Origin of the sequence: Novosphingobium sp. KCTC 2891 (assembly GCF_025938155.1) — a bacterium.
Taxonomy (GTDB): domain Bacteria; phylum Pseudomonadota; class Alphaproteobacteria; order Sphingomonadales; family Sphingomonadaceae; genus Novosphingobium.
Map to the genome: position 1 here is coordinate 390,140 of NZ_JAPCZG010000003.1, position 53,579 is coordinate 443,718.

Below are 53,579 nucleotides of genomic sequence, written 5' to 3' on the forward strand. Positions count from 1 at the left end.
CAGCGCCCGCGCGCCGCGCGCCAACGGCTTCACCCTGATCGAGATGCTCGTCGCGCTCGCCGTGTTCGCGCTGATCGCGGGGGGCGCGCTGATGCTGCTGCGCTTCAGCGTCGATGCCGAACTCGCGAGCCGCGCGAAGACCGAGCGCATCGCTGCGGCGCGGCGCTTCCTGTCCGTATGGACGGCGGACCTCGCGCAAGCCGCCCCGCGCCCCGCGCGCGACGAAAACGGCGCGGCCCATCCCGCGCTGGAGGCAGGGCAGGATGGGCAGGGCGCGCTGGTGCTGCGGCTGGTGCGCAGCGGCTGGACCAATGTGGACGGCGCGGCGCGGCCCAGCCTGCAGAAGGTGGAATGGCGCTGGGACGGCAAGGCGCTGCTGCGCGCCGGCTATCCCTTTCCTGATGGCGCCGCCCCCGATCCCGCTTCGGCCATGTTGCCGCTCTCTGCCCCGCCGCGCCTGCGCTTCCGCACCGGAGACGGGGTATGGCACGATCGCTGGGCAGCCCAGCGCGCGGCAGAACTGCCGGCGGCGATCGAACTGTTGCTGCCCCAGCCGGGCGGCGAGCCGATGCGCCTCGTGGCGCTGGTCGGGGTCAATTATCGGTGATGCCGCGCCTGCCTCTCGAACGCGGCCCCGGCGAACGCGGCGCGGCGCTGCTCTCCGTCCTCCTGCTTGTCGCGATGATGGCGGTGATCGCGGCGGTGATGCTGGAGCGGCTCAACCTCGCCACCCGGCTCGCCGTGAACGCGCAGGCCATGACCCGCGCGCGGCTGGTGGCCACCAGCGCCGAGACGCTGGCGATGGCGCGGCTGAAGGCACTGGTCGATAGCAGCCCCGATCGCACGGTGGATCCTGCCGGCCTGCTGGGCCGCAGCTTCCCGCTGCCGTTGGCGGGCGCGGTCGTGGAGGCGCGGATCGACGATGCCGGCAACTGCTTCAACGTCAATTCGCTGGTCCAGCAGGACGTGGTGGACGGCGCGCTCACCCTGCGCCCCGCCGCGCTGGCACAGCTGCGCGCGCTGATGGCCATGCTGGGCGTGGAGGAGAACGAGGGCGCGCGGCTGAGCGATGCCATGGCCGACTGGATCGACAGCGATTCGCTGCCGCTCACCAACGGTGCCGAGGACGAGACCTACCGCGCGCTGCCCGTGCCCTACCGCACCGCCGGGCAACTGGTGGTGGACCTGTCGGAACTGCGCGCGGTGCGGGGCATGACCCCGGTGCTCTACCAGCGGCTTCGCCCGTGGCTTTGCGCGCTGCCCGCGCCGGACCTCTCGCCGATCCAGGTCAACACGCTGCGGTTGGAGCAGGCGCCGCTGCTGTCGATGCTCTCGCCCGGCGCGATCACGCTCGCCCGTGCCCGCGCCGCGATTGCCGCGCGGCCGGCGGGGGGCTGGGCAAGCGCGGCCGGGGCGGTGCGTGCGCTGGGCGGCGATACCGGCGGCATCGGCACCATTCCTCCGGAACAGCTCAAGGTGCGCAGCCGCTGGTTCCTGCTGACCCAGACGGTGCGTGTGGATCCGGTGGAACTGGAGGAGCAGGCGCTGATCGACGTGGGCGTGTCGCCGCCGCGAATCGCCTTCCGCAGCTGGGGCGATGTGGACAGCCGGTGAGGCGCGCGTTTCGCTGTCGGGTAATTTTGTTGCGTAGGTGCCGGTGCATGAAAGTTTTCGCTTTTCATTTCGCCACCTTTCTGCAACAGGGCTCGCCCGCGCCGATCGTTGCTTGACGATCTTGTGCGGGACATGGTCTGCGCCGCTCCAGCAGCGCGCGAACAGGCCTGTGGCGATCGTAGCTCAGTTGGTTAGAGCGCCGGTTTGTGGTACCGGAGGTCGTGGGTTCGAACCCCATCGGTCGCCCCATTTTTTCTTTTCGCGCCAGGATTCAACCCATTTACGGGGGCGCATTGCCATGCCGGCATTCTGGACCGAGGCGGACTTCGACGATCATGAACGCGTGGAGCTGGTGCGTGACCGCGCATCGGGGCTGACCGCGATCATCGCGCTTCATTCGACTCACCTTGGCCCGGCGGCCGGGGGAACCCGCTTCTGGCACTATCCCGATCCTGCGGTGGCGATGCGCGACGCGCTGCGCCTGTCGCGCGGGATGAGCTACAAGAACGCGATGGCCGGCCTGCCGATGGGCGGGGGCAAGGCGGTGATTCTCGCCGATGCCGCGCGCACCAAGACGCCGGAGATGATCGCCGCGTTCGGCGATGCGGTCGAAGCGCTCGGTGGGCGCTATGTCACGGCCGAGGACGTCGGCATTTCCGAAGCCGACATGGTGGCGGTCTCGCGCCGCACCGCGCACGTATCGGGCCTGCCCAGCGCCGATGGCGCGGCGGGCGGCGATCCCGGCCCGTTCACCGCGAAGGGCATCTACCTGGGCATCAAGGCGGCGGTGGCGCACAAGCTGGGGCGCGATGACATGGCCGGCGTCCATGTCGCGGTGCAGGGCACCGGCAGCGTCGGCGGCGGCGTGGCGCGGCTGCTGGCGAAGGACGGTGCGCGGCTGACGCTGGCAGACGTCCATCACGACCGGGCGGCGGCGCTGGCGGCGGAGCTGGGCGCGGCGCAGGTGCCGGCGGAAGAGATCATGGGCGTGGCCTGCGACGTGTTCAGCCCCAATGCGCTGGGCGCCATCCTCGATGACGAAGGCATCGCGCGGATCGACGCGCCGATCGTGGCGGGCGGGGCGAACAACCAGCTGGCGCGGCCCGAACATGGCGCGATGCTGGCGGCGCGCGGGATCCTTTACGCGCCCGACTATGTCATCAACGCCGGCGGGATCATCAGCGTGGCGGTCGAACACCTCGCACGCGGGCAGGGCAGGCACGGGGACCTCGACGATGTGCGCCGGCGGATCGCCCAGATTCCCGAGCGGCTGGACACGATCTGGCGCGAAAGCGATGCCAGCGGCACGCCGCCCGACGTGGTGGCCGACCGCATGGCGCAATCTTTGATCGGACGCTGACCGGGCGCAGATCGGGCGATAGGCCCGCGCCGGGAACGCCGCGCTAAGCCCTTGCTCCGCATGGACTGCGGTGGCAGAGCGGGCGCGAACCGGCGTCGGGGGTCGCCGGGCACGGATTCGACGCGTCCCCCAAGGCCAGAACTGCCCGTCCATGCACGGTTTCGCCAATCCCGCCCGCTTCCTGCGCCTTGCGCGCTGGCTCATGCCGCTGATGCTGATCCCCGGCCTCGTGCTGGCGATGGGTGCGCTTGCCTGGGGCCTGCTGATGGTCCCGCCCGATCGCCTGATGGGCGATACGGTGCGCATCCTGTTCATCCATGTGCCCGCCGCATGGCTGGGCATGGCCGGGTGGTCGACCATCGCGATTTCCAGCGTGATCGAACTGGTGTGGCGCCATCCGCTGGCCGGCATCGCCGCGCGCGCCGCCGCGGTGCCGGGCGCTGCCTTCACCGCGATCTGCCTTGCCACCGGCTCGATCTGGGCACGGCCCACCTGGGGCACCTGGTGGGTGTGGGATGGCCGGTTGACCAGCTTCCTCGTCTTGCTGTTTCTCTATCTGGGCTACATCGCGCTCGCCAGCCCGGCGCAGCGTGATGCCGCATCGGGCGGCGGGGCCAGCCGCGTGACCGCGATCTTCGGCCTTGTCGGCGCGGTCAACATCCCGATCATCAACCGTTCGGTGGTGTGGTGGAACAGCCTGCACCAGCCGCCCTCGATCACGATGGGCAAGTCGGCGATCGATACGGCGTTTCTCTATCCGCTGCTGATCGGCGCGCTGGGCTTCACGCTGATTTTCGGCGGGGTGGTGCTGGCGCGGATGCGCACGCTGCTCGCCCATATCCAGGCCGAGGCGCGCCTGCGCCGCAAGGCGATGGCCTGAGGATCGCCGCACGATGCACGAAGGATTGAATCAGTGGGATTACGTCGTCGCCGCGCTGGCGATCGGCGTCGCCGGCACGCTGCTGCTGGTCGGCTGGACGCTCGCCGCCATGGTGCGCGCGGAACGCCGCCGGGACAAGGTGCGCGGCGGCAAGTGAGGATGGACGGGGAATGAGCGCAATCAAGGCCAAGCACCAGCGGCTCGTGCTGCTGGTCATCGCGCTGCTGGCGCTGATCGGCGCGGGGCTGCTCGCGGCCTATGCGCTGAAGAACCAGGCCGCCTATTTCTATGTGCCGAACGATCTCGTCGCCAACCCGCCCGAGCAGGGCCGCGCCATCCGCCTTGGCGGCATGGTCGAAAAGGGTTCGATCAAGAAGGCGGCGGACGGCGTTACCGTCCATTTCATCGTCGGCGATGGCAAGGCGCGCATTCCTGTGCGCTTCACCGGGATCACGCCGGACCTCTTCGTCGAAGGCTCTGGCGTGGTCGCCGAAGGCCGCATGGAAGGGCAGACTTTCGTGGCCGACAACCTGCTCGCCAAGCATGACGAAAAATACGTCCCGCGCGAGATGAAGGACATGACCGCCGCGCAGGCCAAGCAGGTGGTGGCTGAAACCAAATGATCGCTGAACTGGGTCTTGCCGTCCTGTGGATGGCCGCCGCGCTCGCCGTGCTGCAACTCGTCGCGGGCGTTCTCGCCCTGCGGCCAGAGGGTCGGCAACTTGCCGGGCTGGTCCGTCCGGTGGCGGTCGTGCAGGGCGCGCTGGTCGCCGTCGCCTTTGCCGCGCTGGTCTCGCTGTTCCTGACCACCGACCTGTCGGTCAAGCTGGTGGCTGAAAACAGCCACTCGATGAAGCCGTTCATCTTCAAGCTGGCGGGCACCTGGGGCAACCACGAAGGCTCGATGCTGCTGTGGGTGACGATCATGGGCGTGGCCGGCGGCTTCGTTGCGCTCATCGAAAAGCGGCTGCCGGAAAACACGCTGATCGCTACGCTGGCCGGGCAGGCGTTTGTTTCGCTGGGATTCTATGCTTTTCTGCTGCTGTCCTCGAACCCGTTCGAGCGTCTGGCCGAGCCCGCGCCCGAAGGCGCTGGCCTGAACCCGCTGCTGCAGGACATCGGCCTCGCCTTCCATCCGCCCACGCTTTACGTCGGCTATGTCGGCCTTTCGATCGCGTTCAGCTTCGCCATCGGCGCGCTTGTCACGCGCGATGTCGGTCCGGCCTTTGCCCGTGCGATGCGTCCGTGGGTGCTGGGCGCGTGGATCTTCCTCACGCTGGGCATCACCGCCGGTTCCTACTGGGCCTATTACACGTTGGGCTGGGGCGGCTGGTGGTTCTGGGACCCGGTCGAGAACGCTTCGCTGATGCCGTGGCTCGCCGCCACCGCGCTGCTCCATTCGTGCTCGGTGCTGGCCAGCCGCAACGCGCTGAAGGCGTGGACGGTCATGCTGGGCGTGATCGCGTTCTCGATGTCGATGGTCGGCACGTTCCTCGTGCGCTCGGGCATCCTCACTTCGGTCCACGCTTTCGCGGTCGATCCCGAGCGCGGCTCGTTCATCCTCGCGCTGCTGGCGGTCTACATCGGCGGCGCGCTCACGCTGTTCGGCCTGCGCGCCTCGACCGTGACCGAAGGCGCGCGCTTCAGCTTCGTCAGCCGCGAAGCCGCGCTGGTGCTCAACAACGTGATGCTTTGCGGCATTCTTGGCATCGTGCTGATCGGCACGCTCTATCCGCTTCTGACCGAGGCGATGGGCGTGAAGGTCTCGGTCGGCCCGCCCTATTTCAACCCGGTGTCGGCGGTCTTCGCCATTCCGATGATGCTGGTCATGGGCGTCGGCCCGCTGCTGCGCTGGCGGCAGGACAGCCTTGAGGGCAAGGGCGCCGCGCGGATCACGCTGCCGGTCGGCATCTGCGCGCTGCTTTCGGCGGCGGTGCTGCTGGGTGTCGTGTTGTTCGCGCACCACATCAAGCTGCTGCCCGCGCTGGGCCTCGCCGTGGCGGCGGGCCTTGCTCCGGCCAGCTTCCTGCCCTTGCGCGGACGCAACCTGCGCCGCACGCCGCTGCCCACCTGGGGCATGGTCATCGGCCACTTCGGCATTGCCGTCGCGCTGTTCGGCATGGCCAGTGAAAGCGCTTTCTCCACCGAGAAGCTGGCAGCGATGCGCCCCGGCGACGTGCAGCAGGTCGGCCCGTGGACGGTGAAGCTCGACGGCATTGGCCCCGTCGCCGGCCCCAACTGGACCGCGCTGGAGGCGACCGTTGCCGCCGGTTATGAGAGTGCCGCGCCGGTCATGCTCCATCCGCAGGCGCGCACGTTCTCCAACCCGCCGGGCAACCGCACCGAATCCGCGCTGAAAACGCGCTGGAACGGCCAGCTCTACGCCGTGCTGGGCGAAGAGGGCGACGACGGGCGCTGGCAGATGCGTTTCTGGTGGAAGCCGTTCGTGCCGATGATCTGGTACGGCGGCGCGTTGATCGCGCTGGGCGGGCTGCTCGCGCTGCTGGGGCGCGTCGCGGCCGACATCCGCCGGCTCGTCGCCACCGACAAGATCGCCTACCGCAGGATGAAGCAGGGCCGATGAGCGCCGAAGCGAAAAAGAAGCCGGGCCTCGCCATCTGGCTGCCGCTGATCCTGTTCGCAGGGTTCTTCGCGCTGGTGATCTGGGGCCTTGTCCGCCCCGCCGACCGCGAAGTGGCGAGCGCTTTCATCGGCAAGCCGCTGCCCGCGTTCGATCTGCCGCCCGCCAGCGACGACCGGCCCGGCCTGTCCACCATGGTGTTCAAGGCGGGCAAGCCGCGCCTGCTCAATGTGTTCGCCAGCTGGTGCGTGCCCTGCGCAGTCGAATCGCCGCAACTCGCCTTCCTCGCATCGAAAGGCGTGGAGATCGACGGCGTCGCCATCCGCGACCGCAAGCCCGATGTGGCGCGCTTCCTGGCGCAGAACGGCAATCCCTTCGCGCGCATCGGCAAGGACGATCTTTCGCAGGTGCAACTGGCGATCGGTTCATCCGGCGTGCCCGAGACCTTCGTGGTCGATGGCAAGGGTGTGATCCGCTATCAGCACATCGGCGACATCCGCGCCGAGGACGTGCCGATGATCCTGCGCAAGCTTGAGGAGGCGGGCCAGTGAATCGCCTTCTGCCCATGAAGCGCCTTCTGATCGCCCTGTTTGCGCTGCTCCTCGCCCCGGTCCTGGCCTCGCAGCTTTCCGCGCAGGACATGTTGCCGCCCGCGCCCTATGCCTACAAGCAGCTGTCCGATCCGGAACAGGAAGCCAAGGCGCAGGCGCTGATGGAAACGCTGCGCTGTCTCAAGTGCCAGAGCCAGTCGATCGCGGATTCGGACGCGCCGATGGCCGGCGATATGCGCCACCAGGTCCGCACCCGCATTGCCGCGGGCGAAGATCCCGAGGCGATCCGCCAGTGGCTGATCGAACGTTATGGCGACTATGTCAGCTACACGCCGCAAGTGAAGCCGATCACCTGGCCGCTGTTCGCGGCACCGGCGGTGATCCTGCTGCTCGCGGCGCTGCTGCTGCGCAATCGCTTCCGCAAGGGGGGCAAGCAATGACCTGGGTTCTGATCCTGCTGATCGCGCTCGCCGCGTTCGGCGTGCTTGCCTTCGTGCTCAAGATGCCGCGCGCGGGCTGGGAAATCACCGGGGCGGCGCTGCTGTTCGGGATTGCGGGCTACGCGCTGCAAGGGCATCCCGGCTATGCTGGCGCCCCCAAGCAGGCCGTGGAAAACGAGAAGGCTGCCGATGCCGCGCTGCTCAAGCAGCGGCAGGAAATGGGCGAAAGCTTCGGCAAGGGCGCTTCGTGGCTGACGCTGGCGGACGGCCTTTCCCGGCAGGGCCAGTTCGGGGCTGCGGCCGACGTGCTCAAGACGGCGGTGGAAAAGAATCCCGACGATGCCGACCTGTGGGTCGCTTTCGGCAATGCGCTGGTCGGGCATAGCGACGGGCTGATCACCCCGGCCGCGCAGTTCGCCTTCCAGAAGGCGGCGACGATCGCGCCCGAGCATCCCGGCCCGCCGTTTTTCATGGGCCTCGCACTCGCGCAGTCCGGGCGGCTGGCCGATGCGCGCGCGATCTGGGCGGAACTGCTGAAGCGTTCGCCCGCCGATGCGCCTTATCGCGCCGATCTTGAAAGCCGCCTCGCGCGGATCGATTCGATGCTCGCTGCCGCCGGACAGGCCGCGCCCGATGCGGCACCCGCGCCCGCCGCCGATGCGGCGCCGGCCGCCCCCGCGGGCAAGGCGCCGTAACGTCGCGGAACCGGGCCTTGCCGCGGCGCGTTGGGCTGCCGTGCGCTGCCCTTCACTCCCATTGCGGGGGCCATGGGGCGGTGCTAAGCGCCGCGCCGGTTCGGACCCATCGTGGGCCGACAGCATTTGGCGTAGGCCGGGGGCTCGCTTGCCATGAATGATGCCGTCGTTGAGGCCGGAGGGGCATCCTCTCACACGACTGACGGTCATTCCGGTCACGGAAGCGCCGCCCATGCCGCTCACGCCGGGCATAGCCAGAGCGGGCTGCTCAAGATGGCGGTCGGCGCTATCGGCGTGGTCTTCGGCGATATCGGTACCAGTCCGCTTTACGCGCTGCGCGATACCTTCGCCGGCCATCACAAGCTCCCGCTCGACCAGCTCCATGTCTACGGCATCATCAGCCTGATGTTCTGGTCGATGATGATCATCGTGACGCTGAAATACGTGTCGGTCATCATGCGCGCCGACAACAAGGGCGAAGGCGGCAGCCTCGCGCTGCTGGCGCTGATCAACCAGCACACATCGGGCAACCGCTGGGGCAAGGGCATCATCCTGCTCGGCGTGTTCGCCACGGCGCTGTTCTACGGCGATTCGATGATCACCCCGGCCGTCTCGGTGATGGGTGCGATCGAGGGCGTCGCGGTCTACCGGCCGGAAATGCACCCGCTGATCGTGCCGATGGTGGTGGTGATCCTGGTCGGGCTGTTCATGATCCAGAGCCGGGGGACAGAGAAGGTCGCCACGTTCTTCGGCCCGATCATGCTGTTCTACTTCGCCACGATCTCGGTGCTCGGCCTGATCAGCATCCTGCAATTGCCGCACGTCATCACCGCGCTCAGCCCGCACCACGCGGTCGAAATGTTCCTTGCCGATCCGTTCCGCGGCTTCCTCGCGATGGGCGCGGCGGTGCTCGCGGTGACCGGCGCCGAAGCGCTCTATGCCGACATGGGCCACTTCGGGCGCAGCCCGATCCGGATGTCGTGGCTGGTGTTCGTGCTGCCCGCGCTGGTCCTCAACTATCTCGGCCAGGCCTCGCTGCTGATGCGCAACCCGGCGGCGCTGGAAAGCCCGTTTTATTTCCTCGCCCCTGAATGGTTCCAGTGGCCGTTGCTGATCCTCGCCAGCCTGGCGGCGGTGATCGCGTCGCAGGCGGTGATTTCGGGCGCGTTCTCGGTCACCCAGCAGGCGATCCAGCTCGGCTTCATCCCGCGCATGACGATCAAGCACACCAGCACGGCGGCGGGGCAGATCTACATCCCGGTGATCAACTTCGCGCTGATGATCGCGGTCATCCTGCTGGTGCTGGTGTTCCAGCGTTCGTCCAACCTGACCGCAGCCTATGGCATCGCCGTCACCGGCGCGATGCTGATCGACAACTTCCTGCTGGCGGTGGTGCTGTTCAAGCTGTGGCACTGGAAGCCGGTCTACTCGATCGGGCTGCTCGTGCTGTTCTTCGTGATCGACGCAGGCTACCTCGGCGCCAACCTGACCAAGATCCCGGATGGCGGCTGGGTGCCGCTGCTGATGGGCGTAGCGATCTTCACGCTGCTCACCACATGGTCGCGCGGGCGTGCGCTGATGCGGCAGGGCATGGCCGAAGGCTCGATCCCGCTGGAGGTGTTCACCAAGTCTGCGCACAACAGCGCGGCGCGGGTGCCCGGCACGGCTGTGTTCATGGCCTCGACCTCGGCCGGCGTGCCGTCGGCGCTGCTGCACAACATCAAGCACAACAAGGTGCTGCACGAACGCGTCGTCATCCTCACCGTGCAGATCGCGGACGTGCCCTATGTCGATGCGGGTGAACAGTCGGCGGCGAAGGACTATGGCAACGGCTTCTACCGCCTGACCCTGCGCTTCGGCTTCCTGGAGGAAACCGACGTGCCCGCCGCGCTCAAGCGCGTGTCGATGTGCGGCACCCCGTTCGACATGATGAAGACCAGTTTCTTCCTGTCGCGCCAGACGCTGATCCCGTCGGACAAGCCGGGCATGGCCCTGTGGCGTGAAAAGCTGTTCGCGTGGATGCTGCGCAATGCTGCGAGCGCGATGGAGTTCTTCCGTCTGCCGACCAACCGCGTGGTCGAACTGGGTAGCCAGCTCAAGATCTGATTGCCCGCGGGGGCAATGATTTGAACGGTGCGCCGCGAATGCGTTGGAATGACGGCAAAGCGTGGTAGGGTCGGCCGACAAGGTTTGCGGGGACCGACCAGACGTGATGCAGAGCGCCGCGGTTCTCCGCGAAATCCTTGATGCGCAGCTTGAAATGGTGTGTCGCTTCCGTGCGGACGGGACGATTCTCTACGCCAACCGCGCCTATGCGGCTTCGCTGGGCGAGTTGCCTGAGGCGCTGGCCGGCCGCAACCTGTGGCAGTTCATCGTCGGCGAGGACCGGGCCTCCGTGCAGGAGCAGCTGGACCAGCTGTCTCCCGAGAATGTCGAGCTGACGATCGAAAACCGGTTCGAGACGAACGATGGGCCGCGCTGGACGCTGTGGCGCAACCATGCGCTGGAATTCGACGGAGAAGGGCGGCTGGCCGTCGCGCAGTCCACCGGCATCGACATCACCGAGCGGCGTTTGCTGGAGGAGCGCACCGCGCTGCTGATCGACGAACTGAACCACCGTGTGAAGAACACGCTGATGGTCGTGCAGGCGATGGCGCAGCAGACTTTCCGCGGCGCGGCGCTGCCCGCCGAGCCGGTGGTCAAGTTCAACGAGCGCCTTTCGGCACTGGCCGGTGCGCACACCACGCTCAGCCGTGCGAGCTGGGCGGGGGCCTCGCTGGAGGAGATCATCCGCCAGGGCACCGCGATCTGCGGCGGCGCTGTGCTTCACCTGTCCGGCCCCGAGGTGATGGTGACGGCCGAGCCGACCGTCCCGCTGATCATGGTCATGCACGAGCTTTCCACCAATGCGATGAAGTATGGCGCGCTTTCGGGCAGCGAGGGCCGGGTCGATGTGAGCTGGACCGTCGATCCGGCAAGCGGCTGGATTGCGATCGAATGGCGCGAGCGCGGCGGCCCGCGGGTGGCGGCGCCGCAGCGCAAGGGCTTCGGGTCGCGCATGATCGAAGGCGCGGTGTCGCGCCAGCTGAGCGGGCGGGCGGAGGTGGTCTATGATCCTGCGGGACTGGTCTGCCGGATCGCCTTTCCGGGCGCGGTGGCGGCATGACGATCGCAGGCAAGCGCATCCTGATCGTGGAGGACGAATTCATCGTCGCCGCGATGCTGGGCGATATCCTGGAGGATGAGGGCGCGGTGCTGCTCGGGCCGGCAGGAACCCTGGCCGAAGGGCTGGCACTGGCCGGCGGTGAGGCGCTCGACGCGGCGGTTCTCGATTGGAACCTGGGCGGTGAACCCGGTGCCCCGATCGCACGCGCCTTGCGCGAGCGCGGCGTGCCGTTCGTAATCGCCACGGGTTATGGCGTGGTGCAGGACGAATTTTCGGGCGTGACCGTCCTGTCGAAGCCCTATCAACCGGGCGCGCTCGTTGCCGAACTCGCCCGGCTGACCGGAGGCTGATCTTAGTCGCGCTTCGCCTTGGCGACCGATTCGTTCTGAACGGTGGCTTCGGCTTCGGCGGCACCCTGCTTCACGTGGCTGCCCATCTTGTCGGCAGCGGCGGCGGCGCGGTCGGCTGCTTCGCCGGCGTTGTCCACTGCCTTGCTCGCAGCGTCGCTGACCGCGTCGGCCCCGGTGCTGGCGGCATCGCCCACATCGGTTGCGGCAGCGGCCACGTCGTTGGCGGCGGAGGAGGCGGTCTCAGACGCGTTGTCCTGGGTCTTTTCCGAGCAGGCAGAAAGCGCGAGAGCGCCGGCGGCGGCGAACGACATGGCGGCGATGGAAAGCTTGCGCATAAAGGTCTTGCTCCAATCCCTGGATAGTGACGGCGTAACAGAAAGCCCTGCGTTCGAACGCCGGGCATGGCCGGCCAACGCATGGGGCTGGTTGCGGTTCCCCGCAAACGGAAGCGGCGCGCCGCCCGGGTGGGGCGACGCGCCGCTTTGGTGGCCTTCAGGCGCGTGTCGCGCGCCTTCGGGCTTTGTCAGGTGTCGTTAGGTGCCGTTCAGGTCAACCCAGGTTGGCGCTGACCATGCAGTACAGCATCGGCAGCGACAGCAGCAGGTTGGTGCGGCTGGCGGCCAGCGCGCGCGGCGCGGCAGCGGCCTTCTCTTCGGCCGAGGCTTCGACGATGCCGAGGATCTTCTTCTGCGCGGGCCAGATGATGAACCACACGTTGAAGGCCATGATGATCGCCAGCCACATGCCGATGCCGATCAGGTTCTCGGCCTTGCTGTAGCCGCTCAGCGTCAGTGCGCGGTGACCGTAGCCGCTGACGATCGCGATAACGAGACCGGTGATCACGGTCAGCAGTGCGGCGTAGCGGAAGAAGAAGAACACCTTCGGCGCGATGTGGCCCGTGATGGCGCCCTTCTGCTCGGCGGGGATCTTGGGCATCGTCGGCACCTGCACGAAGTTCAGGTAGTAGAGCAGCCCGATCCACAGGATACCGAAGAACACGTGCAGCCAACGGAAAACGGAATTGACGGTGACCGCCACGTCCGGGCTGTAAGCGAACATCAGTGCGATCGCCGCGACCAGGCCGACGGCTAGCACGAGGTGCAGGTTTCCGAAGAATTTCGCCATTATTTCCCCCTTATATCAATGTTATGCGATGCCGTGCGTGAGCCTGGCCAGGCCCCGGCCACCGGCATTCGACACGCATATTAGGGGGCGTGTAAGGATTGTCACACCATTTTCAAATGCGGCAGGCCGTTTCAGTCGTGCGGCGGGTTCTGCTCGACCTCGGTCGTGGCCTCCTCGCCAAGGCCGTGCTTCATCAGCATCGGGATTTGCGCGAAGGTGAAAAGGAACGACAGCGCGGTCACGCCCCACAGCTTGGCCTGGAGCCAGCCATCGAAGCTGAGCGTGTGGCGCAGCACTTCGTTGAGGCCGGCAAGGAACAGGAAGAAGAAGGCCCAGTTGCGCGAAAGCTTGAGCCAGCCTTCGTCCGACAGGCCGTCGAACGCGCTTTGGAGCAGCGTGCGCAGCACCGGCTTGCCGCGCCACAACCCGCCGAACAGGACGGCGGCGAACAGCAGGTAGATCGCGGTCGGCTTGACCTGGATCCAGAACGGATCGCCCAGCAGCACGGTCAGCGTGCCGAAGCCGACGATCAACGCGGTCGACAGCCAGAGCATCGGCGAAATCTTGCCCAGCCGCCACTTCGACACGATCAGCGCCAGTACCGTCGCGCCCATGAACACCATGGTCGACTTGGTCACGGCGACCGCAGCGCCGACTTCGAGGCCGGAACCGGACCCGTCCTTGGGGCTGAACGCCTTGTAGGCGAGGAAGAACACCAGCAGGGGGCCGTAGTCGACCGCAAGGTTCACCCACGAGGACTTGGGCTTTTGCGTAGGCTCAGCGTTCACTGGAACACTCCCGCGATGACCTTGGCGAGCAGGTCGGGATCGAACGGGCGCAGGTCGTCGATCTTCTCGCCGACGCCGATGGCATGGATCGGCAGGCCATATTGCTCCGCCGCCGCGACCAGCACGCCGCCGCGCGCGGTGCCGTCGAGCTTGGTCATGATGAGGCCGGTCACGCCCGCCACTTCCTTGAACGTCTCGATCTGCTGGAGCGCGTTCTGGCCGTTGGTGGCGTCGAGCACGAGGACCACGTCGTGCGGCGCTTCCGGATTGAGGCGGCCGAGCACGCGGCGGATCTTGGCCAGTTCTTCCATCAGCTCGCGCTTGTTCTGGAGGCGGCCGGCCGTGTCGACGATCAGCGCGTCGATGCCGGTTTCGGTCGCCGACTTGACCGCGTCGAATACGATCGAGGCGGGATCGCCGCCCTCAGGGCCGGTGACGATGGGCACGTCCAGCCTATCTGCCCAGACCTTGAGCTGGCCGATGGCGGCGGCGCGGAACGTGTCGCCTGCGGCGAGCATCACGCCGTAGTCCTGTTCCTGGAACAGGTGGGCGAGCTTGGCGATGGTGGTGGTCTTGCCCGATCCGTTGACGCCGATGACGAGGATCACCTGCGGGCGGGGGAAGGCGACGACATCGAGCGGCTTGGCCACAGGGCGCAGGATCGCGGCGATTTCCTCGGCCACCGCCTCACGCAGGGTATGGTCGTCCAGCCCCTTGTCGAAGCGCGCGGCGGCGAGCCGTTCGCGGATACGCCCGGCGGCGCGCGGGCCGAGATCGGACAGGATCAGCGCGTCTTCGATGTCGTCCAGTTGCTCCGGGTTCAGCCGGGTCGTCCCGGAATAGCCGGTGAGATTGCCGGCGAGGCGTTCGGAAGTCTTGCGGAAACCGCCAAGAAGGCGGTCCGACCAGCTCGACGTGTCCGGCTCGGGGCTCATGCCAGCATTCCTTCGATGATCCTTGTGGGCGTGAGAGTAACGATGCTGCCGGGAAGCGTTCCCTGCGGCAGGCGGTAGGGGGCGAATTCGGGGGAATGGCCGGTGCCGTCGCGTTCGGCAAGCACTTCGCGCGGGCGCCCGACCAGACCGGCCAGCCAGCGCGCGCGCTCGGCGGCAACGGCGGCGCGCACTTCGGCGGCGCGTTCCCGCACCAGCGGCGGCGGCACTTGCGGCATCCGCGCGGCGGGCGTGCCGGGGCGGGGGGAATAGGGAAAGACGTGGCCGTGGACGATGCCGCAGGCCGCCACGATCGACACGTTCTCGGCGTGCATCGCGGCGGTTTCGGTGGGGAAGCCAGCGATGAGATCGGCGCCGAGCGCGATGTCGGGCCGCGCGGCGTGCAGGCGTTCGGCCAGCGCGATGGCCTGTGCGCGGCTGTGGCGGCGCTTCATCCGCTTGAGGATCATGTCGTCGCCCGACTGGAGCGACAGGTGGACGTGCGGCATGATCCGGGCCTCGCCGGTGACAAGCTCGAACAGCAGGCCGTCGATTTCCACCCCGTCGAGCGAAGACAGGCGCAGGCGCGGGAGCCGGGGGAAGGCGGCAAGGATCGCGGCGACGAGATCGCCAAGGCGCGGGGTCCCGGGCAGATCCGCGCCCCAGCCGGTGACGTCGACGCCGGTCAGGACCACTTCGTTCACGCCGAGCGCAAGGTGGCCTTCGATGGCGCGCAGGACATCGGTGACGGGAGCCGAGACGCTGGCGCCGCGCCCCTGCGGGATGATGCAGAACGTGCAGGCGTGATCGCAGCCGGTCTGCACCGGCACGAAGGCGCGGGTGTGGTGCGCGCTGGCGGCGGGCTGGACAGTGGCTTGGGCGGCGGCGTCCGGTCGCCATGCCGCCGGGTCAGCCTTGGCGGGATTGGCAACCACGCCGTCCACTTCGGGCATGGCGGCGAAGCTGTCCGGCTCGATGGTGGCGGCGCAGCCGGTGACGAGCAGGCGGGCGCCCGGGTGGGCGCGGCGCAGACGGCGGACCGCGCGGCGCGACTGGCGTACCGCCTCTGCGGTGACGGCGCAGGAATTGACCACGACCGTGGGCGGCCCGCCTGCCAGCATGGCGCGGATCGTCTCGCTTTCGGCGAGGTTCAGCCGGCAGCCCAGCGTGACGACGTCTCCGCTCACGCGGGGTAGTCCGCGTCCTCGAACGTGCCTTCGAAGCTGGTGGCAGCAGGGCCGGTCATCAGGATCGTGCCTTCGGCCGTCCATTCGATCACCAGCGGCCCGCCGGGAAGATCGACAGTGACCTTGCGACCGGTCAGCTTGCGCCGCATCGCGCCGATGGCGGTGGCGCAGGCGCCGGTGCCGCAGGCGCGGGTGAGGCCGGCGCCGCGTTCCCACACGCGCAGCGCGAGGTGGTCGGGCCCGATCAGGCTGGCGACGTTGACGTTGATCCGTTCGGGAAACAGCGGGTCGTTCTCGATCAGCGGGCCAAGCCGGGCGAGATCGACCGCGTGCGTATCGGGCACGAAGAAGATCACGTGCGGGTTGCCGACATTGACCGCGGTGGGCGCGTCCAGGTTTTCCCAGCCGACGGGCATGGTCAGCGTGTCCATCGCATAAGCGAGCGGGATCGCGTCCCAGTCGAAGCGGGGCTGGCCCATGTCCACGGTCACGCCGTCCGGCCCGGCATCGGAGCGGATCAGCCCGCCCAGCGTCTCGATCGTCTGCGTGCCGCCCAGCAGCAGGCCCACCGCGCGGCTGGCATTGCCGCAGGCCTCGACTTCGCCGCCGTCGTTGTTGAAGATTCGCATCCGGACGTCGGCCACGGCCGATGGCTCCAGCACGATCAGCTGGTCGCAGCCGATGCCGGTGCGCCGGTCGGCGAGGGCGGCGGCGCGGGCGTGGGACATGGGCACCGCGGTTTCGCGGGCGTCGATCACCACGAAATCGTTGCCGAGGCCGTGCATCTTGCGAAAGGGAACGCGCATGGGGCGCGATCTAGGCTCCCGGCGCTCCCGGCGCAATGCGCGGGTGCGGGCTTTTTGCGCGGCGTTCAGCCGTTGACGGCGTGGGGGAGGTCGGGCTTGGCAGGGTCGGCAGGCAGCGGCGGGGTGACGAGCAGGTTCTGCTCGGCCAGTGCCCGGCGCACGTCCTCTGCGCTTTCCGGCTCGCCATAGAGGTAGCCCTGACCCTTGAAGTTGCCGTACTTGCGCAGTTCGTCATGGATGCGGCCGTTCTCGATGCCTTCGGCGGTGATCGGCAGGTCCATGCCCTTGCCGAGCGAAGAGATCGCCTCGACGATGGTGGAGCTGTCCTTGTTCTTGCCCAGCGAGGAGACGAAGCTGCGGTCGATCTTGATCCGGTCGAACGGCAGCGTGCGCAGTTGCGACAGGCTGGAATAGCCGGTCCCGAAATCGTCGAGGCTGATCGTGATGCCCTGGTTGCGCAGCGAGGTGATCAGCGAGCGGACGACGGCGAGGTTTTCGTGCAGGCAGGTCTCGGTGATCTCGATGTCGAGCCGGCTGGGCGGGAAGTTGGCTTCGACCAGCAGCTTGAGAAGCTTCTGCGCGAACCACGGATCGCGAAGCTGGATGGGCGAGATGTTGACCGACAGCGAAAGCGCCGGGTTCCACTCGCGTGCATCGACCAGCGCCTGGCGGATCAGTGATTCCGAAAGATCGGCGATCACGCCAATTTCCTCGGCGATGGGAATGAACACTTCGGGGCTGACGAGGCCATGGCGCGGCGAGCGCCAGCGCGCGAGCATTTCGAAGCCGGTCAGCTCGCCGCTTTCGAGATCGATCTGCTTTTCATAAAAGGGCACGAATTCGCCGCGCAGGACGCCTTCGCGGATGCCGCGCTCGAACTCGCTGCGGAACTGGAGTTCCTGCTCCATGCCCGGATCGAACCAGCAGTAGCGGTTCCGCCCGCCCTTCTTGGCCTGATACATGGCCAGGTCCGCGCGGTGCTGGAGCCGGTGAGACTGCTCCTGCGCGGTCACGTCGGGCGCCGCCTCGCCGCGGGCAAGCCCGATCGAGCCGGTAATCTCGATGGTGATGCCGTTCCACGCGATGGGCAGGGCGATCGCCTCGTTCAGCCGGGCGGCCAGGTTCTCGATCGCGGCAAGGTGGCCGGGCGCGAAAGCTGCGGCGCAGGTGAACTCGTCACCGCCCAGCCGCGCGAGGACCGAGCGTTCGGGCAGCAGGCCGCGGATGCGGCGCGCGGTCTCCACCAGAACGGCATCGCCGGCCTGGTGGCCGTGGAGGTCGTTCGACCGCTTGAACTTGTCGAGGTCGATCATCGCCAGCACCACATCTTCGCCGGCGGCGGCCGAACGGCGGATCAGGTCTTCGATGGCGCCATCGAGGCTGCGGCGGTTGAGGCAACCGGTAAGCGGATCGGTGTGGGCGAGGAGCTGTGCGGTTTCCTCGGCCTTGCGCCGCTCGCCGACTTCGCGCGTCAGCTCGGCATAGCGCCGCCAGCCGAAGATGATCAGCGCGATGTTGAGAATCAGCGCGTTGCCGAGCATGGCGTCGCTGTTGGCCTCGCCGAACACATAGCTGCGCACGATGTGGCTCATCACCGAAGAACCGGTGCCGACGAACATCAGGATTGCGGCGACGAGGATGCCGAGCGCCACGACATCGCGCTCGGCACGCTTCAGCGGGGCGGGCGCCGTGGGATCCTGCCCGATCTCGCTGTGCCTGCTCCTGTGGTCCCTGGCCCTCGCCATGCGCCTTGTCCGTGCCCCTTCGGAAATCCGGTCGCAAAGGTATGCGAGGTGTCCTCAATTTTTGGTTAAGGTCCCCATGAAGGCGCCGGGGCGCGGGGGAGCAGCGGCGTGGCTCTTGCTTTCGCGCGGCGATGGGCGTAAGCGCGCCCGGTTCGCGGAGGCCATGCGTGGTGTTCGTGACGGATTCGATGATGGCCCGATGGATGCCACACGCTGGTCTGCGAGGTTTCGCACACCGGCGTTTTTGGCGTTTTTCAGGTTATCGCCCGAAACAGGAGCAGGCGCGTGTTCGATAGTCTTTCAGACCGGCTTGGAGGCGTGTTCGACCGCCTGCGCGGCCGCGGCGCGCTGCAGGAGGACGACGTTCGCGGCGCCATGCGCGAAGTGCGGATCGCGCTGCTCGAGGCCGACGTCGCGCTGCCGGTGGTCCGCCGCTTTGTCGACAGCGTGACCGAGCAGGCCATTGGCCAGAACGTGCTGAAGTCGGTCACGCCCGGCCAGCAGGTCGTCAAGATCGTCAACGACGCGCTGGTCGAGATGCTGGGGTCGGATACCGCCGATCTCGATCTCAACGCCGCGCCGCCGGTGGTGATCATGATGGTCGGCCTCCAGGGGTCGGGCAAGACCACCAGCACGGCCAAGATCGCCAAGCTGCTGCGTGAAAAGCAGGGCAAGAAGGTCCTGATGGCGTCGCTCGACGTCAACCGCCCCGCGGCGCAGGAACAGCTCAAGGTGCTGGGCGAGCAGGCGGGCGTGGCCACGCTGCCGATCATCGTCGGCCAGCAACCGGTCGAGATCGCGACGCGCGCCATGAACGCGGCGAAGCTGCAGGCGGTGGACGTGCTGCTGCTGGATACCGCGGGCCGCCTCCACGTCGATCAGGCGCTGATGGACGAGATGAAGGCGGCCGCTGCCGTCTCCACCCCGCGCGAAACGCTGCTGGTGGTGGATTCGCTCACCGGCCAGGACGCGGTCAACGTCGCGCAGAGCTTTGCGGGCCAGGTCGACCTGACCGGCGTGGTGCTGACCCGCATGGACGGCGATGCACGCGGCGGCGCGGCGCTGTCGATGCGCGCGGTGACCGGCAAGCCGATCAAGTTCGCCGCGACCGGCGAAAAGCTGGACGCGATCGAGCAGTTCCACCCCGGCCGTGTTGCCGGGCGCATCCTTGGCATGGGCGACATCGTCTCCATCGTCGAGAAGGCGGCGGCGACGGTCCAGCAGGACGAGGCCGAAAAGCTCGCCGCGCGGATGGCCAAGGGCCAGTTCGACATGAACGACCTGCGCACGCAGTTGCAGCAGATGCAGCGCATGGGCGGGCTGGGCGCGCTGGCCGGAATGCTGCCGGGCATGAAGAAGGCCAAGGCGGCGATGGCGCAGTCGGGCATGGACGACAAGGTGCTGCTCCACATGGACGCGATCATCGGTTCGATGACCGTGGCCGAGCGGGCGCGGCCCGAACTGCTCAACGCCAAGCGCAAGATCCGCGTGGCCAAGGGCTCCGGCACCCAGGTGCAGGACGTCAACAAGCTGATCAAGATGCACATGGAAATGGCCAAGGCCATGAAGCAGATCAAGAAGATGGGCGGGCTGAAGGGCCTCGGCGCCCTCTTCGGCAAGGGCGGGCTTGGCGGCGCGATGCCGGGGCTCGACCAGCAGATGGGACCGGGCGGTCTTGCCGGTCTTGGCGGTGGTGGGGGCGGCCTGCCGGGCCTCGGCAGCGGCGGTCTTCCGTCTAACCTCGGTGATCTGCTCCGCAAGAAATGAATTCCGGTTTCCACAAATTGCAAATTCCAGAATTGTTTGAAAGGTAGTCCAGATGTCTGTTTCTCTTCGTCTTTCGCGCGGTGGTTCCAAGAAGCGCCCGTACTACAAGGTCGTCGTTTCCAACAGCCGCGCCCCGCGTGACGGCAAGTACCTGGAGCAGGTTGGCACCTACAACCCGCTGCTCGCCAAGGACGACGAAAACCGCGTTCGCCTCGTCGAGGACCGCGTGCGTTACTGGCTGGGCGTTGGTGCGCAGCCGACCGACCGTGTTGCCCGTATGCTCGACAAGGCCGGCATCAAGGAGCGCACCGCGACCGTGAATCCTGCCAAGGGCGAGCCGGGCAAGAAGGCCAAGGAGCGCGCCGACGACAAGGCCAAGAAGATCGCCGAAGCTGAAGAAGCCGCGCGCGAGGCCGCCGAGGCTGCTGCCGCCGCTGCTGCTGCGCCCGCCGAAGAGCCGGCTGCCGAAGCTCCGGCCGAGGAAACCCCGGCTGAGCAGGCCGAAGGTTAAGCACCGGTGCGGGATCGTCCGGTCACGCTGGCAGCCATCACCGGCGCGCACGGCGTGACGGGCGAGGTCCGCCTGAAGCTGTTCGGGGAAGGCGTGGGGGCGTTGAAGCGCTACCGCGCCTTCAACGATTCCGCGCTGACGCTGGAAAAGCTGCGCGACGACGGCAAGGGCGGTGCGATCGCCCGCTTTGCCGAAGTGCCTGACCGCACGGCCGCGGAAAAGTTGCGCGGCACGGCATTGACCGTGCCGCGTTCGACTTTGCCGCCGCTGGCCGAGGGCGAATACTATCACGCCGACTTGCTCGGCCTGCCGGCGGTGTCCACCACCGGCGAGGCGCTGGGCGAATGTATCGGCGTCGACAATTACGGCGCCGGCGACGTCCTGGAAATCCGGCGGCCGGCCGCCGAGGACGGCACACCGGGCAAGCGCTTCATGGTGCCGATGCGGGTCGAGGCGGTGCCGGAATGGAACGCCGAACGGCTGGTGATCGAAGCCGTTTACGCGGAGGATTGAGCCGGTGTCGCTGCTGATCATCGTGCTGGCATTGATCGTGTTGCCGGCGGTGCTGGCAGCGGTCTTTGCCCATGGCCTGGGCGCACGGTTTCCCGCCATGGCCCGCCGCAAGCGCGTGGCTCTGGCGGCTTTGGGCGCGGGCCTTGTGCCGGTCACGCCGGGGCTGATCGCGGTCTGGCGGGCCTATCACCTGACCACGCTCGTGCCGCTGGGCGCGGTGTTCATGCTGGGCCTGATTGTCGCGGCCGTGGTGGGCGTGCCGGTCGCCCTGCGCGCGACGCGCCGGTCCGCGTCGCAGCCTTTGGACGTGGTGACATTCGAATGACCTTCGCCGCCACCGTCCTCACGCTCTATCCCGAGATGTTTCCCGGCCCGCTGGGCGTCAGCCTGGCTGGGCGCGCGATGCGTGAGGGCAAGTGGGCGATGGACGCCGTCCAGATCCGCGACTTCGCCATCGACAAGCACAAGACGGTGGACGACACGCCCGCTGGCGGCGGTGCGGGCATGGTGCTGCGGGTGGATGTGCTGGCCAAGGCGGTGGACCACGCCCTGGAGGCGCACCCCGGCTGCCCGGTGATCGCCATGACCCCCCGGGGCAAGCCGCTGACGCAGGCGCGCGTGCGCGAACTGGCCGAGGGGCCGGGCGTGATTGTGCTGTGCGGCCGGTTCGAAGGGTTCGACGAGCGGATCTTCGAGGGCCGCGCGGTTGAGGAAGTCTCGGTGGGCGACATCGTGCTGTCGGGCGGGGAGTGCGCCGCGCTGATGCTGCTCGACGCTTGCATTCGCTTGCTTCCCGGCGTAATGGGCGCCCCTTCCAGCGGGCATGAGGAGTCGTTCGAGAACGGTCTCCTGGAATACCCGCACTATACCCGACCTGCTGAGTGGGAAGGGCGCGCGATCCCTGAAGTGCTGCGATCGGGGGATCATGCGAAAATCGCGGAGTGGCGGAAACGCCGCTCGGAAGACGATACACGGTTACGCAGGCCGGATCTTTGGGAGCGCCATAACGGTGCTCGGGTCCAGTCTGCCTCTGGCGCGCAGCGAGAAGTGCAGGACGATTGAAAAATGAACCTGATTCAGCAGCTGGAAGCTGAAGCTATCGCCGAATACAAGGCGAAGAAGGAAATCCCGACTTTCCGCGCGGGCGACACTGTGCGCATTGGCGTGCGCGTCGTCGAAGGCGAGCGTACCCGTGTCCAGGCTTACGAAGGCGTGTGCATCGCGCGTTCGAACCGCGGCCTCGGCTCGAACTTCACCGTTCGCAAGATCTCGTTCGGCGAAGGCGTGGAGCGCGTGTTCCCGCTCTACTCGCCCAACATTGATTCGATTACCGTCGTTCGCCGGGGCGTCGTGCGCCGTGCGAAGCTCTACTACCTGCGTGGTCGCACCGGCAAATCGGCGCGTATCGCCGAGCGCAAGGTCACCAAGACCGACGCGAAGGCTTGACCAGGGAGGGCTGAAAAGCCCACGCCTAGACGGATCGAACCCCGTAGAAAAGGCGTCCTGGCACAACTGCCGGGGCGCCTTTTTCGCATCCGGAGGGTATTCGCCCGGGCTTCCTTGCAAACGGGATATTGAACGGCCGAAAGGCCAATTGGCTTGGCTGGTCGGAACCAGCCGCTAAGGCACGGCGCCACACGCCCCAGCGGGGCAGGGCCGTCGCCCGGAGGAGTGCAGACAATGGGTTATCGGGTAGTCGTCGTTGGGGCCACCGGCAACGTGGGCCGCGAAATGCTCAACATCCTCGCCGAGCGCGAATTTCCGTGCGACGAGATCGCAGCGGTCGCATCGCCCCGCTCGCAGGGTCTCGAGATCGAGTTCGGCGAGACGGGCCGCAAGCTCAAGGTGCAGAACGTCGAGAACTTCGACTTCACCGGCTGGGACATCGCACTTTTCGCTGCCGGCTCCGGTCCGACCAAGATCTATGCGCCGAAGGCCGCTTCGCAGGGCTGCGTGGTGATCGACAACTCGTCGCTCTACCGCATGGACCCGGACGTGCCGCTGATCGTGCCTGAGGTGAACCCTGAGGCGATCGACGGCTATACCAAGCGCAACATCATCGCCAACCCCAACTGCTCGACCGCGCAGATGGTGGTGACGCTGAAGCCGTTGCACGATGCCGCCAAGATCAAGCGCGTCGTGGTTGCCACCTACCAGTCGGTTTCCGGCGCGGGCAAGGAAGGCATGGACGAGTTGTTCGAGCAGAGCCGCGCGATCTTCGTCGGCGATCCGGTCGAAACGCGCAAGTTCACCAAGCAGATCGCGTTCAACGTGATCCCGCACATCGACGTCTTCCTGGACGATGGTTCGACCAAGGAAGAGTGGAAGATGGTGGCCGAGACCAAGAAGATCCTCGATCCCAAGGTCAAGGTTGTCGCCACCTGCGTGCGCGTGCCGGTGTTCGTCGGCCACTCCGAGGCGATCAACATCGAGTTCGAGAACGAGATCTCGGCCGAGGAAGCCCAGAACATCCTGCGCGAGGCGCCGGGCGTGATGCTCGTCGACAAGCGCGAGGACGGGGGTTACGTCACCCCGATCGAATGCGTGGGCGATTTCGCGACCTTCGTGTCGCGCGTGCGTGAGGATTCGACCGTCGAAAACGGCCTGGCGCTGTGGTGCGTTTCGGACAACCTGCGCAAGGGCGCCGCACTCAATGCTGTGCAGATCGCCGAACTGCTGGGCCGCCGTCACCTCAAGAAGGGCTGACGCTCCTTTCGGCAAGCGCTTGAAAAGGCCCGGCTCCGCCTTTGCGGAGCCGGGCCTTTTTCATTCAGCGCGGCGTCCGGACGGTGGTGGTCGTGGTGACGCGCGCTGCCGTGGAAGCGGCGACGTGGTGCCGCGCGGCCCGCTTCTTCACGACGCGCGTGTGGTGAGTGACGCGCGGGGTGGAAGCGGCCGTCTGCGTGGTCACCGTGGTCTCGACGCTTGCAGGAGCCGGGGGCTTGGTCTGCGCCGCGCTGGCAGCGGCGATCCGCGCATCGGCGGCCTGCTGGGCCGAGATGGCGGCCGACTGCTGTGCGGCATCGGCGCGCGCATTGGCCTGCGCGGCCTGTTGCTGTGCGATTGCGGCCTGATCCTGTGCGACCTGCTGCTGGACCAGCGCGGCTTGTTGCTTGTGCTTCTGGACCTCGCCCAGAGCTGCATCGGCCAGCGCCTGCGCTTCGATTGCGGCGTCGATGGCCTCGGGCTTATGGTGCGACGCAAGATTTTCGCGGGCACGGGCGAGGGTCGCCTTGGCGTCTGCAAGCTGGTGGGGCACTTCGATCCCCGCGCCGGTGGTGGCGGCGGCATCGATCTTGGCCTGCGCGGCGGCAATGGCCTGGCGCGCGCGATCGGCCTTGCCGGCGTGCGCCGGGCTGGCCATCGAGAGCGCCAGCGCACTGGCAGAAACGACCGAAAAGATCAGGCGATTGCTGGGCATTGTATTCTCCTTCGGGCGCGTTTGCCCGTCTCTCGGACCTGTCAACTCCGCCAGGTGCGCGCCGTTCCGCTTTTCCTTCGGTTCACCCCCGCCTGCGTCCCCTTCGTCCGGCAAGAGTTGTTGGCGAGCGACAGGCGGAGGGCCGTGTCGAAAGGCCCGCTTCTGCATTCCCAAGTAGAACAATAGACTTTGGCGACGATTCCGATTGCAGCGATCCGCCGCCGCCCGATAAGACGCGCGCGTCTGAGGAACCCGACCACGGGACCGAGGGGGGCTGATGCTGGAACACTTCGATATATTGCACGCGGTCGCCGGGCTTCTCGTCGGAACCCTCGTGGGGCTGACCGGGGTGGGCGGCGGATCGCTGATGACCCCGATCCTGGTGCTGATTTTTGGCGTGAATCCCGGCACCGCGGTGGGCACCGACCTGCTGTTCGCCTCGATGACCAAGATTGCCGGCTCGTTCGTCCACAACCGCCATGAAAGCGTCGACTGGAAGATCATGCGCCGCCTGGCGAGCGGCAGCGTACCTGCAGCCATCGTCACGCTGATCGCGGTGTCGTGGTTCGGGAAAGTGGGCAAGGACACCAGCCACCTCATCCTGACCATGCTGGGTGCGATGCTCATCCTGACCGCGCTGGCCACGCTGTTCCAGAAGAAGCTGGCGGTGCTGGCCAAGAGCCACGAGCGCCTCGAAGACACCCGCGCCGTGGTGCCTACCATCGCGCTGGGCGCAGTGCTGGGCGTGGCGGTGTCCATTTCGTCGGTCGGGGCGGGCGCCATCGGCGTGACCGCGCTGCTGATGCTCTACCCGGCGCTGCGCGTGTCGCGCATCGTGGGGACCGACATTGCCCATGCCGTGCCGCTCACGCTGGTCGCTGGCTTCGGCCACTGGATGATCGGCGGGGTTGATTCCACGTTGCTGCTCAACCTGCTGATGGGCTCGATTCCGGGCGTGGCGATCGGCAGCCTGTTGTCCACGCGCTCGCCCGATCATATCCTGCGTCCGGCACTGGCGGCAGTGCTGCTGTTCTCGGGAGTGAAATTGCTCGGCTCATGACTGTGACCACCGAATATTACGAAGGGTTCGGCGGCGCCCGACTGGCGCTGCACCGCATGGGTGCAGGGCGGCCGTTGGTGTTGCTCCACGGGCTGTTTTCCTCCGCGCAGGTGAACTGGGTGAAGTTCGGCACGGCGGCGCAACTGGCCGAGGCCGGGTTCGAGTGTCTGATGCCGGACCTGCGGGTCCACGGTGACAGCGCCGCGCCGCACGATCCGGCGGCCTATCCGCCCGACGTGCTGGTGCGCGATGCGGAGGCGCTGGTGGCGCATCTGGGGCTGGACGACTTCGACCTCGCGGGCTTCTCGCTCGGCTCGCGCACCTCCGCGCGGGCGGTCATCGCCGGACTGCGCCCGCGCCGGCTGGTGCTGGCGGGGATGGGGCTGGAAGGCCTTGCCGGCTGGGCCAAGCGGCAGGACTTCTTCCTGGACGTGATCGACCGCTTCGGCACGATCCGGCCGGGCGATCCGGCCTACCTCTCGCAGCAGTTCCTCAAGACGATGAACGTGGACCGGGTGGCCGCGCGTCTTCTGCTCCAGACGATGGAGGATACCGATCCTGCGCAGCTTGCGGCGATTTCGATGCCCACGCTGGTGTTGTGCGGAGACAAGGACAACGACAACGGTTCGGCCGACCGGCTGGCCGAAGCGCTGCCCAACGCTCGGCGCGCGACCATTCCCGGCACGCACATGAGCAGCGTGACCATGCCGGAAATGGGACGGGAGATGGTTACATTTCTGACCGGTTCGGCTTGACCTGAAAGCGGGGCGGGCTAACCAAGGGTATAGCTGCGCCGTGCGTGAAACGTGCGGCGACAAGACAAGCCCTCAGGGAGTAGCTCTTTCCATGAAGACCTTCGTGTCCGTGCTCGCGCTGGCCGCGGCCAGCATTGCCGTTCCGGCCGCCGCACAATCAACGCCTGCCCCCGCGGCTGGCGCTGCACCTGCGCTGACTCCCGCCGGCGCGGCCGACTGGGTGAAGTCGGCGGAAAAGCAGCTCTACGACGAGACGCTCCGCTCCGGTCGCAACGAGTGGATCTACGAGACCTACATCACCGACGACACCGAGGCGCTGGCGGCGGAATCGAACGCCGCGTTCACGTCGTTGCAGGTGGCGCAGGCCAAGCAGGCGGCGGACTATGCCAAGGTGGCGGGCATCTCGCCCGAACTGGCGCGCAAGCTGGTCATCATGCGGACGCAGATCACCAGCCCGGCCCCCACCACGCCCGGGTCGGCGGAAGAGTTCGCGACGCTCCAGGCGCGTATCCAGGGCGTCTACGGCAAGGGCAAGGGCACGCTGAAGGGCCAGCCGATCAACGGCAGCGACATCGAAGCGGCGATGGGCAGCAATCGCAATCCCGATGAGCTGAAGGAAATGTGGCTCAGCTGGCACGACAATGTCGGCAAGCCGATGAAGGCCGACTACGCCCGGATGATGGAGATTTCCAACGCCGGCGCGCAGGAGCTGGGCTTTGCCGATACGGGCGCGCTGTGGCGCTCGAACTACGACATGACTCCGGAAGCTTTCGCCGCGCTGACCGAAAAGATCTGGACCGAGGTCAAGCCGCTCTACGAACAGCTGCACTGCTACACCCGCAGCAAGCTCAACGAGAAGTATGGCGACGGCGTGCAGCCCAAGTCCGGCCCGATCCGCGCCGACCTGCTTGGCAACATGTGGGCGCAGGAGTGGGGCAACATCTATGATGTGGTCGCTCCGGCGGGCGCCGGCGATCTGGGCTATGACGTGGGCGAACTGCTTCAGGCCAAGGGCTACGATCCGCTCAAGATGGTCAAGGCGGGTGAGGGCTTCTACTCGTCGCTGGGCTTCAAGCCGCTGCCTGACAGCTTCTGGCAGCGTTCGCAGTTCGTGAAGCCGCAGGACCGCGAAGTGGTGTGCCATGCCTCGGCGTGGGATCTCGACAACAAGGACGACCTGCGCGTCAAGATGTGCATCAAGGTGAACGGCGACGATTTCACCACGATCCACCACGAGCTGGGCCACAATTATTACCAGCGCGCCTACAACAAGCAGGACACGCTCTATCTGAACGGCGCCAACGACGGCTTCCACGAGGCCATCGGCGATTTCATCGCGCTGTCGATCACGCCCGAATACCTCGTGCAGATCGGTCTGCTTGATCGCGCCAAGGTGCCGCCCGCCAGCAAGGACACCGGCCTGCTGCTGCGCCAGGCGATGGACAAGGTGGCGTTCCTGCCCTTCGGCCTGTTGATCGACCGCTGGCGCTGGGGCGTGATGGACGGATCGATCAAGCCGGCGAACTACGAGGCCGCGTGGAACGACATGCGCCTGAAGTACCAGGGCATCGTGCCGCCGGCGGAGCGCCCCGCCGATGCGTTCGATCCGGGTGCCAAGTTCCACATCCCCGGCAACGTGCCCTACACGCGCTATTTCCTCGCGCGGGTGCTCCAGTTCCAGTTCTTCGAGGCGGCGTGCAAGCAGGCCGGCTGGAAGGGGCCGCTTCACCGGTGCAGCTTCTATGGCAACAAGCAGGTGGGCGAAAAGCTGAACGCGATGCTGAGCATGGGCGCGTCGAAGCCGTGGCCCGATGCGCTGCAGGCGTTCACCGGCAGCCGCGAGATGAGCGGCAAGGCAATGATTCGCTATTTCGCGCCGCTGTCGAAGTGGCTGGCCCAGCAGAACAAGGGCAAGGACTGCGGCTGGTAAGAAAAACCAGTATTTCCGCCGTTTTTTGAAGGGCGTGGCAGGGGCTTTCAAGGCGCTTGCCGCGCCCTTCGCTTTGTGAGACGTTCTCGGGACAAAATAATAAAACCGAGGATGCCCCTGATGAAGTCGATTTTCGGCTCGTTTTGCAGGCTAATTGCGTCTGGCGCCCTGATCGTGCCGTTCGCCGCCCATGCCGCAGAGCCAGTTTCCGCGATGAAGCCGCAAAGCGTGGTCACTGCGCTGCAAGCGCTTGGCCACGATGCCCAACTGGTGGCGGATTCCTCCGGCGATCCGCTGGTCAAGGCGGACATCGGCGGCTGGACCACGCAAGTCGTGTTCTACGATTGCAACGCGATCACGCACGAAGGCTGCCAGTCGCTCCAGTTCAACGCCAGCTTCGTGCCTGATCGTCCGTTCGATGCGCAGAAGGCCATCGCTTTCGTCAAGGACAACCGCTTTGGCGCGGTTTCCGTGGGCGAGGACAAGTCGATCAACATGACGTGGGACGTGGTGACCGGAAGCGGCATCGACTCGTCGGTTTTCGCGCTGGTGGTCAAGAGCTTCGGCATGGCGCTCGACACGATCGGCGACGAGGCCTTCACGCCCGGCCGCGCACCCCAACTGGCCAGCGCCGCCGCGCGCTGATCTTCGCAATCACAACCGGTTTACCCCGGCGAGCCGTCACGCCCCCTGCAGCGTGGCGGCTCGTTGCCGTTTGGAGGGGGCGGAATCAGCGGAACGGGGGTTCGTTGAACGCGCGCAGCTTGCGGCTGTGCAGGCGGTCCCCCTGGGCGCGGAGCAGTTCGCAGGCAGTGGTGCCGATGGCGAGGTGGGCGGCGATCGCTTCCTCGTAGAAACGGTTGGCCTGTCCGGGCAGCTTGATCTCGCCGTGAAGCGGCTTGTCCGACACGCAGAGCAGGGTCCCGTAGGGCACGCGGAAGCGATAGCCCTGTGCGGCGATGGTCGCGCTCTCCATGTCGATGCCCACCGCGCGCGACAGGCTGAGCCGGCGGGCGGAACTCGCGATGCGCAGTTCCCAGTTGCGATCATCCGTGGTGACGATGGTGCCGGTGCGCATCCGCGTCTTGAGGTCGGCGCCGCCCGTGCCGCTCACCATTTCCGCCGCCTGCGCCAGCGCGACCTGCACTTCGGCAATCGCGGGAATCGGGATTTCCGGCGGCAGCACGGGATCGAGCACGTGATCGTCGCGCAGGTAGGCATGGGCGAGCACGTAGTCGCCGATTTTCTGCGTGGGGCGCAGGCCGCCGCAGTGCCCGATCATCAGCCAGGCTTCGGGTCGCAGCACGGCAAGATGGTCGCAGATCGTCTTGGCGTTGGACGGACCGACCCCGATGTTGACCAGCGAGATGCCCGACCGGTCGGGCGCGACAAGGTGATAGGCCGGCATCTGGTGCCGCCGCCACGCCGTGTCTGACAGCCGCGCCCGTGCGTTTTCCGTCGGTGCATCCAGATGCAGGCCGCCCGCGCCTGACAGCGCTACGTAGCGATCCGAGCCGAGTTGTCGTCCGGCCCAGTCGACGAATTCATCGACGTAGCGATGGTAGTTCGTGAACAGGATGAACTTCTGGAAATCCTCGGGCCGGGTGCCGGTGTAGTGCGCCAGCCGCGCGAGGCTGAAATCGGTGCGTGGCCCGTCGAACAGGGACAGCGGCAGCGGGCCATCGCCCGGAACATATTCGCCGTCGGCGATCTCGTCGCCGATATGCGCAAGCTCGGTCGCGGGGAAATGGCGCGCCAGTTCCTGCGGGCTGACCCCGCCGAGCTGCGCGCCATAAGCGCCGTCGAGCACATAGGGGAAGGGGATTTCCTGCCGCGAGGGGGCTACCTCCACCGACACGTCGTAGCTGCCCAGGATCAGCCGGAGCTGTTCGCCCAGGTAGTCGGCGAACAAGGCCGGCCGGGTCACCGTGCAGGCATAGGTGCCGCGGTGGGTGAGGCGCCCGAACGAACGGCCGGTGGAAATGGTGCCAGGGTCGGCCGCCAGGGTGATCCGCAGCTCCGGATAGCAATAGCTGCCATCGTGCCGGCGCGACGGGGGCGGCGGGGTGCCGTCGTTGGCGAAGGCAGCGATATCGCCGCGCAGCCGGGCCACGGCCTCGTCATGGATGCGGGAGAGGTCGGCGAGGATCGCGGGGATGTTCGGCATTGCCCATGGTGTAGCGGGCGAAGGTGGCGACGGGAAGTCCGGGGGCAGAAGGTCGCCGCCAACGAAAAAGGGCGCCCCTTGCGGAGCGCCCCCTTGTCGTTTGCAGAAAGCGGAGAAGCGATCAGGCTTCTTCCACTTCCTCCCCGCCTTCGAGAAGGTCGGTCGGGATTTCGCCCGGTTCCGCATTCGGGTCGTAGTCTTCGGTGAAGCCACCCGACTCGGTGTCGAACATCGCGGCCATGACGTCCACGCCCTGCGACTGGAGAGCGGCTTCGTCCGGCGAACGAGCGACGTTCACCTTCACGGTCACCACGACTTCCGGGTGCAGCGCGACCTTGACGGTCGAGACGCCGATGGTCTTGATCGGACGTTCCAGGACGACCATCGACTTGGTCACCTTGGCGCCCTGTTCGACCAGTGCGTCGACGATGTCGCGCACCGAAACCGAACCATAGAGCTGGCCCGAGTTCGACGAAGCGCGGATGAGGATGACTTCCTTGCCTTCCACGTTGCCGGATTCGGCGCTGGCGTCTTCACGACGGGCGGCGTTTTCGGCTTCGATGCGGGCGCGGTTGGCCTCGAACACCTTGCGGTTGGCGGCGTTGGCGCGGAGCGCCTTCTTGTTGGGCAGCAGGAAGTTGCGGGCGTAGCCGTCCTTGACGGTCACTTCGTCACCGATGATGCCCAGCTTCTCGATGCGCTCGAGCAGGATGATCTGCATGACTGGCGCTCCTTACTTCACGATGTAGGGAAGCAGGCCGATGTGCCGGGCGCGCTTGATCGCCTGGCCCAGCTCACGCTGCTTCTTCGCCGAGACGGCGGTGATGCGCGACGGGACGATCTTGCCACGTTCCGACATGAAGCCCTGAAGCAGGCGCACGTCCTTGTAGTCGATCTTCGGCGCGTTCTTGCCCGAGAACGGGCAGCTCTTGCGGCGGCGGAAAAACGGACGAGCCATCTCTTATTCCCCTTCGCGTTCGCGGCGACGGCTGCGGTCGCGCTCGTTCTTGCGCATCATCACCGACGGGCCGGCTTCGTGTTCTTCGACGCGGACGGTCATGTAACGGATGACGTCTTCGTTGATCGACGTCTGGCGCTCCAGCTCGGCCACGACGCCGGCGGGGGCGTCGATGTTGAGCATCACGAAGTGAGCCTTGCGGTTCTTCTGGATCTTGTAAGCCAGCGAACGGAGGCCCCAGGTTTCGGTCTTCGTGACCTTGCCTGCGTTGCTCTCGACGATCTCGGTGGCGGCGGTAGCGAGCGCATCGACCTGAGCTTGGCTCAGGTCCTGGCGCGCCAGAAACACATGCTCATAAAGCGGCATGGTGCTTTGCGTCCTTGTCTGTCTAACCGATCGCTGGCGATCCGCGGGATTGCGGGGCCCCTCCGGCTTTCTTCGATTCCCGCGCAGTTTTGCTGCGGAAGCGGTTGCCCTTAGCGATTTCCGCGCCGAATGCAAGGCGCGGGGTATTCAGGCGGGAAAGGGCAGGGCAGGCCGGGGCCGCTCCATCGCCTTGCCGCAGAATACCAGCGAGAGCAGGGCATTGCGCCGCGCGATCAGGAAGGCGCCGATGGAAAGTCCCAGTACCACCGCCGAGCCGATCAGCCACTGCGCTTCCGGCACCAGCGGCAGGCGGGGCAGCCACGCGACGGCCAGCATCACGAAGGCCATGTGGAACAGGTAGATGGCCATCGCCCCTTCGACCAGAAACGCCACGAGCGCGCTGGGCCGTGCGGCGACGCGTGCGAGCAGGCGCAGCGCCATCAGCGACAGGACGTAAGCGGTGGGCAGTTCGATCAGGTTGCCGAGCACGTTCTCCGCCATGGAGAGCCCGCGTGAAAGGCCGAGAATGGGCCGGAACAACTGGCTGAGCAGCAGGTAGGCGGCGATCAGCGTACCCGCGAGCAGGGGCAGGCGCGCGCCGGCAAGGTCGAACAGGCGCTCGCCGATCCGCAGGTGCCAAGCCAGCACGCCGATCGCGAAAGCGGGCGCATGCATCAGATATTGGACGCCAAGGTCGATCTCGAACGCGCGGCGGCGGGGCAGGGCGTCTTCCAGCCCGCCCTGCGCGAAGCCCCACAGCGCCAGCAGGGCAAGAGCAAGCGGCCAGAGCCGCCCTTCGAGGCACAAGGCCCGGCCGATGGTGTTTCCCGCGACGCCATCACGGCGAGGCAGCCACGTGCCGGGGAACAGGAAGAAGGTCACCACGAAGCCGAGCAGCACGCACAGGAACCACAGGTGATCGAAGGCGAGGGGCAGTCCGTGGATGCCGCCGGGCGCTTCCGACAGCAGCGCGCGGTGGAAGTAATGCTGGACCACGCCCAGCGTCGCCAGGCTGCCCAGCAGCGGCACGCCGATCCGTGCCATGCGGTCTGCCAGCCAGGTGTGGCGTCCGCGCCGTTCGCGGACCATCGCCGCGAAATAGCCCGACAGCAGGAAGAACGCGAACATCCGGAAAGCGTGGATGAACGTCATCGAGAACACGATGAGCGGCGCATCGCTGAACCCGGCGATGGCCGGGGAGCGGTTGAACACCGCGATCATGCCGATGTGGAACGGGATGCCGAGCAGCAGGAACAGTGCGCGCGCCGCATCGACGTGATGCATCCGCCGGCTTTCGCCGGCCGCGCGGCCCTGCACGGCCTGTGCCTTGATCTTTCCCGTCATGTCGCAACCCGGTCCGCGGCGCGCATTGGACGCTTTCGCCGGGCGCAGCAAGTCCGGTTTCGCGGCGCCGGGCTCAGGCTGCCCGGCGGATCGGGCGCTTCGCCACCTTGCGGTAGTGACCGATGGCAAAGTCACTGACCAGCGCGTCGAACACGGCCTGGTGCAGCGGATGATCGAACTCCAGCCCGGAGGCCATCGGTTCGGACCACACGACATAGGCCGTCTTGGCCTGCAGGCCGGGGATCAGCAGCGTCAGCGGCTCGCCGATGCGCTGCTTTTCCAGTCCGTCGACCCGCGCGCCGTAGGGAGTGAGATCCTTAAGCATGACTGTTGACCGTATCACGCCGCGGCGGCACCGCACCGGCAGTTCCAGCCCGATGCGTTCGGCCCGGCGCAGCGCGCCCACGTCGATGTTCTGGCTGCCGTTGCTGATATCGAGAAACATCGTCCTTCTCCCGGCTGGTGTTAACCACGGATCGTAGAACGGAGCGCGGGGTGCAGCTTTCACCCCGGCGCGCGGCGCTAAGCATTCCTACCGAAGGGATCGCTTGCACATGGCAATGGTCCGCTTCACAACATTTCCGGGAAAACGCCTGAGGGGGCAGGAAAATGGGCAACGATGACAATGCCTTGAATGGCAGGGGCATGGAAAATGGCCATGATATGGCGCGGCGGCTGATGGTGCTGGGCGCCGTTCTGGTAATGCTGGGGCTGCTCACGGGCTTTGTCTCGGGCAGCCTTGCCAATCCGCGCATGGGGCTGGTCGCGCATCTGGAAGGATTGATGAACGGAACGCTGATGCTGGCGCTGGGCGCGGGCTGGTCGCGTGTTCATCTCTCCGGACGCGAGGAGGGGGCCGCGTTCGTGCTGCTGGTCTTCGGCACCGTGTCGAACTGGCTGGCGACGCTGCTGGCTGCGGTGTGGGGCGTGGGCGGGCAGACGATGCCGCTCAGCGCCGCCGGGCGCACCGGCGCGGCGTGGCAGGAAGCGCTGGTGAGCGTGCTGCTGGTGACGCTGTCGTTCGCGATGGTCGCGTCTTTCGCGCTGGTGCTGAAGGGACTTCTGGCGCGGCGCGGGACTTGAGAGGAACCGCAGTTCGGTAAGATTCGCGAGGTAATACAGGCACGAGGTCCGCACCCGGCGGCCGCAAGGAGAGCGTGATGGAACAGCCCGGATTGTTCGCCGGCTTCGCGGACCGCGAAACCGAAACGCGCTATAATGAACGCGCGCGCACCCTGCGGCTGCCGTTCGTGCGGCTATACGGCGTGATCCTGCTGGTGGTGCTGATCGCCTATTCGATCATCAATCCGCTCTATATCGAGCCGGTCGAGAACGCGATCCTCGCCTTCTGGCTCGGGCTGACGATCCTTGTCGGCGGCATCTACATCGGAGTCACGTTCTGGCCGGGCTATGTCCGCCACCCGATGCTCGATTTCGCGGCGCTGCTGGTGATCGGGCTGCTGGTCAGCCGGGTCAACGTGGTGCTGTTCGATCACCTGCTCCATTCCGATGCGCAGCTGCGCGCGGTGGGCGTGTTCAACCGGCTGGCGATTACCGCCTTTGCCGCCGTGACTCTGGCCGGCAGGCCCAAGCTGTTTCTCGCGTGGCTGGGGTGCGATTTCGTCGGCTGGATCGGGCAGGTCATGCCCGGTCAGCAGGCCGTTTCCGCCCTGGCCTACGCGTTGCTCAGCTATTTGAGCGGGGCGCTGATCATGGCGGCGATCAACCTCGCGGTGGGCCTGACGAGCCGCTCCGCGTTCCGTCTGGCGGATTCGCTTGATATCGAGCGGTCCAAGAACGAGGAACTCCTGCTCAACATGCTGCCCCCGGCAGCGGTCGCGCGCATTCGCAGCGGGCTGCTGGTGGCCGATTCCTATGCCGATGCCAGCGTGATCTTCATCGACATGGTCGGCTTTTCGGCGCTGGCGAAGCGCGTTTCGCCCGGGCACCTCGTCGAACTGCTCAACGGCTTCTTCAACCATGCCGATGCCTGCGCGCGCGAACACGGCATAGAAAAGGTCAAGACCGTGGGCGATGCCTACCTTGCCATTGCCGGCGGCAACGTGCCTTCGGGCAACAGCGCGGACGCGGCGATTGCCTTTGCCCGTGCGGTGATCGCGGGCGTCGACGGGATCGGCATCGACGCAGGAGTCGAAGTGGGGCTGCGCGCCGGGATCCATTCAGGCCCGGTGGTGGGCGGCGTGATCGGCGCCACGCGCATGGCCTATGACTATTGGGGCGACACCGTGAACATCGCCGCCCGGCTGGAAGGCACCGCGCCGCCCAACGCCATCGCCATTTCCGAAAGCACCTGGCTGCGCGCGCGCAGCCGCGACGGTTTCGGGCCGCCGACGCTGATCACGCTGAAGGGGGTGGGCGAGATGAGCGTGTTCCATGCGTCCGCCCGCACCGATACGGGCGAAACGGTGCCCGCCGCAGCCTAGAGCCTCAGCGCGGGACGGCCTGGCTTTCGACCAGCGCAATGGCCGCGGCGATGGCCGTTTCGGGCGACAAATCCGACGTATCGAGCAGCGCGGCGCCTTCCGCCTGGCGCAGCGGCGCTTCGGCGCGGTTGCGGTCGCGCTCGTCGCGCGCCGCAAGGTCCGCCTCGATCTCCTCGCGCGTCACGTTCTCGCCGCGCCTGCTCATTTCCAGCCAGCGGCGCTGCGCCCGCGCGGGGACGCTGGCGGTGACGAACAGCTTGGCATCGGCATGGGGGGCGATGACGGTGGCGATGTCGCGCCCATCGAGCACGGCGCCGCCCGGCTGGTTGGCGAAGGTCTGCTGGCGTTCGAGCAGCGCCTTGCGCACCGATGGATGGACCGAGACCCGGCTGGCCAGTCCGCCGGTCGCTTCGGAGCGCAGCTCGGGATCGTCCAGCAGGCTCTCGGGAAAGCTGGTCGCCGCCAGCGCATCGCCGCCATCGTCGGGGTTGCGGCCATCAAGGAAGACCTGCCTGCCCACCGCGCGGTAGAGCAGGCCGGTGTCGAGATGCGGCACGCCGAAATGCGCGGCCAGCGCCTTGGCGATGGTGCCCTTGCCCGAGGCGGTCGGCCCGTCGACGGCGATGATCACGCGGATCTCCCCCGGTTGCGGAAGGCCTTGGCCAGCCCCCAGATGGCGATGGCCGCCCAGAAGAATTCGAGCACGAACGAGGCCAGGTTCATGTTGACCAGCAGCGACAGCGTGAGCAGCACCGCGCCGGCCAGGTTCACCCCGTGCTGGACGAACGGGTTCGCCGCCTTCTGCCGGGTGGCATAGGCATAGGCGAAGATGATGCAGGCCATGCCGATGAACCCGGCGATATTGGCGAGAGTCTCGATCATGCCGTTCCGGTCGCGGCAGCCAGCAGGTGCTCGAACACGGGGAAGCTGGTGGCGATGGGGCGGGTATCGTCCACTTCCACGCCGGCCTGGCTGGCAAGGCCCGCCACCGCCATCGACATCGCGATGCGGTGGTCGAGATGCGTGGCGACCGCCGCGCCTTGTGCGGTGCCCGGCAGCGGATCGCCGCCGGTGCCATCGATGATCAGTCCGTCCTCGGTCTCGGTCACGCGTGCGCCCGCCAGTTCCAGCGCGGCGCGCATCACCGCGATGCGGTCGCTTTCCTTGACGCGCAGTTCCTCAAGGCCCGTCGTCACGGTGCGACCTTGCGCCAGCGCGGCGGCCACGAACAGCACGGGGAATTCGTCGACCATGCTGGGGACGACCGCCGGATCGACCGCGATGCCCGTCAGCGCCGAGGCGCGCACGCGCAGGTCGGCGACAGGCTCGCCGCCCACATCGCGCCGATCCACTTCCTCGATATGGCCGCCCATCTGGCGCAGCACGTCGAACAGGGCGGCGCGGGTGGGATTGAGCCCGACGTTCTCGATCACGAGGTCCGACCCGGGCACGAGCAGCGCGGCGACGACGAAGAACGCTGCGGACGAAGGATCGCCCGGCACGTCGATGACCTGCGGCTTCAATTCGGCCTCGCCGGTAACGCGGATGATCCGCGTGCCATCGGCTTCGACATCGACTTCAAGTTTCGCACCGAAGCCCTTGAGCATACGTTCGGAATGGTCGCGCGTGGGCACCGGCTCGATCACCGTGGTCACGCCGGGCGTGTTCAGGCCGGCGAGCAGGATCGCGCTTTTCACCTGCGCGGAGGCGACGGGCAGGCGATATTCAATCGGCACCGCTGGGGAAAGACCGCGCAGCGTCAGTGGCAGGCGGCCGCCCGGCGCGGCGGTGAAATCGGCGCCCATGCGCGAAAGCGGTTCGATCACCCGGCCCATCGGCCGCTTCGACAGGCTGGCATCGCCCACGAACGTGGCGGTGATCGGATGGCTGGCCACAAGGCCCATCAGCAGGCGCGTGGAGGTCCCCGAATTGCCCATGTCGAGCGCGGTCTGCGGCTGGAGCAGGCTGCCCACGCCGACGCCGTCGATCACCCATTCGCCGCTGTCCAGCCGTTCGATCTCGGCTCCCATCGCGCGCATCGCGGCGGCCGTGGACAGCACGTCCTCGCCTTCGAGCAGGCCCGTCACCCGCGTGCGCCCGACCGCGAGCGCGCCGAGCATGATCGAGCGATGGCTGATCGACTTGTCGCCCGGAACGCGAATGCGGCCGGTGAGCGGGCCGGCGGCGGTGAAACGGCGAGGGCGCGTCTGCGCGGGATCGTGGGACGACACGGAAAAAGTCTTTCGGCGCAAGAAGGGGCGGAAGATCGCGCGGCTTTTGACAGCGCCACGCCGCTATGGCAAGGCGCGCGCCACTCTTGATTCCCCCACCATTCTTGATTTCCGGGATGGGCGGGACCATCAAGCTTTCGGTTTTGCGGCCCGGGCCTTTTCGCTTCGGGCAAGACTTGAGGAATTTTCATGGTCAAGCCTGAATGGGGCGCCAAGCACAGCTGTCCGAAGTGCGGCACCCGCTTCTACGACCTCGGCAAGAGTGATCCGGTCACCTGCGTCGAGTGCAAGTACGCCTGGAACCCGGAGCCGGTGCTCAAGTCCAAGCAGCCGATTCCCTATGAGGAAATCCAGAAGGAGAAGGTCGAGGCCGATCCGGACGTCGATCTGGCGGACGAAGATCTCGACATCGACGAGGACGGCGATTCGCCGGACAACGACGTTGACCTTGGCGGCGACGACGATCTGGGCGTTCCCGGTCACGACGGCGACGAGGATGAAGGCTGAGCCTTGAGGTAGTGATTTGCCGGAGCCACGCGGCTCGCCTCGACAGGCTCCGGCAAGAAAAAATCGGTTGGCGAAAAAATGCTCTTGCCAGCCGTCCGACCCTCTCTTAAAGGGCCGGCTCCCGGCGGGAAAGACGCCGCGGAATGGTTCACCTCCCAGGGTGAACCTGATGGAAATGTGGGGCCTTAGCTCAGCTGGGAGAGCGCCTGCATGGCATGCAGGAGGTCAGCGGTTCGATCCCGCTAGGCTCCACCATTTCCCTCCCTTCTTCCTCCCCGCCGCACTGAATGCCCACCGGGGAGGCTCCTGATGATAGACTGCATCGCTCACGGTTCCGTTGCCGAAGTCGTGCTTGATCGCGCGGCGACGCGCAACGCGCTGGCCATGGACGACTGGCATGCGTTGGCGGCCGCCGTCACGCGGGTTGCCGATGATGGCGCCCGCGTGATCCTGCTGCGCTCTGCCGTGGCCGGTACGTTCTGCTCGGGGTCGGACCTGCGCGAGATTTCCCGTCTGGCCGAGCATCCCGAAGAGCGCGCGCCGTTCCGCGCCGCGATGCGCAGTGCGATGGACCCGTTGCAGACCCTTCCGCTCGCCACGATTGCTGTGGTCGATGGCGATTGCTTCGGCGGCGGTGTGGCGCTGGCGCTGGCCTGTGACATTCGCGTGGCCGCGCCGCGCTCGGTTTTTGCCATCACCCCCGCGAAGCTTGGCATCTCCTACCCGCAAGAGGACGTGAACCGGCTTGCGGCGCTGGTCGGGCGGGGGCAGGCGGCGCGCCTGCTGTTCGCGGCCGGGCGGATCGATGCTGCCGAAGCCGCGCGGATCGGACTGGTCGAGATCTTAGAGGAAGATCCGCTGACCGCCGCAAGGGCGCTCGCCGGGCAGATCGCCGCCAATGCGCCGTGCAGCGTGGCGAAGCTCAAGGCCTCGCTGGGTGACAGCGGGGAAGGCCCGGGTCGCGATCCGGCGCACGATGCCGCGTTCGATTCGGGTTTTGCGGGCGTTGCCTTCCGCGAGGGACTGGCCGCCTTCCGCGAGCGACGGACGCCCGACTTCGCCAGTGGGCGCGATTGACGCGTATCACACCCTTCCATAGGTTTGCGGGCTAAACGGGTCACAGGGGCGCAACGGCGCCTGCATATCGGCAATCACGGCGCACAGGGCCGTGTCTGCCCTTGTTTTCGAGGATGACCCGATGATGTCCCAGTTTCGCAAGCCCGCGCGCAAGGCCACCGCCCTGCTCGGCGCGCTGGCCTGTCTTGCACTGCCCGCGTCGCAGGCCAGCGCCCAGTTCGGCGGATTCAGCCTGCCTTCGATCCCCAGCGCCTCGTCGGGCGGATCGTCGCGCAGTTCGGATGGCTGCCCCAAGGGACGCAGCAAGAGCGCCGGCTCGTCGATCCTGGGCGGCTTTATCGGGCAGGGCGTGGGCCGGGCCGCCAGCAGCGCGGGCATCTCCAGTTTCCTGCCCACCGCAGAAGTGGCGGATACGCTGACCAATGCCATCGCCTGCCGTCTCGATCCCGAGGAGCAGAAGCAGGCCGCCGCCGCCACGATCGAGGCGACGCGCGGCGGCGCGGACGGCGATGCGCCGCCCGCGGTCGGCAGCAGCGCGAACTGGACTTCGCAAACGCGCGAAAACGTGTCGGGCACGTCCACAGTGGTGGCGCGCAACGACAACGACCGCACCGGGATGCAGTGCATCACCGTCAGCGACGTGATCATCGTCAATGGCGAGGAAACGACCGCGAACAAGCGGATGTGCCGCGCGCCCGGTTCGGCCCGCTATGCGCTGATGGCCTGATCCGGCGATGCTTCTCAGAACGTTTGGCCTGTTCGCCATTGCCGCGGCGCTGACAGGCGCGAAGCCCGCGCCCGCGCCTGCGATGGACAAGGACAACCCTTCGTGCCCCGCCGCGATCGACTGGGGGCAGGCGAAGGCCATGACGCTGATGCCCGCCGATGTGGGCGGCAAGCGCGTGCTGCTGGCCGACGGCATCATCGACGCCTCGCTGCCCACGCGGCTGAAGGCGGCGATCGACGCGGATGATCGCATCGAGGAAATCTGGGTCAAATCGCGCGGAGGCGATGCGCGCGCGGGCAATGCGGCGGGCAAGGTGATCCGGTCCTACCCTGGCATGGTCACCCGCATCCCCAAGGGATCGACCTGCTTTTCGGCCTGCAACTTCGTATTCATGGGCGGCGACCGCCGCTTCGTTGATCCGGGCGGGATCTTCATGGTGCATATGTTCACGCACACCGGCGACCGCGACGCGATCGAACTGTCGGTGGAGGAAGGGACCGAGGAGACGACGCGCCTGATCGGCGAGATCGAGCAATCGAGCGCGATGCTGGCGAGCGAGGACAACGACTTCCTGATTCGCATGGGGATCAGCCGCAAGCTGCTGACCGAGATCATGTATAAGCAGCAGGCGGTGGCCAGCACCGCCAACCGCTCGACGCGCTACTGCCTCAACCAGGAGGAAGTGCGGAAATATAACGTGATGCCCATGGAGCGTGCGGAATAGGACGAGGTGCGCGCGCAGCCTCGCCCTGCCGCGTCCTATTTCTTGAGGCCGATCTCGCGCAGGCGCTCCTGCAGGTAATCGTCGGCGGTGATCGAGACCGGGTAGCGGTCGGGATTGTCCGGTGTGATGCAGCTTGGCAGCGTTTCGAACCGGAAATCGCTGCGCAGGTGCAGGAAGAACGGCATCGAATAGCGGCTGAAGCCGGCGCGCGGACCTTCGGGATTGCGCACGCGGTGGGTGGTGGACGGCAGCACGTGGTTGGTCAGGCGTTGCAGCATATCGCCGATATTGACCACAAGCGCGCCTTCGGGCGGCGAGACCCCGATCCACGTGCCATCCTTGGCCAGCAGCTCCAGCCCGGCTTCCTCGGCGCCCAGCAGAAGCGTGATAAGGTTGATGTCCTCATGCGCGCCAGCCCGGATCGCGCCGCCTTCGGCATCGGGAACGGGGGGATAGTGCAGCAGGCGCAGCACCGAATTGCCGTCGGCGATGGCGGGATCGAACCAATGCGCGTCCAGCCCCAGCCAGACCGCGATGTGCGACAGGATCGCCGCGCCGACGCGGTCGAACTCGGCGAACAGTTGCTCGAACACCGCGCGGAACCCTTCTGGCCGGCTGGGCCAGACATTGGCGGGCATCGACGGGCCGGCAAGCGGGTGATCTTCGGGCAGCGTGCGACCGACGTGCCAGAACTCCTTGAGATCGTGCCGTTTCGCGCCCTTGGCGATTTCCGTGCCGAACGGCGTGTAGCCGCGCGCGCCGCCTTGCCCCTCAACGAAGTAGCCGCGCTTCTCTGCCTCGGGCAGCGCGAAGAACGCTTCGGTCAGCGCCCAGGCGCGGGCGATGAGGGCGGCGTCGAGGCCGTGGTCCTTCACCATGGCGAAGCCGAAGGTGCGGAAGCTGTCGCCCAGATCGCGGGAAAGCGTGGCAGGATCGCTGGCGAGCGAGAGCACCGGCAGGGTTTGAAGCGGCATGGTTTTCCTGTTTGCGCAAAGATCGCGTAATGGCGGTGCCTTACCGGGATTCGGCGGGGGATTCATGACCAAAATCAACGTTGCGGACACGGCAGGCAGGCAGCTCTGGCTGATGAAGTCCGAACCCGACGTGTACAGTTACGACGATCTCGTCGCCGAGGGCGAGGGGACGTGGGACGGGGTGCGCAACCATCTGGCCGCGCGCAATCTGCGCACGATGCAGGTGGGCGACCTGGCGTTCTTCTACCATTCCAACATCGGCAAGGAGATCGTGGGCGTGGCCACGATCAGCGAGGGCGGGATCACCGATCCGACCGACCCCGAAGGCAAGTGGGCGGCGGTGAAAGTGAAGCCGGTGGCCAAGGTGCGAAACCCGGTCACGCTCAAGACGATCAAGGCCACAGAAGCGCTGGCGGACATGGATTTGCTGCGGCTTTCGCGCCTGTCCGTGTCGTCGGTGCGACCGGAGGAGTGGGCGCTGCTGCTCGACATGGCGGGGGGAACGATCTGATCGGCCGCGCGTATTTCCTTCCGATGAGAGGGTTAATCCTCTCTTTAAAATCAAGGAGATACACCATGGGTGAAATGACCGACCGCGCGAAGGGCCTTGCCAACGAAGCCGCCGGCAACATCAAGCAGGCTGCCGGCAAGGCGACCGATAATGCCAGCCTTCACGCCAAGGGCGTGGCGCAGGAGCGCAAGGGCGAAGCGCAGCAGGCGGCCGGCAAGGTCAAGGGCGCGCTGGGCGACGATATCTGACACCGGCTCCGGTTCGTCACGAGAAGGGCCGCCTTTCGGGGCGGCCTTTTTTGTGTCCGGCGTCATGGGGCCGGGACGGAGTCGGGCGCTTTGTGTGCCGGCGTGGGACCGTCCGGAAAATTTGCGGCGGGCCGGTGCCACAATCCTAAATAAAGCGTTAAGATGGCGCCATGCCAATGATCCGCGCCCTCAATCCAGAGCTTGCCGGCCACCCGTTCCGCCGGACGCTTCCCGCCCACGTGTTGCGCCGCCTGCCGGTGTTCGAACCGGAAGTGCTTGAGGCGATGCGAAAAGCCGAACTGCGATCGCCCGACGTATCGTGGAAGAAGCTGACGCTGCAGGATGCCAAGGAGTTTCTCCTCGCCTATTGCGCGTGCTTCCTGGCGGTGATGGCGTTCATTTCCTGACGCCCGACCTGAACGGCACCTAACGACACCTGAAGCACGCCGGGCTGCACCGCGCGTGCCGCGAATCACTCCGTAAGGTGTTCGATCTCGCCCATGTGCGCGCGTTCGGCGCGGTAGAGCAGCCAGCCCAGCCAGGCCGAGACGAGGCACATCGCCGCCCCCAGCAGCAACTGGTCCACCAGCGCCACGTGCGCTGCGCTGAGGCCCACCGCGAGCAGCGAGCCTACGACCATCGCGCCCGAATTGACGATGTTGTTCGCAGCGATGGTGCGCGCGGTTTCCGACTTGTCGACCACCGTGGTCAGGAAGGCGTAGAGCGGGACGACGAACATGCCGCCCGACACCGCGATGCCGAGCAGCGAGCCGAGCAGCGGCAATGCCAGCGGCTGGGTGATCAGCGTGGGGATGTCCATCAGCTTTCCGCCGGGATGCGCGGGCCAGGCGCGGCAGGCGAAGTGGAAGGCCACGATGAACAGGCCCATCACGATCACGCTGGCAGGGGAATAGCGCGCCGAGACCTTGCCCTTCAGCAGCGCGTTGATCGAGACCGAGCCGATTGCCACGCCCACCGAGAACACCACCAGGAACAGGCTGGCGACTTCCTTGCTGGCGGTGAGGACGTTCTTCACGAGCGGCGGGAACTGGATGAACAGCACCGCGCCGATGGTCCAGAAGAAGCTGATCGCGGCGATGGCGAGGAACACGCGCGGGTGGCGCATGGTCATTTTCACCAGCGCCACCGACGAGCGCAGGATATGGAAGTCGAGCGGCTGGTCGGCCACCTGCGGCGGTGCGGGCGGCACCTGGCGCCCCGTCAGCCAGCCGAGGAAGGCGGTGATGACCACGCCGCCAGCTGCCACTTCAACGGGAATCCAGCCGGCGAGGATCGTCCCCGCGAGAATGGCGATATAAGTGCCCGCCTCGACCAGTCCGGTGCCGGCGAGCACTTCGTTGTCGTGCAGGTGCTGCGGCAGGATCGCGTATTTGATCGGGCCGAAGAAGGTGGAGTGGACACCCATTGCGAGCAGCGCGGCCAGCATCAGCGGAATGGCGAAGGTGTGAACCGCGACGCCTTCCCAGGCGAGAAACAGCCCCGCGCCGCCGATCAGCATGATGGCGATCTCGCACGCCTTGACCACGCGGATGATCCGCGCCTTGTCGCGCATGTCAGCCAGCTGCCCGGCCAGCGCCGAGAGCAGGAAGAACGGCAGGATGAACAGGCCCGAGGCGATGGCGGAAAAGCGCGCTTCCTCGGCCTCGGAACTGTAGATGCTGTAGACGACGTACAGCACCATCGCGTTCTTGAAGAGGTTGTCGTTGAACGCCCCCAGAAGCTGGGTGACGAACAGCGGCAGGAACCGGCGCTGGCGGATGAGGTGCGTTGTCGTTGTCATTCGCTTCTTGCCAGCATCCCGTTTCGCGCCCAGACCCATAACCCGATGGGCGGCACGGGCAAGAGGGCATCTGGAGGTTTCAACCTCGCGACGGTGCGGCTAAGACGTGGTTCGATGCTGACCCTGCCCAACCTGCTCACGCTGTCGCGCATCGTCGCGGTGCCCCTGCTCGCCGCACTGCTGTGGTGGCCCGACTGGCCGCTTGGCTATGGCTTCGGCTTCGCGATCTACTGCCTGATGGGCATCACGGATTATTTCGACGGCTACCTCGCGCGGGCGCAGGGCACGGTGTCCAAGCTCGGCGTGTTTCTTGATCCGATTGCCGACAAGATCATGGTCGCCGCGGTGATTCTCGTGCTCTCGGCGCAGGGCGTGCTGCGCGGCCCCTTTGTGGGCGACATGCACGTGATCGCCGGGCTGGTCATCCTGATGCGCGAGATCGCGGTGTCGGGGCTGCGCGAGTTCCTGGGCAGCCTGCAGGTTTCCATCCCCGTGTCGAAGCTGGCCAAGTGGAAGACGACGTTCCAGCTGGTGTCGCTGGGCGCGCTGATTCTGGGGCACGCGCTGCCGGGCTGGACCGCGGCGATTCCGGGCGGGCTGGTGGTGAACGTGCCGCACACCGTGGGGCTGACGACGCTGTGGGGCGCGGCGGTGCTGACCGTGGTGACGGGATGGGACTACCTGCGAGTCGGCCTCAAGCACATGGATTGAGGCGCTTCCTTCTGAACCTCGTCGAGAAGGGGATCAGAACCAATGGTTCGACTTGTCTGAACGATAGTTCAGAGATCTTGGGTGCGGCCTGACAGGAATGGTCCGACTTCGCCTAATTACGCCGTTTTAATGCGGCTATCTTCTTGTCTGCCTCAGAGTATTCAGGCTACTACCGATCGAGGGTCTTGGGGCGGCGGGCGGTCATTGCGGTGGCCGGAGCAGCAGCATGGCCTTGGTGCGGGTCTGGAAAATGCATGATTATCGATGACTCGCTCTCCATCATGAACCGAACCGGCGCGTATTACATCGCGCGGGACATTGTGGAGGCGCTTTCTCCGCAGTTCGCGGTTCGGCGCTGGCGCATCGGTTCTCACCTGCCTGAAGGGTTGTCGCGCAAAGTGCTGGCGCGGCTGATGATGGCCGAGATCGGCGCGCTGGGCGACAGCCCGCGGTTCCAGCTGCGCAGCCGTGGCAAGCGCGTCCTTTTCCTCGATCCGCTCTATGTCCTGCGCGCCGAGCTGGCGCCGGGCGATCTCGTGCTGTGCCATGATCCCGGGCCGATCAGCCATTCCTGGCTCTATCCGCCGGAAGTGTGTGAAATCTACCGCAAGGCTTATGCCAGGATCGTGCAGGTCCGGCCCGCCATGGCATTCGTGTCCCACTGGTCCAGGCGCGAGTTCGTGAAGCTGTTCGGCGAGAACTTTCCCCGGCTCGACGTGATCCCGCTCTATCGCCGGAACGGTATCCTGGATGTGCCGGCGCATCGTCCGCCAGCCGCGCCGGATCGCTTCTTTCTGACGGTGGGCGCGCTGGAGGTGCGCAAGAATCAGGTCGCAGCGCTTGAAGCCTATGCGCAAGGAGGCTTCCACGAACGCGGCGTGGGCTACGTGCTGTGCGGGTCACGCGGCGATGCCGCCCGCGAGATCGCGGACAAGGTCGCGGCAACGCCCGGTGCGCACCTGATCGGCTATGTCAGCGACAGCGAGTTGCGCTGGCTCTACGAGAACGCCGAGGCTTTCGTCCTGCCGAGCCGGCTGGAAGGATTCGGCATGCCCGCGCTGGAAGCCGCGAGTTTCGGCCTGCTTCCCATCGTGTCGCAGGACAGTGCACTGGTTGAGGCGGTTTCGGGCGTGTGCCTGGAAATCGACCCGGAGGACCCGTCCGACATCGCGCGAGTCATGGCCGAAGCGCTGGCACGCACAGCGCAGCAGCGCGACGAGACGGCCCGGCAGTTGCGCAACTCGTCGGCGCAATACACCCGCGAGAGGTTCCTGCTCGCCTGGCGCGCGCTGGCATCGACGATCGTGGGATGCCCCGTTTCCTGACCGAAGGGCAGTCCTGAACCGAGCGCGCGGCGTGGGCGTGCTGTGCGCGCGGGAATGCTCGGGGGATATTATCCCGCGCGCAGTTCCTGCGCGAGCAGCCTGAACTCCTCGCCGCGAGGCGAGTTCTTGCGCCAGACGAGTGCGATTTCGCGGAAGGCGTGATCGGACTGGAGCGGACGGACGACGATCTGGGTGTCGTGCAGGATGCCCGCCTCGACCGCCATTTCGGGCAGCATGGTGAGGCCCAGCCCATTGTCGACCATCTGAACGAGGGTGTGCAGGCTGGTGCCGATCATCGTGGCGCTGGCGCGCAGTTCGGGCCGGTTGCAGGCGGCGAGCGCGTGCTCCTTGAGGCAGTGGCCGTCTTCCAGCAGCAACAGGCGGTTCTCGTCGATGAGCGAGGGGCTGACCGTTTCCGGCGGATCGCGCGGATCGTCGCGGGGGAAGGCGACGAACAGGCGGTCGTCGAACAGATGTTCCACTTCCACCTCGCCGGTGGCGAAGGGCAGGGCCAGCAACACGCAATCGGCGCGGCCGTGGTGGAGCGATTCGATGGCGGCCGCGCTGGGTTCCTCGCGCAGGAACAGCTTCAGCTGCGGACGCTCCTTGCGCAGGCGCGGCAGGATGCGCGGCAGCAGGAACGGGGCGATGGTGGGGATCACGCTCATCCGCAACTCGCCGGTGAGCGGCGCGCCATGCGACTGGACGAGTTCGGACAGTTCCTCCGCCTCGCGCAGCAGGCGGTGCGCCTTGGCCACGACCTGGTTGCCCAGCGGGGTGAAGCGCACGACGCGGCGCGTGCGTTCGACCAGCGTGACGCCAAGCAGCGATTCGAGTTCGCGCAGGCCCGCCGAAAGCGTGGACTGCGAGACGAAGCAGGAATCGGCGGCGCGGCCGAAGTGACCGTGCTCGTGCAGGGCGACGAGGTATTGCAGCTGCTTGAGCGTCGGGAGGTAGGTGCTCATGCTGGTGCTCTGGCTTCGGCAGGCTCGGGACGAGCGCCGGGGTGCGTCAGGGGCCTCACTCGTCGTCCGGAGCGACCGTGTCCTCGACGATCAGTTCCGGCACGATCGGCGCCAGCTCGACCGGTTCCGCAACGACTGCTGCCGGGGTGCCGTTGCCACCGATCAGGTCGATGTGCGCCATCTTGAGCTTGCCGTTCACGACCGCGAAGGCGAGCTTGCCCTCGACCAGTTCCAGCGCGTCGCGGCCGAACTGGTCGAAGCGCCAGCCTTCGAGGATCGACAGGTTCTTGCGCTGGCCGGCGGCGAGCGCTTCGAGATCGTCGCTGCGCGCGAGCAGGCGTGCTGCGATGTCGATCTCGCGGCTGCGGATCTTGAGCAGCAACTTGAGCAGGTCCGCGACGAGCGCGCCTTCCTTGCCCAGCGGGGCGCCGCGCGGGGCGCGGGGCGGCATTTCGTCCTCGGTCAGCGGCTGGGCCGCGGCGAGGGTCTGCATCAGGCGGCGGCCGATCTCATTGTCCTTCCAGCCGGAGGAGAGCCCGCGCACCTTGGCAAGCTCGGCCTGTTCGCGCGGGGGGTGGCTGGCGATATCGGCCAGCGTTTCGTCGCGCATGATGCGGCCGCGGGGGATGTTCTTGTCCATCGCCTCGGTCTCGCGCCAGGCGGCGAGCGCCTTCAGGCGGCCAAGCACGCCGGGATTGCGGCTGGGCGCACGGATCTTCTGCCACACCTGGTCGCGGTCGCTGCGATAGTTGTCGGGATCGGCGAGCTTCTCCATCTCGATGTCGAGCCATGCGCCGCGCCCCGTCTTGATCAGGCGCTTGAGCAGCTTGGGGAAGATCGTGGAAAGATGCGTGACGTCGCCGATGGCATATTCGATTTGCCGTTCGGTGAGCGGGCGGCGGCCCCAGTCGGTGAAGCGGGCGCCCTTGTCGATCGACAGGCCGAGCCAGCTTTCGACGAGGTTGGAATAGCCGATCTGTTCCGACTGGCTGACCGCCATCATCGCGATCTGCGTGTCGAAGATGGGATGCGGGGTCTTGCCGGTGAGGTTGTAGATGATCTCCACGTCCTGTCCGCCGGCGTGGAAGACCTTGAGCACGTCCTCGTTGTCGACCAGCAGGTTGAGCAGCGGCGACAAGTCGATGCCGGGCGCCAGCGGATCGATCGCGGCGGCTTCCTGGGTATCGGCGATCTGCACCAGGCACAGTTCGGGCCAGTAGGTGTTCTCGCGCATGAATTCGGTGTCGACCGTGACGAAATCGGCTTTCGCAAGGCGGCCGCAAAGGTCGGCCAGCGCTTCGGTCGTGGTGATGAGCGGGTGTATCTTCATCGTTCTTTTCTATATGTGCCCCCTTGCCGGGGGCGCATTCGTGTTGCCCCCTCCGGGGACGGCGGCTTGACAAAGGCACGGCCATCGCCTCTTGGCCGCCACCGTCCCCTGCCTGATTGCAGACAGATTGGAAAGAGTTTCGATGCACCCTTATCGTTCCCACACCTGCGGCGCGCTTTCGCATGGTGACGTCGGCTCCGCCGTTCGCCTTTCGGGCTGGGTGCATCGCAAGCGCGACCACGGCGGCGTGCTGTTCGTCGACCTGCGCGACCATTACGGCATCACCCAGATCGTGGCCGACAGCGACAGCCCGGCGCTGCCGATCCTTGAAGCGCTGCGCGTGGAAAGCGTCGTGACCATCGAGGGCAACGTCAAGGCCCGCAGCGCCGGCACGATCAACGCCAACCTCTCCACCGGCGAGATCGAAGTCTACGCCCGGGTCGCCACGGTGCTTTCGGCGGCCGAGGAGCTGCCGATGCCGGTGGCCGGCGAGCAGGAATATCCCGAGGACATCCGCCTCAAGTTCCGCTTCCTCGACCTGCGCCGCGAGACGCTGCACGGCAACATCGTGAAGCGCACCAAGATCATCTCGGACATGCGCCGCCGCATGGAAGGCGCGGGCTTCACCGAATATTCCACGCCGATCCTGACGGCATCCAGCCCTGAGGGCGCGCGCGACTTCCTGGTGCCCAGCCGCATTCATCCGGGCAAGTTCTATGCGCTGCCGCAGGCGCCGCAGCAGTACAAGCAGCTGCTGATGGTGGCGGGCTTCGACCGCTATTTCCAGATCGCGCCGTGCTTCCGCGACGAAGATCCGCGCGCCGACCGCCTGCCGGGCGAATTCTACCAGCTCGACCTGGAGATGAGCTTCGTTACCCAGGAAGAGATCTGGGAAACGATGGAGCCGGTGATCGGCGGCGTGTTCGAGAGCTTCGCCGAAGGGCGCCACGTGACCCCGACGGGCAGCTTCCCGCGCATCCCCTATGACGAGGCGATGCTGAAGTACGGTTCGGACAAGCCGGACCTGCGCAACCCGCTGATCATTTCCGACGTTTCGGAGCACTTCGTCCAGTCGGGCTTCGGCCTGTTCGAAAAGATCGTCGGCACCGGCGGAAAGGTCCGCGCGATTCCCGCGCCAGGCACCGCCGAGAAGAGCCGCAAGTTCTTCGACGAGATGAACGACTGGGCGCGCGCGGAGGGTCATGCCGGTCTTGGCTATGTCACCCGCAAGGGCGGCGAGTTCGGCGGGCCGATCGCCAAGAATCACGGCGCCGAGGGCATGGAGAAGCTCTATGCCCAGCTCGGCCTTGGCCCCGATGACGGTCTGTTTTTTGCCGCGGGCAAGGAAGAACAGGCGTCGAAGCTGGCCGGCGCGGCGCGCACCCGCGTTGCCGAGCAGCTCGGCCTGATCGACAAGGACCGCTTCGAGCTGTGCTGGATCGTCGATTTCCCGTTCTATGAATGGGATGAGGACAACAAGAAGGTCGAGTTCGCGCACAACCCGTTCTCGATGCCGCAAGGCGGGATGGACGCGCTGAACGGGCAGGACCCGCTGACGATCAAGGCGTTCCAGTACGACCTCGTCTGCAACGGCTATGAAATCGCCAGCGGCTCGATCCGTAACCAGTCGCCCGACCTGATGGTCAAGGCGTTCGAGATGGTCGGCCTGTCCAAGGAGGACGTGGAAGAGCGTTTCGGCGGCCTTTACCGCGCGTTCCAGTACGGTGCGCCGCCGCACGGCGGGATGGCCGCGGGCGTCGACCGGGTGGTGATGCTGCTGTGCGGCGTGCAGAACCTGCGCGAGATTTCGCTGTTCCCGATGAACCAGCGCGCCGAAGACCTGTTGATGGGCGCGCCTTCGCCGGCGGCGCTCAAGCAGCTGCGCGAACTCCATGTTCGCGTGGTCGAGCCGGCCAAGGGGTGAGACGCGGCTTGTGGGGAGCCGCAGCCTCCCACTTGCCAGCGTGCCATCCGGCCATTAGGGCGAATGCCTGACAGAGATACCAACACAGTTCCTCAAAGGGGCATACTAATGAGCGATACCGCCGACCGCGTTAAGAAGATCGTCGTCGAGCATCTGGGCGTCGAGGCCGAGAAGGTCACCGAAGACGCCAGCTTCATCGACGACCTGGGCGCCGACTCGCTCGACATCGTCGAGCTGGTGATGGCTTTCGAAGAAGAGTTCGGTGTCGAGATTCCGGACGATGCGGCCGAGAAGATCGCGACCGTTTCGGACGCCATCAAGTACATTGACGAAAACAAGGGCTGATCGCCCCCCATTCCCCTAAGCCCTGAGCTTGCCAGAAGCCTGTCCTGAGCGGCCGGCTTGCCAGCCAGCCCAAGGAGCCGCCGCCCGCGTGGTCCGGCAGGGGAGGACTTTGGCAGGCTCAGCCCTTCGCACGGGGGCTGGGCCTGTTTGCTTATTACCCGGAGAATTAGATGCGTCGTGTCGTCGTAACCGGACTTGGTCTCGTCACCCCGCTGGGCGCGGACGTCGAAACCGTGTGGAGCAACCTGATCGCCGGCAAGAGCGGCGCCGGGCCGATCACCAAGTTCGACGCCAGCGACCAGAAATGCCGCATCGCCTGCGAGGTGAAGCCGGCCGACCATGAATACGGCTTCGATGCCGGCAAGCGCGTGGACCACAAGATCCAGCGCCAGGTCGATCCTTTCATCGTCTTCGGCATCGACGCCGCAGGGCAGGCTATCGAGGACGCCGGTCTTGCCGATATGGACGATGACCTGAAGATGCGCACCGGCTGCTCGATCGGCTCGGGCATCGGCGGGTTGCCGGGCATCGAAAGCGAATCGATCGTCCTGCACGAAAAGGGACCGGGCCGCGTTTCGCCGCACTTCGTCCACGGTCGCCTGATCAACCTGATCTCGGGTCAGGTCTCGATCAAGTACGGCCTGATGGGGCCGAACCACGCGGTCGTCACTGCCTGCTCCACCGGCGCGCACTCGATTGGCGATGCCGCGCGCATGATCAAGGACGGCGATGCCGACGTGATGCTGGCGGGCGGTGCGGAAAGCACGATCAACCCGCTGGGCGTGGCCGGCTTCGCGCAGGCCCGCGCGCTGAACTGCAGCTACAACGACCGCCCCGAACAGGCCAGCCGCCCTTATGACAAGGATCGCGACGGCTTCGTCATGGGCGAGGGCGCGGGTGTCGTCGTGCTGGAAGAGTACGAGCACGCGAAGGCCCGCGGCGCCAAGATCTATGCCGAAGTGGTGGGCTACGGCCTGTCGGGCGACGCCTATCACGTCACTGCGCCGCATCCGGAGGGCAAGGGCGCCGAACTCGCCATGCGGATGGCGCTGCGCAAGGCCGGCATGGAACCGGGCGACATTGACTATGTCAACGCGCACGGCACCTCCACCATGGCGGACACGATCGAACTGGCCGCGGTCAAGCGCGTGCTGGGCGACGACCTTGGCGGTGCATCGATGAGCAGCACCAAGTCGGCCATCGGGCACCTGCTCGGCGGCGCGGGCGCGGTCGAGGCGATCTTCTGCATCCTCGCGATCCGCGACCAGATCGTGCCGCCCACGCTCAACCTCGACAATCCCGACGAAGGGACCGAAGGGGTTGATCTGGTGCCGCACGTGGCGAAGAAGCGCACGGTGCGCGCCGCGCTGAACAATTCGTTCGGCTTCGGCGGGACCAACGCCAGCGTCATCCTCAAGGCCATCTGACGTCCGCAGGCGGGCGAGAAAAAGGACGCGTACGATGAAGCGCCCCGGCAGGCTCACGATTCTTGGCCTTGCCGCGGCGCTTGTCGTGGGCGGCTGGCTCGTTCATTTCCTCTATGGCTGGTACGGCGCCGGCCCGTTGACGAAGGACGTGTCGTTCCTCGTGCCGCAGGGCGCCTCGCTTGGCAGCATTGCGCCAGAGCTTGAGAAGGAAGGCGTGGTCGCTTCGGCCAGCACCTTCCGCGCGCGCGCCAAGCTGCTGGGCGGCGGCGAGCCGATCAAGGCGGGCGAATTCACCATCCCGGCGGGCGCGAGCGGTTCTGACGTCCTGCGTATCCTGCAGGGCGCCGAAGGCGTGACGCGCCGGCTGGTGACGGTGCCCGAGGGAATGCCCTCGATCCTCGTCCATGAACGCCTGATGGCCCAGCCGCTGCTGACCGGGACCGTGCCGGTGCCGGTGGAAGGGACCGTGCTGCCCGACAGCTACGATTTCCAGCGCGGGGAAAGCCGCGCATCGGTTCTGGCGCGGATGCAGAAGGCGATGGACCGCACGCTGGCCGAACTGTGGGCCAAGCGCAGCAAGGACACCGTCGCCAAGACGCCGCAGGAAGCGCTGATCCTCGCCTCGATCGTCGAGAAGGAAACGGGCAAGCCCTCCGAACGCAAGATGGTGGCGGGGCTCTATTCCAACCGGCTGCGTCAGGGGATGCTGCTTCAGGCCGATCCGACGATCATCTACCCGATCACCAGGGGCAAGCCGCTGGGTCGCCGCATCCGGCAGTCGGAAATCCAGGCGGTCAACGACTACAACACCTACAGCATGACCGGGCTGCCCAAGGGGCCGATCACCAATCCCGGTCGCGATTCGATCGAGGCGGTGCTGAATCCGGCGCAGACCAACGCGCTCTACATGGTCGCGGATGGCACGGGCGGGCACGTGTTTGCCGATACGCTGGAGCAGCACAACGCCAACGTGGCCAAGTGGTTTGCGTTGCGGCGCGCGCGGGGCGACCTGTAAACGGAGGCTTTCCGCTTTCCGCTTTCCGCCTTCCGCTTGCCCGCTTCAGAACGTCTTGGCCTGATTTCTGGGACGGCCGCGCACGGCGGTGCCGTCGGACACCCACCGGCCGGGCGCCACTTCCACTGCATCTGGCAGGTGATTGTGCCCCAGCACGGCCGCCAGCGACATGCCTCGGGGCGATTCGCCCGGTAGCCGGTCGGCGCGGGCCAGCATTTCCTCGGCGATGGCCGGCGTCATGATGCCATAGGGCGTGTGCAGGACCGGGGTGATCGCGGCGA

The 53,579-nt window shown here is 66.7% G+C and carries 61 protein-coding genes and 2 tRNA genes (2 of these 63 running past the window's edge); 41 read left to right on the forward strand and 22 right to left on the reverse strand.

Annotation, left to right across the window (positions count from 1 at the left end; translation table 11 throughout):
* The 14 genes from gspJ to OLX02_RS08245 all read left to right on the forward strand — a co-directional run.
* Window positions 1-607, forward strand: partial view of a type II secretion system minor pseudopilin GspJ gene (gspJ, locus tag OLX02_RS08180; protein WP_264421828.1) — the 3' portion only. The gene continues 5 nt to the left of window position 1, outside the view; only the last 607 of its 612 coding nucleotides appear in the window; its start codon lies beyond the left edge, outside the window; the stop codon is at window positions 605-607.
* The gene (gene gspK / locus OLX02_RS08185; RefSeq protein WP_264421830.1) at window positions 607-1,614 is read left to right on the forward strand and encodes a type II secretion system minor pseudopilin GspK; all 1,008 of its coding nucleotides are present in this window, start codon (window positions 607-609) and stop codon (window positions 1,612-1,614) included. The genes gspJ and gspK overlap by 1 nt, the downstream gene beginning before the upstream one ends.
* Before the next feature lie 172 nt (window positions 1,615-1,786).
* Window positions 1,787-1,863 (forward strand) — tRNA-His (locus tag OLX02_RS08190).
* Window positions 1,864-1,912: 49 nt separating this feature from the next.
* Complete coding sequence (locus OLX02_RS08195) at window positions 1,913-2,974, forward strand: Glu/Leu/Phe/Val family dehydrogenase (RefSeq protein WP_264421831.1); 1,062 nt, start codon at window positions 1,913-1,915, stop codon at window positions 2,972-2,974.
* 151 nt (window positions 2,975-3,125) lie between these two features.
* Window positions 3,126-3,854, forward strand: coding sequence for a heme ABC transporter permease CcmC (ccmC, locus tag OLX02_RS08200; RefSeq protein WP_264421833.1), 729 nt, complete (start codon window positions 3,126-3,128; stop codon window positions 3,852-3,854).
* A gap of 13 nt (window positions 3,855-3,867) precedes the next feature.
* A complete protein-coding gene (locus OLX02_RS08205) occupies window positions 3,868-4,011 on the forward strand; it encodes a hypothetical protein (protein WP_264421835.1) in 144 nt (47 codons plus the stop codon).
* 13 nt (window positions 4,012-4,024) lie between these two features.
* Window positions 4,025-4,477 carry a cytochrome c maturation protein CcmE gene (gene ccmE / locus OLX02_RS08210; protein WP_264421836.1) on the forward strand — a complete coding sequence of 151 codons (453 nt, stop codon included), beginning with the start codon at window positions 4,025-4,027 and terminating at the stop codon, window positions 4,475-4,477.
* Window positions 4,474-6,438, forward strand: a complete 1,965-nt coding sequence (locus tag OLX02_RS08215; protein ID WP_264421837.1) for a heme lyase CcmF/NrfE family subunit — start codon at window positions 4,474-4,476, stop codon at window positions 6,436-6,438. Before ccmE ends, OLX02_RS08215 begins: the two co-directional genes overlap by 4 nt.
* Complete coding sequence (locus OLX02_RS08220; RefSeq protein WP_264421838.1) at window positions 6,435-6,986, forward strand: DsbE family thiol:disulfide interchange protein; 552 nt, start codon at window positions 6,435-6,437, stop codon at window positions 6,984-6,986. The genes OLX02_RS08215 and OLX02_RS08220 overlap by 4 nt, the downstream gene beginning before the upstream one ends.
* A gap of 14 nt (window positions 6,987-7,000) precedes the next feature.
* Entirely contained in the window at window positions 7,001-7,426 is a 426-nt protein-coding gene (locus OLX02_RS08225) for a cytochrome c-type biogenesis protein (protein WP_264422076.1), read from the forward strand.
* Window positions 7,423-8,121: a tetratricopeptide repeat protein gene (locus OLX02_RS08230; protein WP_264421839.1), complete on the forward strand. Its 699-nt coding sequence runs from the start codon at window positions 7,423-7,425 to the stop codon at window positions 8,119-8,121. Before OLX02_RS08225 ends, OLX02_RS08230 begins: the two co-directional genes overlap by 4 nt.
* Window positions 8,122-8,274: 153 nt before the next feature.
* Window positions 8,275-10,227, forward strand: a complete 1,953-nt coding sequence (locus tag OLX02_RS08235) for a potassium transporter Kup (protein ID WP_264421841.1) — start codon at window positions 8,275-8,277, stop codon at window positions 10,225-10,227.
* A 106-nt stretch (window positions 10,228-10,333) separates the two neighbouring features.
* On the forward strand, window positions 10,334-11,287 hold the full coding sequence (locus OLX02_RS08240; protein WP_264422077.1) for a sensor histidine kinase: 954 nt from the start codon (window positions 10,334-10,336) through the stop codon (window positions 11,285-11,287).
* Window positions 11,284-11,637: a response regulator gene (locus tag OLX02_RS08245; protein WP_264421843.1), complete on the forward strand. Its 354-nt coding sequence runs from the start codon at window positions 11,284-11,286 to the stop codon at window positions 11,635-11,637. The genes OLX02_RS08240 and OLX02_RS08245 overlap by 4 nt, the downstream gene beginning before the upstream one ends.
* 2 nt (window positions 11,638-11,639) lie before the next feature.
* Here OLX02_RS08245 and OLX02_RS08250 read toward each other — a convergent pair whose 3' ends face one another.
* From OLX02_RS08250 to OLX02_RS08280, 7 genes are all read right to left on the reverse strand, one after another.
* Window positions 11,640-11,972 carry a hypothetical protein gene (locus OLX02_RS08250; RefSeq protein ID WP_264421844.1) on the reverse strand — a complete coding sequence of 111 codons (333 nt, stop codon included), beginning with the start codon at window positions 11,970-11,972 and terminating at the stop codon, window positions 11,640-11,642.
* A gap of 214 nt (window positions 11,973-12,186) precedes the next feature.
* Window positions 12,187-12,762 carry a urate hydroxylase PuuD gene (locus OLX02_RS08255; RefSeq protein ID WP_264421845.1) on the reverse strand — a complete coding sequence of 192 codons (576 nt, stop codon included), beginning with the start codon at window positions 12,760-12,762 and terminating at the stop codon, window positions 12,187-12,189.
* 131 nt (window positions 12,763-12,893) lie between these two features.
* Window positions 12,894-13,550: an inner membrane-spanning protein YciB gene (locus OLX02_RS08260; protein WP_264421847.1), complete on the reverse strand. Its 657-nt coding sequence runs from the start codon at window positions 13,548-13,550 to the stop codon at window positions 12,894-12,896.
* The gene (ftsY, locus tag OLX02_RS08265) at window positions 13,547-14,485 is read right to left on the reverse strand and encodes a signal recognition particle-docking protein FtsY (protein ID WP_264421848.1); all 939 of its coding nucleotides are present in this window, start codon (window positions 14,483-14,485) and stop codon (window positions 13,547-13,549) included. Before ftsY ends, OLX02_RS08260 begins: the two co-directional genes overlap by 4 nt.
* Entirely contained in the window at window positions 14,482-15,669 is a 1,188-nt protein-coding gene (locus tag OLX02_RS08270) for a MiaB/RimO family radical SAM methylthiotransferase (protein WP_264421849.1), read from the reverse strand. The genes ftsY and OLX02_RS08270 overlap by 4 nt, the downstream gene beginning before the upstream one ends.
* Window positions 15,666-16,475 (reverse strand): diaminopimelate epimerase, encoded by an 810-nt coding sequence (gene dapF / locus OLX02_RS08275; protein ID WP_264421850.1) that lies wholly within the window; start codon window positions 16,473-16,475, stop codon window positions 15,666-15,668. Before dapF ends, OLX02_RS08270 begins: the two co-directional genes overlap by 4 nt.
* Window positions 16,476-16,540: 65 nt before the next feature.
* Window positions 16,541-18,220, reverse strand: coding sequence for a putative bifunctional diguanylate cyclase/phosphodiesterase (locus tag OLX02_RS08280; protein ID WP_264421851.1), 1,680 nt, complete (start codon window positions 18,218-18,220; stop codon window positions 16,541-16,543).
* A gap of 285 nt (window positions 18,221-18,505) precedes the next feature.
* On the opposite strand from OLX02_RS08280, the gene ffh reads away from it, so the two are divergent.
* From ffh to OLX02_RS08315, 7 genes are all read left to right on the forward strand, one after another.
* A complete protein-coding gene (gene ffh / locus OLX02_RS08285) occupies window positions 18,506-19,987 on the forward strand; it encodes a signal recognition particle protein (RefSeq protein ID WP_264421852.1) in 1,482 nt (493 codons plus the stop codon).
* A gap of 52 nt (window positions 19,988-20,039) precedes the next feature.
* Complete coding sequence (gene rpsP / locus OLX02_RS08290) at window positions 20,040-20,498, forward strand: 30S ribosomal protein S16 (protein ID WP_264421854.1); 459 nt, start codon at window positions 20,040-20,042, stop codon at window positions 20,496-20,498.
* Between the two features lie 6 nt (window positions 20,499-20,504).
* A complete protein-coding gene (gene rimM / locus OLX02_RS08295) occupies window positions 20,505-21,011 on the forward strand; it encodes a ribosome maturation factor RimM (protein WP_264421856.1) in 507 nt (168 codons plus the stop codon).
* Between the two features lie 4 nt (window positions 21,012-21,015).
* Window positions 21,016-21,336, forward strand: a complete 321-nt coding sequence (locus tag OLX02_RS08300) for a hypothetical protein (RefSeq protein ID WP_264421858.1) — start codon at window positions 21,016-21,018, stop codon at window positions 21,334-21,336.
* On the forward strand, window positions 21,333-22,073 hold the full coding sequence (gene trmD, locus OLX02_RS08305) for a tRNA (guanosine(37)-N1)-methyltransferase TrmD (protein ID WP_264421860.1): 741 nt from the start codon (window positions 21,333-21,335) through the stop codon (window positions 22,071-22,073). Before OLX02_RS08300 ends, trmD begins: the two co-directional genes overlap by 4 nt.
* 3 nt (window positions 22,074-22,076) lie before the next feature.
* Window positions 22,077-22,457: a 50S ribosomal protein L19 gene (gene rplS, locus OLX02_RS08310; protein WP_264421861.1), complete on the forward strand. Its 381-nt coding sequence runs from the start codon at window positions 22,077-22,079 to the stop codon at window positions 22,455-22,457.
* Window positions 22,458-22,691: 234 nt separating this feature from the next.
* Window positions 22,692-23,717: an aspartate-semialdehyde dehydrogenase gene (locus OLX02_RS08315; RefSeq protein ID WP_264421863.1), complete on the forward strand. Its 1,026-nt coding sequence runs from the start codon at window positions 22,692-22,694 to the stop codon at window positions 23,715-23,717.
* 64 nt (window positions 23,718-23,781) lie between these two features.
* On the opposite strand, the gene OLX02_RS08320 is transcribed toward OLX02_RS08315, so the two are convergent.
* Entirely contained in the window at window positions 23,782-24,432 is a 651-nt protein-coding gene (locus OLX02_RS08320) for a hypothetical protein (protein WP_264421865.1), read from the reverse strand.
* 277 nt (window positions 24,433-24,709) lie between these two features.
* Between OLX02_RS08320 and OLX02_RS08325 the strand changes: the two genes are divergently transcribed.
* The 4 genes from OLX02_RS08325 to OLX02_RS08340 all read left to right on the forward strand — a co-directional run bounded on the left by OLX02_RS08325 (window position 24,710) and on the right by OLX02_RS08340 (window position 28,822).
* The gene (locus OLX02_RS08325; protein ID WP_264421867.1) at window positions 24,710-25,492 is read left to right on the forward strand and encodes a sulfite exporter TauE/SafE family protein; all 783 of its coding nucleotides are present in this window, start codon (window positions 24,710-24,712) and stop codon (window positions 25,490-25,492) included.
* Window positions 25,489-26,247 (forward strand): alpha/beta fold hydrolase, encoded by a 759-nt coding sequence (locus tag OLX02_RS08330; protein WP_264421868.1) that lies wholly within the window; start codon window positions 25,489-25,491, stop codon window positions 26,245-26,247. Before OLX02_RS08325 ends, OLX02_RS08330 begins: the two co-directional genes overlap by 4 nt.
* A 91-nt stretch (window positions 26,248-26,338) precedes the next feature.
* Window positions 26,339-28,177, forward strand: a complete 1,839-nt coding sequence (locus tag OLX02_RS08335; RefSeq protein ID WP_264421869.1) for a M2 family metallopeptidase — start codon at window positions 26,339-26,341, stop codon at window positions 28,175-28,177.
* Between the two features lie 120 nt (window positions 28,178-28,297).
* On the forward strand, window positions 28,298-28,822 hold the full coding sequence (locus tag OLX02_RS08340) for a YbjN domain-containing protein (RefSeq protein ID WP_264421871.1): 525 nt from the start codon (window positions 28,298-28,300) through the stop codon (window positions 28,820-28,822).
* Between the two features lie 85 nt (window positions 28,823-28,907).
* Here OLX02_RS08340 and OLX02_RS08345 read toward each other — a convergent pair whose 3' ends face one another.
* The 6 genes from OLX02_RS08345 to OLX02_RS08370 form a co-directional block, all read right to left on the reverse strand.
* A complete protein-coding gene (locus OLX02_RS08345; RefSeq protein ID WP_264421873.1) occupies window positions 28,908-30,344 on the reverse strand; it encodes an AMP nucleosidase in 1,437 nt (478 codons plus the stop codon).
* A gap of 121 nt (window positions 30,345-30,465) precedes the next feature.
* Entirely contained in the window at window positions 30,466-31,065 is a 600-nt protein-coding gene (gene rplI / locus OLX02_RS08350) for a 50S ribosomal protein L9 (RefSeq protein ID WP_264421875.1), read from the reverse strand.
* 12 nt (window positions 31,066-31,077) lie between these two features.
* Window positions 31,078-31,302 carry a 30S ribosomal protein S18 gene (gene rpsR, locus OLX02_RS08355; protein WP_169492015.1) on the reverse strand — a complete coding sequence of 75 codons (225 nt, stop codon included), beginning with the start codon at window positions 31,300-31,302 and terminating at the stop codon, window positions 31,078-31,080.
* A 3-nt stretch (window positions 31,303-31,305) separates the two neighbouring features.
* Complete coding sequence (gene rpsF, locus OLX02_RS08360) at window positions 31,306-31,668, reverse strand: 30S ribosomal protein S6 (RefSeq protein ID WP_264421881.1); 363 nt, start codon at window positions 31,666-31,668, stop codon at window positions 31,306-31,308.
* Window positions 31,669-31,815: 147 nt separating this feature from the next.
* Complete coding sequence (locus tag OLX02_RS08365; protein WP_264421883.1) at window positions 31,816-33,012, reverse strand: acyltransferase family protein; 1,197 nt, start codon at window positions 33,010-33,012, stop codon at window positions 31,816-31,818.
* 73 nt (window positions 33,013-33,085) lie between these two features.
* Window positions 33,086-33,457 (reverse strand): hypothetical protein, encoded by a 372-nt coding sequence (locus OLX02_RS08370; protein WP_264421885.1) that lies wholly within the window; start codon window positions 33,455-33,457, stop codon window positions 33,086-33,088.
* Window positions 33,458-33,657: 200 nt separating this feature from the next.
* Here OLX02_RS08370 and OLX02_RS08375 point away from each other — a divergent pair, with 200 nt between their 5' ends.
* Entirely contained in the window at window positions 33,658-34,095 is a 438-nt protein-coding gene (locus OLX02_RS08375; protein WP_264421886.1) for a hypothetical protein, read from the forward strand.
* 77 nt (window positions 34,096-34,172) lie between these two features.
* Complete coding sequence (locus OLX02_RS08380; protein WP_264421888.1) at window positions 34,173-35,456, forward strand: adenylate/guanylate cyclase domain-containing protein; 1,284 nt, start codon at window positions 34,173-34,175, stop codon at window positions 35,454-35,456.
* Between the two features lie 4 nt (window positions 35,457-35,460).
* On the opposite strand, the gene OLX02_RS08385 is transcribed toward OLX02_RS08380, so the two are convergent.
* From OLX02_RS08385 to aroA, 3 genes are read right to left on the reverse strand one after another with little or no spacing between them, the layout of a single operon-like run.
* A complete protein-coding gene (locus OLX02_RS08385) occupies window positions 35,461-36,087 on the reverse strand; it encodes a (d)CMP kinase (protein WP_264421890.1) in 627 nt (208 codons plus the stop codon).
* Entirely contained in the window at window positions 36,084-36,338 is a 255-nt protein-coding gene (locus tag OLX02_RS08390; RefSeq protein ID WP_264421892.1) for a CBU_0592 family membrane protein, read from the reverse strand. Before OLX02_RS08390 ends, OLX02_RS08385 begins: the two co-directional genes overlap by 4 nt.
* Window positions 36,335-37,687 (reverse strand): 3-phosphoshikimate 1-carboxyvinyltransferase, encoded by a 1,353-nt coding sequence (aroA, locus tag OLX02_RS08395; protein WP_264421894.1) that lies wholly within the window; start codon window positions 37,685-37,687, stop codon window positions 36,335-36,337. Before aroA ends, OLX02_RS08390 begins: the two co-directional genes overlap by 4 nt.
* Window positions 37,688-37,876: 189 nt before the next feature.
* Here aroA and OLX02_RS08400 point away from each other — a divergent pair, with 189 nt between their 5' ends.
* The 5 genes from OLX02_RS08400 (at window position 37,877) to OLX02_RS08420 (ending at window position 40,722) form a co-directional block, all read left to right on the forward strand.
* Entirely contained in the window at window positions 37,877-38,194 is a 318-nt protein-coding gene (locus tag OLX02_RS08400; RefSeq protein ID WP_264421896.1) for a TIGR02300 family protein, read from the forward strand.
* Between the two features lie 179 nt (window positions 38,195-38,373).
* Window positions 38,374-38,449 (forward strand) — tRNA-Ala (locus OLX02_RS08405).
* Window positions 38,450-38,503: 54 nt separating this feature from the next.
* A complete protein-coding gene (locus OLX02_RS08410) occupies window positions 38,504-39,271 on the forward strand; it encodes an enoyl-CoA hydratase/isomerase family protein (RefSeq protein WP_264421897.1) in 768 nt (255 codons plus the stop codon).
* Window positions 39,272-39,395: 124 nt separating this feature from the next.
* Window positions 39,396-39,998 (forward strand): hypothetical protein, encoded by a 603-nt coding sequence (locus OLX02_RS08415; RefSeq protein WP_264421899.1) that lies wholly within the window; start codon window positions 39,396-39,398, stop codon window positions 39,996-39,998.
* Between the two features lie 7 nt (window positions 39,999-40,005).
* The gene (locus OLX02_RS08420) at window positions 40,006-40,722 is read left to right on the forward strand and encodes a hypothetical protein (protein WP_264421901.1); all 717 of its coding nucleotides are present in this window, start codon (window positions 40,006-40,008) and stop codon (window positions 40,720-40,722) included.
* A 35-nt stretch (window positions 40,723-40,757) separates the two neighbouring features.
* Here OLX02_RS08420 and OLX02_RS08425 read toward each other — a convergent pair whose 3' ends face one another.
* Entirely contained in the window at window positions 40,758-41,696 is a 939-nt protein-coding gene (locus OLX02_RS08425) for an isopenicillin N synthase family dioxygenase (protein ID WP_264421903.1), read from the reverse strand.
* 64 nt (window positions 41,697-41,760) lie between these two features.
* Here OLX02_RS08425 and OLX02_RS08430 point away from each other — a divergent pair, with 64 nt between their 5' ends.
* From OLX02_RS08430 to OLX02_RS08440, 3 genes are all read left to right on the forward strand, one after another.
* Window positions 41,761-42,207 carry an EVE domain-containing protein gene (locus OLX02_RS08430; protein ID WP_264421905.1) on the forward strand — a complete coding sequence of 149 codons (447 nt, stop codon included), beginning with the start codon at window positions 41,761-41,763 and terminating at the stop codon, window positions 42,205-42,207.
* A 65-nt stretch (window positions 42,208-42,272) separates the two neighbouring features.
* Window positions 42,273-42,455 carry a CsbD family protein gene (locus OLX02_RS08435; protein WP_264421907.1) on the forward strand — a complete coding sequence of 61 codons (183 nt, stop codon included), beginning with the start codon at window positions 42,273-42,275 and terminating at the stop codon, window positions 42,453-42,455.
* Between the two features lie 170 nt (window positions 42,456-42,625).
* The gene (locus tag OLX02_RS08440) at window positions 42,626-42,862 is read left to right on the forward strand and encodes a hypothetical protein (protein WP_264421908.1); all 237 of its coding nucleotides are present in this window, start codon (window positions 42,626-42,628) and stop codon (window positions 42,860-42,862) included.
* Window positions 42,863-42,927: 65 nt separating this feature from the next.
* Here the strand turns inward: OLX02_RS08440 and OLX02_RS08445 are convergent, their stop codons facing one another.
* Complete coding sequence (locus OLX02_RS08445; protein ID WP_264421910.1) at window positions 42,928-44,256, reverse strand: MFS transporter; 1,329 nt, start codon at window positions 44,254-44,256, stop codon at window positions 42,928-42,930.
* Window positions 44,257-44,370: 114 nt separating this feature from the next.
* Here OLX02_RS08445 and pgsA point away from each other — a divergent pair, with 114 nt between their 5' ends.
* Window positions 44,371-44,967, forward strand: a complete 597-nt coding sequence (pgsA, locus tag OLX02_RS08450; protein WP_264421912.1) for a CDP-diacylglycerol--glycerol-3-phosphate 3-phosphatidyltransferase — start codon at window positions 44,371-44,373, stop codon at window positions 44,965-44,967.
* A 254-nt stretch (window positions 44,968-45,221) separates the two neighbouring features.
* Entirely contained in the window at window positions 45,222-46,292 is a 1,071-nt protein-coding gene (locus OLX02_RS08455) for a glycosyltransferase (RefSeq protein ID WP_264421913.1), read from the forward strand.
* 68 nt (window positions 46,293-46,360) lie between these two features.
* Here OLX02_RS08455 and OLX02_RS08460 read toward each other — a convergent pair whose 3' ends face one another.
* Window positions 46,361-47,257 carry a hydrogen peroxide-inducible genes activator gene (locus OLX02_RS08460; RefSeq protein WP_264421914.1) on the reverse strand — a complete coding sequence of 299 codons (897 nt, stop codon included), beginning with the start codon at window positions 47,255-47,257 and terminating at the stop codon, window positions 46,361-46,363.
* Between the two features lie 55 nt (window positions 47,258-47,312).
* Window positions 47,313-48,587, reverse strand: coding sequence for a ribonuclease D (gene rnd / locus OLX02_RS08465; protein WP_264421915.1), 1,275 nt, complete (start codon window positions 48,585-48,587; stop codon window positions 47,313-47,315).
* A 142-nt stretch (window positions 48,588-48,729) separates the two neighbouring features.
* Between rnd and aspS the strand changes: the two genes are divergently transcribed.
* The 4 genes from aspS to mltG all read left to right on the forward strand — a co-directional run bounded on the left by aspS (window position 48,730) and on the right by mltG (window position 53,298).
* Complete coding sequence (aspS, locus tag OLX02_RS08470; RefSeq protein ID WP_264421916.1) at window positions 48,730-50,511, forward strand: aspartate--tRNA ligase; 1,782 nt, start codon at window positions 48,730-48,732, stop codon at window positions 50,509-50,511.
* 108 nt (window positions 50,512-50,619) lie between these two features.
* Window positions 50,620-50,856, forward strand: coding sequence for an acyl carrier protein (locus tag OLX02_RS08475; RefSeq protein WP_169492034.1), 237 nt, complete (start codon window positions 50,620-50,622; stop codon window positions 50,854-50,856).
* Window positions 50,857-51,026: 170 nt separating this feature from the next.
* Complete coding sequence (gene fabF / locus OLX02_RS08480) at window positions 51,027-52,283, forward strand: beta-ketoacyl-ACP synthase II (RefSeq protein ID WP_264421918.1); 1,257 nt, start codon at window positions 51,027-51,029, stop codon at window positions 52,281-52,283.
* Between the two features lie 34 nt (window positions 52,284-52,317).
* Window positions 52,318-53,298, forward strand: a complete 981-nt coding sequence (gene mltG / locus OLX02_RS08485) for an endolytic transglycosylase MltG (RefSeq protein ID WP_264421920.1) — start codon at window positions 52,318-52,320, stop codon at window positions 53,296-53,298.
* Between the two features lie 45 nt (window positions 53,299-53,343).
* Here the strand turns inward: mltG and OLX02_RS08490 are convergent, their stop codons facing one another.
* Window positions 53,344-53,579 carry the 3' end of a hypothetical protein gene (locus OLX02_RS08490; RefSeq protein ID WP_264421921.1) on the reverse strand. It continues 484 nt past the right edge of the window, so 236 of the gene's 720 nt are visible here — the last part of the coding sequence; its start codon lies beyond the right edge, outside the window; the stop codon is at window positions 53,344-53,346.

Excerpts from the sequence above, each read along its gene's own strand:
- gspK (WP_264421830.1), top strand. The coding sequence starts at position 607 with ATGCCGCGCCTGCCTCTCGAACGCGGCCCCGGCGAACGCGGCGCGGCG.
- OLX02_RS08195 (WP_264421831.1), top strand. The coding sequence starts at position 1,913 with ATGCCGGCATTCTGGACCGAGGCGGACTTCGACGATCATGAACGCGTG.
- ccmC (WP_264421833.1), top strand. The coding sequence starts at position 3,126 with ATGCACGGTTTCGCCAATCCCGCCCGCTTCCTGCGCCTTGCGCGCTGG.
- OLX02_RS08205 (WP_264421835.1), top strand. The coding sequence starts at position 3,868 with ATGCACGAAGGATTGAATCAGTGGGATTACGTCGTCGCCGCGCTGGCG.
- ccmE (WP_264421836.1), top strand. The coding sequence starts at position 4,025 with ATGAGCGCAATCAAGGCCAAGCACCAGCGGCTCGTGCTGCTGGTCATC.
- OLX02_RS08215 (WP_264421837.1), top strand. The coding sequence starts at position 4,474 with ATGATCGCTGAACTGGGTCTTGCCGTCCTGTGGATGGCCGCCGCGCTC.
- OLX02_RS08220 (WP_264421838.1), top strand. The coding sequence starts at position 6,435 with ATGAGCGCCGAAGCGAAAAAGAAGCCGGGCCTCGCCATCTGGCTGCCG.
- OLX02_RS08225 (WP_264422076.1), top strand. The coding sequence starts at position 7,001 with ATGAAGCGCCTTCTGATCGCCCTGTTTGCGCTGCTCCTCGCCCCGGTC.
- OLX02_RS08230 (WP_264421839.1), top strand. The coding sequence starts at position 7,423 with ATGACCTGGGTTCTGATCCTGCTGATCGCGCTCGCCGCGTTCGGCGTG.
- OLX02_RS08235 (WP_264421841.1), top strand. The coding sequence starts at position 8,275 with ATGAATGATGCCGTCGTTGAGGCCGGAGGGGCATCCTCTCACACGACT.
- OLX02_RS08240 (WP_264422077.1), top strand. The coding sequence starts at position 10,334 with ATGCAGAGCGCCGCGGTTCTCCGCGAAATCCTTGATGCGCAGCTTGAA.
- OLX02_RS08245 (WP_264421843.1), top strand. The coding sequence starts at position 11,284 with ATGACGATCGCAGGCAAGCGCATCCTGATCGTGGAGGACGAATTCATC.
- OLX02_RS08250 (WP_264421844.1), bottom strand. The coding sequence starts at position 11,972 with ATGCGCAAGCTTTCCATCGCCGCCATGTCGTTCGCCGCCGCCGGCGCT.
- OLX02_RS08255 (WP_264421845.1), bottom strand. The coding sequence starts at position 12,762 with ATGGCGAAATTCTTCGGAAACCTGCACCTCGTGCTAGCCGTCGGCCTG.
- ftsY (WP_264421848.1), bottom strand. The coding sequence starts at position 14,485 with ATGAGCCCCGAGCCGGACACGTCGAGCTGGTCGGACCGCCTTCTTGGC.
- dapF (WP_264421850.1), bottom strand. The coding sequence starts at position 16,475 with ATGCGCGTTCCCTTTCGCAAGATGCACGGCCTCGGCAACGATTTCGTG.
- OLX02_RS08280 (WP_264421851.1), bottom strand. The coding sequence starts at position 18,220 with ATGGCGAGGGCCAGGGACCACAGGAGCAGGCACAGCGAGATCGGGCAG.
- rpsP (WP_264421854.1), top strand. The coding sequence starts at position 20,040 with ATGTCTGTTTCTCTTCGTCTTTCGCGCGGTGGTTCCAAGAAGCGCCCG.
- trmD (WP_264421860.1), top strand. The coding sequence starts at position 21,333 with ATGACCTTCGCCGCCACCGTCCTCACGCTCTATCCCGAGATGTTTCCC.
- rplS (WP_264421861.1), top strand. The coding sequence starts at position 22,077 with ATGAACCTGATTCAGCAGCTGGAAGCTGAAGCTATCGCCGAATACAAG.
- OLX02_RS08315 (WP_264421863.1), top strand. The coding sequence starts at position 22,692 with ATGGGTTATCGGGTAGTCGTCGTTGGGGCCACCGGCAACGTGGGCCGC.
- OLX02_RS08320 (WP_264421865.1), bottom strand. The coding sequence starts at position 24,432 with ATGCCCAGCAATCGCCTGATCTTTTCGGTCGTTTCTGCCAGTGCGCTG.
- OLX02_RS08325 (WP_264421867.1), top strand. The coding sequence starts at position 24,710 with ATGCTGGAACACTTCGATATATTGCACGCGGTCGCCGGGCTTCTCGTC.
- OLX02_RS08330 (WP_264421868.1), top strand. The coding sequence starts at position 25,489 with ATGACTGTGACCACCGAATATTACGAAGGGTTCGGCGGCGCCCGACTG.
- OLX02_RS08335 (WP_264421869.1), top strand. The coding sequence starts at position 26,339 with ATGAAGACCTTCGTGTCCGTGCTCGCGCTGGCCGCGGCCAGCATTGCC.
- OLX02_RS08340 (WP_264421871.1), top strand. The coding sequence starts at position 28,298 with ATGAAGTCGATTTTCGGCTCGTTTTGCAGGCTAATTGCGTCTGGCGCC.
- OLX02_RS08345 (WP_264421873.1), bottom strand. The coding sequence starts at position 30,344 with ATGCCGAACATCCCCGCGATCCTCGCCGACCTCTCCCGCATCCATGAC.
- rplI (WP_264421875.1), bottom strand. The coding sequence starts at position 31,065 with ATGCAGATCATCCTGCTCGAGCGCATCGAGAAGCTGGGCATCATCGGT.
- rpsR (WP_169492015.1), bottom strand. The coding sequence starts at position 31,302 with ATGGCTCGTCCGTTTTTCCGCCGCCGCAAGAGCTGCCCGTTCTCGGGC.
- rpsF (WP_264421881.1), bottom strand. The coding sequence starts at position 31,668 with ATGCCGCTTTATGAGCATGTGTTTCTGGCGCGCCAGGACCTGAGCCAA.
- OLX02_RS08365 (WP_264421883.1), bottom strand. The coding sequence starts at position 33,012 with ATGACGGGAAAGATCAAGGCACAGGCCGTGCAGGGCCGCGCGGCCGGC.
- OLX02_RS08370 (WP_264421885.1), bottom strand. The coding sequence starts at position 33,457 with ATGTTTCTCGATATCAGCAACGGCAGCCAGAACATCGACGTGGGCGCG.
- OLX02_RS08375 (WP_264421886.1), top strand. The coding sequence starts at position 33,658 with ATGGAAAATGGCCATGATATGGCGCGGCGGCTGATGGTGCTGGGCGCC.
- OLX02_RS08380 (WP_264421888.1), top strand. The coding sequence starts at position 34,173 with ATGGAACAGCCCGGATTGTTCGCCGGCTTCGCGGACCGCGAAACCGAA.
- OLX02_RS08390 (WP_264421892.1), bottom strand. The coding sequence starts at position 36,338 with ATGATCGAGACTCTCGCCAATATCGCCGGGTTCATCGGCATGGCCTGC.
- OLX02_RS08400 (WP_264421896.1), top strand. The coding sequence starts at position 37,877 with ATGGTCAAGCCTGAATGGGGCGCCAAGCACAGCTGTCCGAAGTGCGGC.
- OLX02_RS08410 (WP_264421897.1), top strand. The coding sequence starts at position 38,504 with ATGATAGACTGCATCGCTCACGGTTCCGTTGCCGAAGTCGTGCTTGAT.
- OLX02_RS08415 (WP_264421899.1), top strand. The coding sequence starts at position 39,396 with ATGTCCCAGTTTCGCAAGCCCGCGCGCAAGGCCACCGCCCTGCTCGGC.
- OLX02_RS08420 (WP_264421901.1), top strand. The coding sequence starts at position 40,006 with ATGCTTCTCAGAACGTTTGGCCTGTTCGCCATTGCCGCGGCGCTGACA.
- OLX02_RS08425 (WP_264421903.1), bottom strand. The coding sequence starts at position 41,696 with ATGCCGCTTCAAACCCTGCCGGTGCTCTCGCTCGCCAGCGATCCTGCC.
- OLX02_RS08430 (WP_264421905.1), top strand. The coding sequence starts at position 41,761 with ATGACCAAAATCAACGTTGCGGACACGGCAGGCAGGCAGCTCTGGCTG.
- OLX02_RS08435 (WP_264421907.1), top strand. The coding sequence starts at position 42,273 with ATGGGTGAAATGACCGACCGCGCGAAGGGCCTTGCCAACGAAGCCGCC.
- OLX02_RS08440 (WP_264421908.1), top strand. The coding sequence starts at position 42,626 with ATGCCAATGATCCGCGCCCTCAATCCAGAGCTTGCCGGCCACCCGTTC.
- OLX02_RS08445 (WP_264421910.1), bottom strand. The coding sequence starts at position 44,256 with ATGACAACGACAACGCACCTCATCCGCCAGCGCCGGTTCCTGCCGCTG.
- pgsA (WP_264421912.1), top strand. The coding sequence starts at position 44,371 with ATGCTGACCCTGCCCAACCTGCTCACGCTGTCGCGCATCGTCGCGGTG.
- OLX02_RS08455 (WP_264421913.1), top strand. The coding sequence starts at position 45,222 with ATGATTATCGATGACTCGCTCTCCATCATGAACCGAACCGGCGCGTAT.
- OLX02_RS08460 (WP_264421914.1), bottom strand. The coding sequence starts at position 47,257 with ATGAGCACCTACCTCCCGACGCTCAAGCAGCTGCAATACCTCGTCGCC.
- rnd (WP_264421915.1), bottom strand. The coding sequence starts at position 48,587 with ATGAAGATACACCCGCTCATCACCACGACCGAAGCGCTGGCCGACCTT.
- aspS (WP_264421916.1), top strand. The coding sequence starts at position 48,730 with ATGCACCCTTATCGTTCCCACACCTGCGGCGCGCTTTCGCATGGTGAC.
- OLX02_RS08475 (WP_169492034.1), top strand. The coding sequence starts at position 50,620 with ATGAGCGATACCGCCGACCGCGTTAAGAAGATCGTCGTCGAGCATCTG.
- fabF (WP_264421918.1), top strand. The coding sequence starts at position 51,027 with ATGCGTCGTGTCGTCGTAACCGGACTTGGTCTCGTCACCCCGCTGGGC.
- mltG (WP_264421920.1), top strand. The coding sequence starts at position 52,318 with ATGAAGCGCCCCGGCAGGCTCACGATTCTTGGCCTTGCCGCGGCGCTT.